The sequence below is a fragment of the Amycolatopsis sp. NPDC006125 genome (assembly GCF_040614195.1).
GTDB classification, from domain to species: domain Bacteria; phylum Actinomycetota; class Actinomycetes; order Mycobacteriales; family Pseudonocardiaceae; genus Amycolatopsis_E; species Amycolatopsis_E tucumanensis.
Map to the genome: position 1 here is coordinate 1 of NZ_JBEXTZ010000060.1, position 52,149 is coordinate 52,149.

43 protein-coding genes are annotated in these 52,149 nt (G+C 72.0%); 30 read left to right on the forward strand and 13 right to left on the reverse strand.

Annotated features, from left to right (window positions below; genetic code table 11):
• Positions 1-411 precede the first annotated feature (411 nt).
• A complete protein-coding gene (locus tag ABZ193_RS27095; protein WP_020417574.1) occupies positions 412-1,134 on the reverse strand; it encodes a hypothetical protein in 723 nt (240 codons plus the stop codon).
• Positions 1,131-2,309 carry a type VII secretion protein EccE gene (eccE, locus tag ABZ193_RS27100; protein ID WP_020417575.1) on the reverse strand — a complete coding sequence of 393 codons (1,179 nt, stop codon included), beginning with the start codon at positions 2,307-2,309 and terminating at the stop codon, positions 1,131-1,133. The genes ABZ193_RS27095 and eccE overlap by 4 nt, the downstream gene beginning before the upstream one ends.
• A gap of 482 nt (positions 2,310-2,791) precedes the next feature.
• Between eccE and eccB the strand changes: the two genes are divergently transcribed.
• Positions 2,792-4,420 (forward strand): type VII secretion protein EccB, encoded by a 1,629-nt coding sequence (gene eccB / locus ABZ193_RS27105; protein WP_354711954.1) that lies wholly within the window; start codon positions 2,792-2,794, stop codon positions 4,418-4,420.
• Between the two features lie 546 nt (positions 4,421-4,966).
• Here eccB and mycP read toward each other — a convergent pair.
• Positions 4,967-6,412 carry a type VII secretion-associated serine protease mycosin gene (gene mycP / locus ABZ193_RS27110; protein WP_354711956.1) on the reverse strand — a complete coding sequence of 482 codons (1,446 nt, stop codon included), beginning with the start codon at positions 6,410-6,412 and terminating at the stop codon, positions 4,967-4,969.
• A 23-nt stretch (positions 6,413-6,435) separates the two neighbouring features.
• Complete coding sequence (gene eccD / locus ABZ193_RS27115; protein ID WP_020417579.1) at positions 6,436-7,800, reverse strand: type VII secretion integral membrane protein EccD; 1,365 nt, start codon at positions 7,798-7,800, stop codon at positions 6,436-6,438.
• Positions 7,801-8,104: 304 nt separating this feature from the next.
• On the opposite strand from eccD, the gene eccCa reads away from it, so the two are divergent.
• The 4 genes from eccCa (at position 8,105) to ABZ193_RS27135 (ending at position 14,922) form a co-directional block, all read left to right on the forward strand.
• The gene (eccCa, locus tag ABZ193_RS27120) at positions 8,105-12,115 is read left to right on the forward strand and encodes a type VII secretion protein EccCa (protein WP_237339590.1); all 4,011 of its coding nucleotides are present in this window, start codon (positions 8,105-8,107) and stop codon (positions 12,113-12,115) included.
• A 73-nt stretch (positions 12,116-12,188) separates the two neighbouring features.
• Complete coding sequence (locus ABZ193_RS27125; RefSeq protein ID WP_354711957.1) at positions 12,189-14,105, forward strand: type VII secretion-associated protein; 1,917 nt, start codon at positions 12,189-12,191, stop codon at positions 14,103-14,105.
• Positions 14,106-14,257: 152 nt separating this feature from the next.
• Complete coding sequence (locus ABZ193_RS27130; protein ID WP_017986646.1) at positions 14,258-14,575, forward strand: WXG100 family type VII secretion target; 318 nt, start codon at positions 14,258-14,260, stop codon at positions 14,573-14,575.
• A gap of 53 nt (positions 14,576-14,628) precedes the next feature.
• Positions 14,629-14,922, forward strand: a complete 294-nt coding sequence (locus ABZ193_RS27135) for a WXG100 family type VII secretion target (RefSeq protein ID WP_027936162.1) — start codon at positions 14,629-14,631, stop codon at positions 14,920-14,922.
• Between the two features lie 53 nt (positions 14,923-14,975).
• On the opposite strand, the gene ABZ193_RS27140 is transcribed toward ABZ193_RS27135, so the two are convergent.
• Together ABZ193_RS27140 and ABZ193_RS27145 are read right to left on the reverse strand one after the other, a co-directional pair.
• Complete coding sequence (locus ABZ193_RS27140) at positions 14,976-15,431, reverse strand: DUF4333 domain-containing protein (RefSeq protein ID WP_354711958.1); 456 nt, start codon at positions 15,429-15,431, stop codon at positions 14,976-14,978.
• A gap of 617 nt (positions 15,432-16,048) precedes the next feature.
• Positions 16,049-16,906, reverse strand: a complete 858-nt coding sequence (locus ABZ193_RS27145) for a hypothetical protein (protein ID WP_020420001.1) — start codon at positions 16,904-16,906, stop codon at positions 16,049-16,051.
• 232 nt (positions 16,907-17,138) lie between these two features.
• Between ABZ193_RS27145 and rplM the strand changes: the two genes are divergently transcribed.
• From rplM to ABZ193_RS27175, 6 genes are all read left to right on the forward strand, one after another.
• The gene (gene rplM / locus ABZ193_RS27150; protein ID WP_020420002.1) at positions 17,139-17,591 is read left to right on the forward strand and encodes a 50S ribosomal protein L13; all 453 of its coding nucleotides are present in this window, start codon (positions 17,139-17,141) and stop codon (positions 17,589-17,591) included.
• A 14-nt stretch (positions 17,592-17,605) separates the two neighbouring features.
• Complete coding sequence (gene rpsI, locus ABZ193_RS27155; RefSeq protein ID WP_017986651.1) at positions 17,606-18,088, forward strand: 30S ribosomal protein S9; 483 nt, start codon at positions 17,606-17,608, stop codon at positions 18,086-18,088.
• 210 nt (positions 18,089-18,298) lie between these two features.
• On the forward strand, positions 18,299-19,633 hold the full coding sequence (glmM, locus tag ABZ193_RS27160; RefSeq protein ID WP_354711960.1) for a phosphoglucosamine mutase: 1,335 nt from the start codon (positions 18,299-18,301) through the stop codon (positions 19,631-19,633).
• Positions 19,634-19,700: 67 nt separating this feature from the next.
• Positions 19,701-20,009: a hypothetical protein gene (locus ABZ193_RS27165; protein WP_354711961.1), complete on the forward strand. Its 309-nt coding sequence runs from the start codon at positions 19,701-19,703 to the stop codon at positions 20,007-20,009.
• Positions 20,009-22,585 carry a hypothetical protein gene (locus ABZ193_RS27170; protein WP_354711962.1) on the forward strand — a complete coding sequence of 859 codons (2,577 nt, stop codon included), beginning with the start codon at positions 20,009-20,011 and terminating at the stop codon, positions 22,583-22,585. The genes ABZ193_RS27165 and ABZ193_RS27170 overlap by 1 nt, the downstream gene beginning before the upstream one ends.
• Entirely contained in the window at positions 22,582-22,953 is a 372-nt protein-coding gene (locus ABZ193_RS27175; RefSeq protein ID WP_354711964.1) for a hypothetical protein, read from the forward strand. Before ABZ193_RS27170 ends, ABZ193_RS27175 begins: the two co-directional genes overlap by 4 nt.
• Positions 22,954-23,306: 353 nt before the next feature.
• Here the strand turns inward: ABZ193_RS27175 and ABZ193_RS27180 are convergent, their stop codons facing one another.
• The gene (locus ABZ193_RS27180; protein WP_020420007.1) at positions 23,307-24,119 is read right to left on the reverse strand and encodes a dienelactone hydrolase; all 813 of its coding nucleotides are present in this window, start codon (positions 24,117-24,119) and stop codon (positions 23,307-23,309) included.
• Positions 24,120-24,240: 121 nt separating this feature from the next.
• On the opposite strand from ABZ193_RS27180, the gene glmS reads away from it, so the two are divergent.
• The 12 genes from glmS to ABZ193_RS27240 all read left to right on the forward strand — a co-directional run bounded on the left by glmS (position 24,241) and on the right by ABZ193_RS27240 (position 37,995).
• Complete coding sequence (glmS, locus tag ABZ193_RS27185; RefSeq protein ID WP_354711966.1) at positions 24,241-26,103, forward strand: glutamine--fructose-6-phosphate transaminase (isomerizing); 1,863 nt, start codon at positions 24,241-24,243, stop codon at positions 26,101-26,103.
• A gap of 10 nt (positions 26,104-26,113) precedes the next feature.
• Complete coding sequence (locus tag ABZ193_RS27190) at positions 26,114-27,553, forward strand: NAD(P)H-hydrate dehydratase (RefSeq protein ID WP_354711967.1); 1,440 nt, start codon at positions 26,114-26,116, stop codon at positions 27,551-27,553.
• Positions 27,554-27,754: 201 nt separating this feature from the next.
• Entirely contained in the window at positions 27,755-29,215 is a 1,461-nt protein-coding gene (locus ABZ193_RS27195; protein WP_237339599.1) for an extracellular solute-binding protein, read from the forward strand.
• Positions 29,212-30,132, forward strand: coding sequence for a sugar ABC transporter permease (locus ABZ193_RS27200; RefSeq protein ID WP_354711968.1), 921 nt, complete (start codon positions 29,212-29,214; stop codon positions 30,130-30,132). The genes ABZ193_RS27195 and ABZ193_RS27200 overlap by 4 nt, the downstream gene beginning before the upstream one ends.
• The gene (locus ABZ193_RS27205; RefSeq protein WP_020420012.1) at positions 30,129-30,974 is read left to right on the forward strand and encodes a carbohydrate ABC transporter permease; all 846 of its coding nucleotides are present in this window, start codon (positions 30,129-30,131) and stop codon (positions 30,972-30,974) included. Before ABZ193_RS27200 ends, ABZ193_RS27205 begins: the two co-directional genes overlap by 4 nt.
• 1 nt (position 30,975) lies before the next feature.
• Positions 30,976-31,995, forward strand: coding sequence for an NAD(P)-dependent alcohol dehydrogenase (locus tag ABZ193_RS27210; protein ID WP_354711977.1), 1,020 nt, complete (start codon positions 30,976-30,978; stop codon positions 31,993-31,995).
• Complete coding sequence (locus ABZ193_RS27215; protein ID WP_020420014.1) at positions 31,988-32,779, forward strand: DeoR/GlpR family DNA-binding transcription regulator; 792 nt, start codon at positions 31,988-31,990, stop codon at positions 32,777-32,779. Before ABZ193_RS27210 ends, ABZ193_RS27215 begins: the two co-directional genes overlap by 8 nt.
• Positions 32,776-34,188: a xylulokinase gene (gene xylB, locus ABZ193_RS27220; RefSeq protein ID WP_020420015.1), complete on the forward strand. Its 1,413-nt coding sequence runs from the start codon at positions 32,776-32,778 to the stop codon at positions 34,186-34,188. Before ABZ193_RS27215 ends, xylB begins: the two co-directional genes overlap by 4 nt.
• Before the next feature lie 126 nt (positions 34,189-34,314).
• Positions 34,315-35,439 (forward strand): alanine racemase, encoded by a 1,125-nt coding sequence (gene alr / locus ABZ193_RS27225; RefSeq protein WP_354711970.1) that lies wholly within the window; start codon positions 34,315-34,317, stop codon positions 35,437-35,439.
• Positions 35,439-36,536 carry an alpha/beta hydrolase gene (locus ABZ193_RS27230; protein WP_354711971.1) on the forward strand — a complete coding sequence of 366 codons (1,098 nt, stop codon included), beginning with the start codon at positions 35,439-35,441 and terminating at the stop codon, positions 36,534-36,536. The genes alr and ABZ193_RS27230 overlap by 1 nt, the downstream gene beginning before the upstream one ends.
• The gene (tsaE, locus tag ABZ193_RS27235; protein WP_020420018.1) at positions 36,533-36,991 is read left to right on the forward strand and encodes a tRNA (adenosine(37)-N6)-threonylcarbamoyltransferase complex ATPase subunit type 1 TsaE; all 459 of its coding nucleotides are present in this window, start codon (positions 36,533-36,535) and stop codon (positions 36,989-36,991) included. The genes ABZ193_RS27230 and tsaE overlap by 4 nt, the downstream gene beginning before the upstream one ends.
• Entirely contained in the window at positions 36,991-37,995 is a 1,005-nt protein-coding gene (locus ABZ193_RS27240) for an alcohol dehydrogenase catalytic domain-containing protein (protein WP_354711972.1), read from the forward strand. Before tsaE ends, ABZ193_RS27240 begins: the two co-directional genes overlap by 1 nt.
• Before the next feature lie 152 nt (positions 37,996-38,147).
• Here the strand turns inward: ABZ193_RS27240 and ABZ193_RS27245 are convergent, their stop codons facing one another.
• From ABZ193_RS27245 to ABZ193_RS27255, 3 genes are read right to left on the reverse strand one after another with little or no spacing between them, the layout of a single operon-like run.
• On the reverse strand, positions 38,148-39,470 hold the full coding sequence (locus ABZ193_RS27245; RefSeq protein ID WP_354711973.1) for a carboxyl transferase domain-containing protein: 1,323 nt from the start codon (positions 39,468-39,470) through the stop codon (positions 38,148-38,150).
• Entirely contained in the window at positions 39,463-40,902 is a 1,440-nt protein-coding gene (locus ABZ193_RS27250; RefSeq protein ID WP_020420021.1) for an acyl-CoA synthetase, read from the reverse strand. Before ABZ193_RS27250 ends, ABZ193_RS27245 begins: the two co-directional genes overlap by 8 nt.
• A 16-nt stretch (positions 40,903-40,918) precedes the next feature.
• Positions 40,919-42,217 (reverse strand): SLC13 family permease, encoded by a 1,299-nt coding sequence (locus tag ABZ193_RS27255; RefSeq protein WP_020420022.1) that lies wholly within the window; start codon positions 42,215-42,217, stop codon positions 40,919-40,921.
• Positions 42,218-42,311: 94 nt separating this feature from the next.
• Between ABZ193_RS27255 and ABZ193_RS27260 the strand changes: the two genes are divergently transcribed.
• The 4 genes from ABZ193_RS27260 to tsaD all read left to right on the forward strand — a co-directional run bounded on the left by ABZ193_RS27260 (position 42,312) and on the right by tsaD (position 45,449).
• Positions 42,312-43,013 (forward strand): FadR/GntR family transcriptional regulator, encoded by a 702-nt coding sequence (locus tag ABZ193_RS27260; RefSeq protein WP_237339606.1) that lies wholly within the window; start codon positions 42,312-42,314, stop codon positions 43,011-43,013.
• A 269-nt stretch (positions 43,014-43,282) separates the two neighbouring features.
• Positions 43,283-43,936 (forward strand): tRNA (adenosine(37)-N6)-threonylcarbamoyltransferase complex dimerization subunit type 1 TsaB, encoded by a 654-nt coding sequence (tsaB, locus tag ABZ193_RS27265; protein ID WP_237339607.1) that lies wholly within the window; start codon positions 43,283-43,285, stop codon positions 43,934-43,936.
• A complete protein-coding gene (gene rimI / locus ABZ193_RS27270) occupies positions 43,933-44,403 on the forward strand; it encodes a ribosomal protein S18-alanine N-acetyltransferase (protein WP_020420025.1) in 471 nt (156 codons plus the stop codon). Before tsaB ends, rimI begins: the two co-directional genes overlap by 4 nt.
• A complete protein-coding gene (tsaD, locus tag ABZ193_RS27275) occupies positions 44,403-45,449 on the forward strand; it encodes a tRNA (adenosine(37)-N6)-threonylcarbamoyltransferase complex transferase subunit TsaD (RefSeq protein WP_237339608.1) in 1,047 nt (348 codons plus the stop codon). Before rimI ends, tsaD begins: the two co-directional genes overlap by 1 nt.
• Positions 45,450-45,596: 147 nt before the next feature.
• Here the strand turns inward: tsaD and ABZ193_RS27280 are convergent, their stop codons facing one another.
• The 3 genes from ABZ193_RS27280 to ABZ193_RS27290 form a co-directional block, all read right to left on the reverse strand.
• On the reverse strand, positions 45,597-45,884 hold the full coding sequence (locus ABZ193_RS27280) for a hypothetical protein (protein WP_354711974.1): 288 nt from the start codon (positions 45,882-45,884) through the stop codon (positions 45,597-45,599).
• Positions 45,885-45,909: 25 nt separating this feature from the next.
• Positions 45,910-47,805, reverse strand: coding sequence for an N-acetylmuramoyl-L-alanine amidase (locus ABZ193_RS27285; RefSeq protein WP_354711975.1), 1,896 nt, complete (start codon positions 47,803-47,805; stop codon positions 45,910-45,912).
• A gap of 352 nt (positions 47,806-48,157) precedes the next feature.
• The gene (locus tag ABZ193_RS27290; protein WP_020420029.1) at positions 48,158-48,541 is read right to left on the reverse strand and encodes a helix-turn-helix domain-containing protein; all 384 of its coding nucleotides are present in this window, start codon (positions 48,539-48,541) and stop codon (positions 48,158-48,160) included.
• 67 nt (positions 48,542-48,608) lie between these two features.
• Between ABZ193_RS27290 and ABZ193_RS27295 the strand changes: the two genes are divergently transcribed.
• The 3 genes from ABZ193_RS27295 to groL all read left to right on the forward strand — a co-directional run bounded on the left by ABZ193_RS27295 (position 48,609) and on the right by groL (position 51,916).
• Positions 48,609-49,460, forward strand: a complete 852-nt coding sequence (locus ABZ193_RS27295) for an NADP-dependent oxidoreductase (protein WP_027936167.1) — start codon at positions 48,609-48,611, stop codon at positions 49,458-49,460.
• Between the two features lie 468 nt (positions 49,461-49,928).
• A complete protein-coding gene (gene groES / locus ABZ193_RS27300) occupies positions 49,929-50,222 on the forward strand; it encodes a co-chaperone GroES (protein WP_026153773.1) in 294 nt (97 codons plus the stop codon).
• Between the two features lie 77 nt (positions 50,223-50,299).
• Entirely contained in the window at positions 50,300-51,916 is a 1,617-nt protein-coding gene (gene groL, locus ABZ193_RS27305) for a chaperonin GroEL (protein WP_017986679.1), read from the forward strand.
• Positions 51,917-52,149: the final 233 nt, after the last annotated feature.

Consider the following 52,149-nt stretch of genomic DNA (forward strand, 5'->3'; position numbering starts at 1 on the left):
AGTCGCCGATCAGCGGGGTCAAGGTACTCTTTCCCGCCTTGACGCCGCTGCTCGGCGACTGAAACACAATCAGGCATCGGGGGCGGGGGTGGTCGTAAGGTGACCGTTCGGCGCCGTGAGGCGCATTTTCCGCGCGACAGCGCGGCTTTAAAGATCAAAAGAGTCCTCGCCGGACGGGCAGGCTCCGGGATGACCAGGGGACCGTTGTTAGCTCACCTCGGGTGGGTGGTCGCTGGGTGGTCATCCCGTCGCCTTCCGGTTTGTGCATATCACCTCGAGCCAGGGCCGCAAGGTTGGCATGTCAACTCACGCCAGCAGAGAGGTTGCGGCCCCGGCTCAAGGTGATCGTCCAGTGTCAGGCGACGGGATGACCACCCAGCTCGGGGTTTTGTTCACAGATCAAGAGCCTCGTCAGTCGCCGCGGCGGACTGGGCCCAGTAGTGACTGTTCCTTCGGTGTGGTGACCAGCCGGAGGGGGCGCCAGAGGTTCTGGCCCAGTGCCACCACCTGGTCGTCCTTCAGCGTGGTCAGCTGCCGCACCATCTGCGGCGGCAGGCGCCAGATCCGGGCTGCCAGCTCGGCCTGTCCGGCGGGCAGCCGCTGCATCAGCACGACGTCCGCGGCGTTCGCGATCGTCGTCGCCTGGGGGTGCAGGTACGGCAGCACGTAAACCGTCGTGTGCCAGGGCGATCGGGGCGGGAACAGGTCCTGCGGCGTCGGCCCGCCGTCGGTCACCACCAGCAGCGGTGCGTCCTCCGAGGGGCGCGGCAGCTCGACCGGCGACAGCCGCCGGATGGTCACCAGCGGCGACGGTCGCCCGTTCGGCTGGTTGCCCGCTGCCTTCGGCAGCACCTGCCACGCGGCCGGCCGCCCGGTCGCGATGGTCACCCACGCGCCGACCGCCATCGCCCGCAGCGCCACCTGCCGCGCCAGGTACAGGCCACCCACCAGCACGATCCGGGTGGGGGTGGCCCTCAGGGCGGAGATGGTCAGCGGCTCGCCCTTGAGGCCCGAGCCGACGACGATGCCGCCGCGGTCACCGGACGGGCTGATCGCGTCCAGCAGCACCGGGTCGACCACGAACTCGGGCGCGACGCCCGTGTTCCGGCCCGGGTCACGAAGCCGCAGGCTCATGCGGTGCCTCCCATCGGCATGGTCGCGGCGAGCCCGTCGATCTGCAGGCCGCGCAGCGGGGTCAGCGACACACCGACGCGTTCGGCGAGCGTGTTGAGCCGCTCGTCGGCGGTGTCCAGCTCACGCGGGTTGCGCGCGCTCAGCCGGACCACGCCGCGCAGGCCGACCTTGCCCTCGTCGTCCGCGGGCGAGATGGACATCGCCACGGTCGACGACAGCGTGCGCACGCTGGTCAGCGCGTTCAGCGTGGTCGTGATCTTGCCCTTGGGCCAGCTGGTGACGGCGTAGCTGGCGTGGCCGATGCCCGCCGCCGTCGCGCTGGTCCAGCTCTCCTTCAGGTTCACCTTCGCGCCGCCACCGACGGCCGCGGTCAGCTCGGCGGCCGAGATCCCGGCCCGCAGCAGCTCGTCCGGGCTGAGCGGCCGGGTCGGCACGCCCTGCGACTCCAGCGCGTTGCGGACGCGGGACAGCGCGCCGATCAAGGCGCGGTGCGCGCCGACGACGCCGCCGCCGCGCTCGCGGACCGCGTCCGGGCACCGGCGCGGGTCGAGCCGGATCGCCACCCACGTGGTGCGTCGCGCCGCGGCCGGCAGCGGCCCGAGGACCTCCAGGTAGGACGTCAGCGCGGGCGAGTCCGCGGGCAGCGCCGCGCTGCCCGGGTAGCAGTGCCAGATCATCTGGATGGAGTCCAGGACGACGCCGCGGTCCTCCAGGCACGGCGCCAGCGCCGACAGCGGCAGGCTCGGCGCGCCGCCGGCCTGCGTGATCAGCGCGGGCGTGGGCTCGACGAGCAGGACCGCGGTCCACGTGCCGTCGTGCCAGGCGAGCCCGACCTCCTGCAGCTCGTGGTCCTTGCCGTGCGCGACCACCAGGTCCGGCACGACGAGCCGCAGCAGGCTGACGCGCACGTCCTCCGGGCCGGTAACGGACACGTCGCCGGTCGCGATGGCCTGGGCGTCGGGCTTCGGCGGCGTCGACACCCGGTCGTGGCTGCGGAACGAGTAGCGCATCGTAAGTCCAGCCCATTGGGTGAACCACTGACCGCGCCACCGCAGGATCGCGATGATCAGCGCGGCGCCGAGGACGCCGATGCCGACGTAGAGCAGCGACTCGTTGATCGCGATGAGGATCAGCCCGATCGCGAGGCCGATCTCGAGCACCACGAGGTTGGTCACCGGGATCGGGCCGAGCCGGGTGTTCAGGACGCGGCGGCGAGCCGGGGGAGCGACCGGCGCGGGACGTTCGGGGGGCGGCTGCGCCGGCGGCGGCCCACCCTGACCGCCCGGGCCACCGGGTCCACCAGGGCCACCGGGTCCACCAGGGCCGCGACCACCTGGACCGCCAGGCCCACCGGGGCCTCCGGGTCCCTGCGGGCCGCGTGGTCCGGCGGGTCCTCCCGGCCCGCCCGGCACGCCGCCACGCGGTGGCGGGCCCGGCGGACGGCCCCTCGGCGGCGGTGAACCCGGGGGCCCACCCGGACGTGGCGGAGTGGTGACGGACATCCGCTCGTTCTTCCCCTCGTACCTACAGCGATCCCGGCAAGCCGGTCGGCCGGGAACCCGACCCTAGCCGGAGTTGGGAGAAACCCACACCGGCGGAGATCCCGTACCGCTATCCTGCGGAACCGTACCGCGACTCGGGGAGCAGTAGGTCGAGAATGCCGTCTACACCGACAACGAAATCGCAAGTTCACGCTTACCAGTTCGTGCTGCGCCGCATGCAGTCCGCGCTGGTGCGGCGTGACTCGGTCATGCTCCACGATCCGATGCGGACCCACGGCAGAGCGACGATCGTCGGGTTCATCCTGGCGCTGCTCGGTGTCGTCGGCTTCGTGATCTTCGGGTTGATCAGCCCGAAACCGGCCGTGCCGGACTCGGGCAACATCGTGATCGGCAAGGAGTCCGGCGCGATCTACGTCGTCACCGGCAACCCGAAGCAGCTGGTCCCGACCTTCAACCTGGCCTCAGCGCGGCTGCTGCTGATGGCGCAGTCGGGTCAGGGCGGCGCGGCGGCGACGTCGGCGGTGGAGCCGTCGGTCGTGCCCGACGACCAGCTGAAGGACATCCCGCGCGGACGGCTGACGGGCATTGTGGACGGTCCGCAGCTGCTGCCGACCACGTCGCAGCGGGTTTCCGACGACTGGGCGGTGTGCGACCAGCTGACCATCAGGGACGACCTGCCCGACCAGGTCGCCGTGCAGCAGGCCACGAACGCGACGACGGTGCTCGCCGGTGTGTCCAAGCCGGGGCGTGAGCTGGGCGACAATGAGGCCGTGCTGGCCGTCGGCGAGAACGGCAAGCCGTACCTGATCTACCGCCTGGAGCGGAACCCGAACCAGCCCAACGCGAACACGGTGCGCGCTGAACTCGACCCGGACCCGAAGCGTGCCGGTGTCTACACGGCACTGGGCCTGAACCCACAGAACGCGCGGCGCATCTCGATCGGCCTGCTGAACGCCATCCCGCAGGTGACGCCGTTCACCCCGCCGTCAGTTCCCGGACAGGGCAGTCCGTCGCAGTTCTCGGCGCTGGATAACATCAGCCTCTCGGTGGGTGACGTGTTCGCGGTGCCGTTCGCGGACGGCACCAACGTGAACTACGTCATCCTGCAGAACGGCATCCAGCGGGTGTCCCCGGCGGTCGCCGACCTGATCCGGTTCTCGTCCGACTCCAACGCCGCCCCGCGCCCGCAGGAGGTGCGGCCGGACGTGATCAGCAGCATCCGCCAGATCCAGCCCGGTGACGCGGACGCGCTCAAGGTGGACACCATGCCGGCCAAGCTGCCGACGGTCCTGGACCCGACGCAGACCCCGGTGACCTGCCTGGGTTGGAACGTGGTGAACCCCGGCGACCCGACGACCGAGGACCAGCACACGGCCGTCTACGTCGGAACGCAGCTCCCGGTCCCGGCCGACGCGAAGCTGATCCAGATCGGCCAGCCCAGCCCGGACGGCCTGAAGATCGACAACTTCTACATGCCCCCGGGCCGCGGAGCGGTCATCCGGTCGGCGACGTCGAAGCAGTCGTTCGCCACGGGCCCCATCTCACTGGTGACCGACCGGGGCCTGCGGTACGGCGTCCCCGACGCGAACACCGCCAACGCACTGGGCCTGACCGACCCACGGCCGGCGCCGGACGCCATCGTGCGCCTCCTGCCCACCGGAGCGTCGCTGAACGTGCAGGACGCCCAGCGGAGCTACGACTCGGTGCCGGTCTCGCCGAACGCCGGGAGCTTCCCGTCGCAGCAACAACAGGCGTCCGGAAACACCGGCACATCAGGCAACTAGTCCACAAGAGACAGCGGCCCTCAAGCAAAGCGGAGGGCCGCTTTTCTTTTCTCCGCCACCAAACCACCGCCCGGCAACGCAAAGCAGCCGACTACCCCAACCAGACCTCCCCCGCCCCCGATCCACAGCCGATCTTTGGTCGCCGACCAGGCGTGTCAAGGCACGCTTTCCCGCCTTGACACGGCTGCTCGGCGACTGAAACACAATCAGGCATCGGGGGCGGGGGTGGTCGGAAGGTGACCGTTCGAGCGCCGTGAGGCGCTGTTTTTGCGCGACAGCGCGGCTCTAAAGATCAAAAGAGTCCTCGCCGGACGGGCAGGCTCCGGGATGACCAGGGGTTGGGTGCCTCGTCTCACCTCGTGCAGTGGGTCGCCGGGTGGTCATCCCGTCGCCTTCCGGTTTGTGCATATCACCTTGAGCCAGGGCCGCAAGGTTGGCATGTTCGGCTGCCGGAGAGAGCCTGGGTTGCGGCCCAGGCTCAAGGTGATCGTTACGTGTCAGGCGACGGGATGACCACCCAGCTCGGGTTTTGTTCAAAGATCGCGCTCAGCGTGTGCGGCGGATGGTCCTCATCACGAACATGACGACCAGCAGGACCACCAGACCCCCGCCGGTGCCTGCCAGCGCCACGATCATCGGCGTCCAGTTCTTCGGGTTCGCCTCCGGGAGCCCGGACGGCAGCTGCCGTCCCGCCTCCGCGGCCAGGCCCTCCTCGGCGGGCACGATCGCCGTCAGCGCCGCCACCGGGTTGACCACGCCAAAACCGGTGAAGTTGTCCCGGCCGCCCTGCGCGCCCGGGTGCTGCGCGGTCACCCGGATCCGGTTCATGATCTGCCGCGCGTTCAGGTTCGGGTACTGCGCCGCCACCAGCGCCGCCACCCCGGCCACGTACGGCGCCGCGAAGCTCGTCCCTTGGATGGGCGTCGCCTTGTCGTTCTCGATCGTCTGGTTCGCCAGCTGCGACGAGCCCTTCGACGGGTCCAGCGAGATGATGTTCGTGCCCGGCGCGGCCACGCTCACCCACGGCCCGTGCACGCTGAACGGCGCCACCCCGCCGGTCTCGTCGATCGCCGCCACCGACAGCACGTCGTCGGAGAACCACGGCGGCGTCACGATCGACCGGGGCTTGTTCGGGTCGGCCTGGTCGTTCTGCGGGCACGTCTCGGAGGTGTTGCCCGCCGCGGCCACGACCACCACGTTCCGGTCCACCGCGTACCGCACCGCGGCCTGGATCGCCCGCTCGCCGTCGGTGATCGAGCCGTCCGCGGGGCGGCAGTTGTCCACCGACATGTTGATCACGTCGACGTTCAGGTTCACCGCGCGCACGATCGCCTGCGCCAGCGACAGCGTGGTGCCCGCGCCGTTCGCGTCGTTCTGCTGCCGTCCACCGGTCTGCTGGCCGCTGGTGCCGCCCGCCGAGTCCGGTTTGGAGTAGTTCTGGCTGGACTGCCGGATCGACACGATCGTCGAGTCGGGCGCGACGCCGGTGAACCCGATCTGGTCCTGCGGCGTCTGCGCGGCGATGATCCCGGCCACCTCGGTGCCGTGGCCGTCGCAGTCGTTCAGGCCGTTGTCACCGGCCGAGACGTAGTCGCCGCCGCCCTCCAGCCGGGGCAGGTACGGGTGCCGGGTGACGCCGGTGTCGATCACTGCGACCCGGATGCCGCCGCCAGCCGAACCGGTCTTGGCGCGGGCGAGCTGCTGGGCTTCCTCGATCTGGAGGTACTGCTGGCCCCACGGCTTCTCCCGCAGCACGACCTCCTTCTGCCCGAGGTCACGCGTCACGCAGGCGTTCTTCTGCTGGTAGTCGAAGCTGTTGCGGCCACCGTTGTCGCTGGGCAGGTAGCTGGCGACGAACGGCGGCGGCACCGCCCAGTAACCGTCGGAGCCGGTGCCGCCCGTCTGCGCCTGTGCCGTCCCGGTCGCCAGCACGCCGATCGACGCCGCCAGCAGGACGGTCGCCGTCCGGCCGGGCGCACCGAGTCTCCGCACGCGAGTTCCCCCTCGAATCATGCTCAGCCGAACGAGATGTGCCGCAGCGTGGCGTACAGGTCCATGACGGCCAGCGCGAGCGGCAGCACGGTGGCGATGCAGATCGCCTCGAAGATCTCGACGGTGCGGCGCAGCGGCGGCGAGAACCGCTGGTTGGGGAACACGACGCCGACCACCAGCGAACCCGCGCCGATGATCACCAGCGCCCCGAACACCCACAGCAGGCGGCCCATCGGCGTCTGCGTGCCCAGCCAGCCGATCAGGATGCCGGCGCCGGACACGATGCCCGTGGTCAGCAGCGCGACGGCCTGGCTGCCGTTGGCGTAGGAGCGGGCGCGCAGCAGCAGCACCATCGTCGCGACGGCGGCGGTGAGGATGCCCCACACGCCGGGCGCGGTCGCGGTGATGATCGCGGCGATCGCGGTCGCGCTGCCGCACCCGATCAGCAGGCCGGTCATGTAGTTGTGGGCGACGGCCGTGCGGCGCTCGATCTCGGCGTAGTCCGGGAACGTCGTGTCCTCTTTGAGCTCCTCCGCGGTGCCCGGCACGTGCGGCAGCGGCAGCTTGGCCAGCCAGATCGTCGCGCGCGGCAGCAGGGAGATCAGCGCGAGCGCGCCGGCCGCGGTGCCCGCGGCGATGCCGGCCGCAGGGTGCGCGATCAGGGTCGCGATGGTGAACGCGACCACCCCGATCACGCCTGCCGTGGCGGCGGCGATGAACGTCGTGATGCCTGCGCCCATGATCATGATCGCGACCGCGGCCAGGATCACCACCAAACCGCTGGCCAGCAGCAGGTTGGCCCGCACGGTCAGCCCGGGCACGGCGTAGAACCCGGCGACGAACGCGAACGGCAACCCGCCCGCGGCGGCGATCACCACCCCGGTCGCCTCGGCCTGGTAGGCCTTGGCCAGCGTCGCGCCGACCGCGAGGCACGCGATCGCGGCGACACCCGCGGTGAGCGCGGCGGCCAGGCCGTTCCCGCCGAACAGCGGGCCGCCGAAGAACAGGGCCAGGGCCGCGGTGAACAGCGCCAGGCCGCCCGCGATGTGCCCGATGCGCCGCGCGGTCTCCTTGGTCCACGGCCGGAAGGTGTCCGGCTGGGCGTCGGCGATCGCGTCGACCACGTCGTCGTACAGCGGCGGCGGCGGGTTGTCGTTGCGCTTGCGCAGCTGCAGCAGGTCGCCGTCGACGATGCCGAGCGAGGCGAGCGTCCGGCTCGGGTCGAGCGGCGCGTCGCCCAGCTTGGCCAGCGCCCAGCCGCCGTGGCGGGCGCCGCCGTCCGGCGAGGTCTCCCTGGCCATGTCGAGCAGCATCGGCATCAGGTCGGCGACCGCGACGTCGGCCGGCAGCGCCACGTCGATCCTGGTGCGGGGCGCGACCACCGTCACCCTGCTGAATACCGTCGTGCCCGTTGCCACTTGCCTGCCCCCTACCCGAGAGAATGCTGCGGGCTACTTATACCGAACGACCGTGTCCGCGGCAGCCGCTGCCCGTGAATTCCTGCCCAACGTGCACCCGCGGATCGTTCCGGACTGTCGGTGGGCGGTCCTAGTATTACTGCACCTGGCTCCGCCACGGGGGTGGATTCGGGCAATCGGTGCCGGGTTGGGCGGTCTCGGCCTCGGAAGAGGTCGTTGTTCGCTACCGTGTGGGCGCTGGAGGAGCAGGACGACTTGAAGAGGGGACCCTTCGGTGAGCACGCTGCAGTTCAAGAGGTCACCAAGGCTTGCTGCGCCGCGCCCACCGGGCGGTGAGGTCCACCTCGAACCGCCACCCGAGGTGCCCCGCACGATCCCCGGCAACGTCGTCCAGAAGATGATGCCGGTGGTCATGATCGTGGCCACCATGGGCATGGTCGTGGTCATGTTCACCACCGGCGGTGCGGCCGCGCGCAGCCCGCTGACCCTGATGTTCCCGCTGATGATGCTCATGTCGATGGGCGGGATGTTCGCCGGTGGCGGCAAGAGCGGCGGGGCCAAGAAGGCCGAGATGAACGAGGACCGCAAGGACTACCTGCGGTACCTCGGGCAGATGCGCGAGCGGGCCCGCGAGGCGATGGCCGAGCAGCGCGCGTCGCTGGAGTGGGTGCACCCGGATCCGCAGGCGCTGTGGTCGCTGGCCGCGAGCCGCCGCATGTGGGAGCGCCGCCAGAACGACCAGGACTTCCTGCACCTGCGCGTCGGGCGCAGCTCGCACCGGCTGGCCACGCGCCTGGTGCCGCCGCAGACCGGGCCGGTCGACGAGCTGGAGCCGATCGCGACGCTGGCGCTGCGCCGGTTCGTGCGCGCCCACTCGATCGTCCCCGATCTGCCCACCCAGATCACCCTGCGCGGGTTCGCGGCGGTGAGCCTGAGCGGCGACAAGGAGCTGACCCGCGGGCTGACCAGGGCGATGCTGGCCCAGCTGGTCACCTTCCACAGCTGTGACGACGTGCTGCTCGCGTTCGCCACCACCGGCCGCGCGAAGGCCGAGTGGGAGTGGGCGAAGTGGCTGCCGCACGTGCAGCACCCCGAGCTCGCCGACGGCATCGGCCAGCTGCGCATGATGGCCGGTTCGCTCGCGCAGATCGAGCAGTGGCTGGACGCGGAGCTGCGTGACCGGCCGCGGTTCTCGCGCAACGCGACGCCGTCGCCGGACCAGCCGCACATCGTGATCGTGCTGGACGACGCGGAGGTCACCCGCGAGGAGCAGATCATCCTCGAAGAGGGCCTGGTCGGCGTCACCCTGATCGACCTGTCCGACTCCCTGGGCAACCTCGCCGCGCGCCGCGGCCTGCGCCTGGTGGTGGAGAAGGAACGCGTCGGCGCGCGCAGCGGCGGCGGCATCGAGTGGTTCGGCAAGCCGGACACGCTCAGCGTCGTCGAGTGCGAGGCGCTGGCCCGCAAGCTCGCGCCGTACCGCGTCGGCAGCGCCGCGCAGGAGGCGAGCGAGGACGAGCCGCTGCTGTCCAACCCGACGCTGCTGGAGCTGCTCGGCATCCCCGGCGACCCGATGACGTTCGACGTGCAGCAGGCCTGGCGGCCGCGCCCGGTGCGCGACCGCTACCGCGTCCCGTTCGGGATCGGCGAGTTCGGGCAGGCCGTCGAGCTGGACATCAAGGAAGCCGCGATGGAGGGCATGGGCCCGCACGGCCTGTGCATCGGGGCGACCGGTTCCGGTAAGTCGGAGTTCCTGCGCACGCTGGTGCTCGGCCTGCTGGCCACGCACTCCAGCACGACGCTGAACATGATCCTGGTCGACTTCAAGGGTGGTGCGACGTTCCTCGGCCTGGACAAGGCCCCGCACGTCGCGGCGACGATCACCAACCTGGCCGGCGACCTGACGCTGGTCGACCGCATGAAGGACGCGATCGCGGGCGAGGTCGCGCGGCGCCAGGAAGTGCTCGCGAAGGGCAACTACAAGAACGTCTGGGACTACGAGAAGGCCCGCGAGAACGGCGCCGACCTCGACCCGCTGCCCGCGCTGTTCATCTGCATCGACGAGTTCTCCGAGATGCTGACGGCCAAACCGGACTTCATCGACATCTTCCTCCAGATCGGCCGCGTCGGCCGGTCGCTGCAGATGCATATGCTGCTCGCCTCGCAGCGGCTGGAGGAGGGCAAGCTGCGTGGTCTGGACACGTTCCTGTCCTACCGGATCGGTCTGAAGACGTTCTCCGCCGCGGAATCGCGGGCCGCGATCGGCGTGCCGGACGCGTTCGAGCTGCCGTCGATCCCGGGTTCCGGGTACCTGAAGTACGACACGTCCACAATGGTCCGGTTCAAGGCGTCCTACGTGTCCGGTCCGTACCGGCCGGCCGGGATGCAGGCGGCCGGGCCGGTGGCCAACGTCGTGCGCGCCGACAAGCGGCCGCAGCTGTTCGTGCCCGACTTCGTGGAGCTGCCGCCGGAGCCGGAACCGGAGCCGGTGCGCGTCGAGGCCGCGCCCCAGCCGCAGCAGGAGGAGGGCACCGAGCCGACCGAGCTCGAGGTCATCGTCGACCGCCTGATCGGCCAGGGCCCGCCCGCGCACGAGGTGTGGCTGCCGCCGCTGGACGAGTCGAACTCGCTGGACACGCTGCTGCCGAACCTCAACCCGACCGACGACCGGGGTCTGTCGCCGGTTGGCTTCTTCGGCAACGGCAAGCTGCAGGTGCCGATCGGCATCGTCGACCGGCCGTTCGAGCAGCGGCGCGACCCGCTGTGGGCGGACTTCTCCGGCGCTGCCGGTCACGGTGTGATCGTCGGTGGTCCGCAGTCGGGCAAGTCGACCCTCCTGCGCACGCTGATCATGTCGCTGTCGCTGGCCAACACGCCGGAGGAGGCGCAGTTCTACTGCATCGACCTCGGTGGTGGCACGCTCGCCGGCCTCTCCGACCTGCCGCACGTCGGTGGTGTCGCGGTGGCCCGGCGCGAGCCGGACAAGGCGCGCCGCATCGTGGCCGAGCTGAACGCGCTCGCCAACGAGCGGGAAGGCCTGTTCGGGCAGTTGGGCATCGACTCGATGGCCGACTTCCGCAACCGCAAGCGCCGCGGCGAGATCACCCCGGAGCAGGACCCGTTCGGCGACGCGTTCCTGATCGTCGACGGCTGGCGCGCCCTGCGCGACGACTTCGAGGAGCTGGAGCCGCAGATCACCGCGCTGGCCCAGCGCGGTCTGGCCTACGGCGTGCACGTGATCATCTCCGCGAACCGGTGGGCGGACATCCGCCCGGCCATCAAGGACATGCTGGGCACGCGGTTCGAGCTGCGGCTCGGTGACCCGAGCGAATCCGACATCGACCGCCGTACCGCGGTGAACGTGCCCGAGGGCCGTCCCGGCCGCGGCCTGACCCGCGACCGGCTGCACATGCTGATCGGCTTGCCGCGGATCGACGGGTCGAGCGATCCGGAATCGATCGGCGCCGGCGTCGCGGACGCGGTCGCGAAGATCAAGGCCGCCTGGCCGGGCCGCCCGGCGCCGCAGGTGCGGCTGCTGCCGGAGATGGTGTCCTACGAGGACGTGCTGTCGATGGACAAGCAGCGGCACACCAAGCTCATCCCGATCGGCATCAACGAGGACGAGCTGGCGCCGGTCTACCTGGACTTCGACGCCGACCCGCACTTCATCGCCTTCGCCGACGGCGAGTCCGGCAAGACGAACCTGCTGCGGCAGATCACGCGCGGGATCACCGAGCGGTACACGGCGAAGGAAGCGGTCATCGTGCTGGTGGACTACCGGCGCACGATGCTCGGGTTCGTCGAGGGCAACCACCTGCTCGGCTACGCGGTGTCGGCCAACCAGCTGGACGGCATGGTCAAGGACATCGTGGGGTCGATGACCCGGCGGCTGCCCGGGCCGGACGTCACGCAGGAGCAGCTGCGCAACCGGTCCTGGTGGAAGGGGCCGGAGCTGTTCATCGTGGTCGACGACTACGACCTGGTGGCCACGCAGACGTCCAACCCGCTCAAGCCGCTGTCGGAGTTCCTGGCCCAGGCAAAGGACGTCGGCCTGCACATGGTCGTGGTGCGCCGCACGGGTGGCGCGTCGCGGGCGGCCTACGACCCGATCATCGGCAAGCTGAAGGAGATCGCGGCGCCGGGCATCGTGATGAACGGCAGCAAGGACGAGGGCCAGCTGCTGGGCAACGTCAAGCCGTCCGCGATGCCGCCGGGTCGTGGTGTGCTGGTGAGCCGCAAGGTCGGCAAGCAGTTGATGCAGGTGTCGTGGATCCAGCCGGACTGATCAGGACCGTCCACATCGGAGCGGAGCACCAGGGCCGTGTCGCGGCTCTGGTGCCGTTTCTCGGGGGCGCGTCGTGACCTTGCGCGTCGCAGTGGACTTCGGGACGTCGAGCACCTGCGTGGTGGCCGCGCTGAACGGGCGGCCGCCGCAGGTGGTCGTCGTCGACGGGCAGCCGCTCATGTCCTCGGCCGTGTACGCGGCGGCCGACGGCACCCTGTTCGTCGGGCAGGAGGCCGACCGGCAGGCGGCGATGGACCCGTCGCGCTACGAGCCGAACCCGAAGCGCCGCATCGACGAGGGCGAGCTGCTGCTCGGCGACCGCGTCCTGCGGGTCACCGACGTCGTGCGCGCGGTGCTGGAACGCGCCGTCACCGAGGCGCGCCGCCTCGCCAGCAACGCCGAGGTCGGGCTGCTCGTGCTGACCCACCCGGCCGACTGGGGCGCGGTCCGCACCCGGCTGCTGCGCCAGGCCGCGAGTGGTCTGGCCCGCGAGGTCACGCTCGTGCCGGAGCCGGTCGCGGCCGCGGTGTTCCACGCCGCGACCTTCGCGCCCGAGGAGATCAACTCCGACCGCACGGTCGAGATCAGCAACCGTCCCGGCGCGACACTGGCCGTGCTCGACCTCGGCGGCGGCACGGTGGACGTGAGCGTGGTGAGCCGGGTCCCCGGCCACCGCGGCGGGTTCCAGGTGCTCGCCACGCGGGGCGACCCGAGCTTCGGCGGCGCCGACGTCGACCAGTTGCTGCTGGAGCACGTCGGCAGCCTGGTGTCGTCGGCAGACCCGGACGCGTGGCGCCAGCTCGTCGAGGGCCGTGAGCTGACCGACCGGCGCCGTCGCCGCGTGCTACGCCAGGACGTCCGCGGCGCCAAGGAAACGCTGTCCCGGCACGCCTACACCGACGTGCCGATGCCGCCGCCGTTCGCCGACGCGCACGTGACGCGGGAGGACCTGGAGCGCCTGGTCGCCGCGCCGCTGGGCCGCGCCGTCGAACTGACGTGCGCCGCGATCGAGGAGGCCGAGCTGCGCCCGAAGCAGCTCAGCGCGATCTTCCTGGTCGGCGGTTCGAGCCGGATCCCGATGATCTCGCGGCTGGTCCACGAGCGCACCGGCGTGGTTCCGACCACTCTGGACCAGCCGGAGACGGTGGTCGCGCGTGGCGCGCTGCTCGCGGTCCAGAAGGCGCCCGCCGCGCCGCCGCCGCGTGTGCCTTCCCGGCAGCTCGCCGACCAGCGCACCGAGGTGGTGCGCAACCCGAACGCGCCGCGCCCGGGGTTCTCGCCCCGGCCGCCGACACCGCCCGGCGGGTTCAGCGGTCCGGCCGTGCCACGCCAGGCGCCGCAGGGCGTGCGCCGCCCGCCGCCCGGACCGCCGCGCCCCGCCCACCACGGCTCCGGCCCGGGTTCTCCGCCGCGCGGGATCCCCGCGCCACCGTCGCGGAAGAAGCCGAAGCTGCCGTGGATCATCGGCGGCGCGGCCGTGCTCGTCGTCGCCGCGGTGGCCGGGCTGGTGGTCGTGCTGACCGCGGACGGGGAGCCGGAACCGCCGCCGGGGAAGGTCGTCGCGCAGTACCACTACCAGTTCACCGCGCCGCAGGACTGGACGCAGACCGGTGGCTCGCCGGACCTGCGGGAGACGCTGATCAAACCGGACGACGCGCAGCAGCAGTTCGACTCGGTGTCGGTCCAGGAGCACCCGCTGTCCTACGACGCGTCGGCCGATCCCGGCCGGCTCGTCAGTGAGTTGCGGTCGCAGATCGAGGCGGCGCCCGCGCAGTACTCCGGGTTCAACCCGGAAGCCACCTACGCCGGCCGGAAAGTGGTCTTCTACCACCAGGTCCTGCCCGGCCAGAACGCGTCGATCGACTGGTACGCGCTGGCGCAGGGGAACGTCCAGGTGAACGTCGGGTGCGTGTATGCGAACGAAAACGCGCGTCAGCGCGTGGACGCCGCGTGCACGCAGGTGATCCGGACGCTCAACATCAGCGCGTGAAAACCCGTTCGGGTGAGCGCGGCATTCACACGCGCAACTACTTCCGCGAACGGCGGGACAAGGCGGAACCGGCCATGGCAAGGTCATCGTCGTAGGTCCGTAGGCGGTTGGGATCGTTACGGACAACACCACGACGAAGGGGGTAGTTCCTCATGGCAGGCGGCTTTGAAGGGGATCCGGCAGAATTCGCGGCCGCGCACCTGAAGGTGTCCGAGGCCAAGCTGGCGATGGACCAGAACCTGATGCAGCTGGCCAACAACATCGAGGCCACGCAGGCTGGCTGGACCGGTCCGGCGGCCAAGGTGTTCCAGGACGTCATGGACGCGTTCGCCCAGAAGTCGGCGAAGCTGAACGACGCGCTCGAGCACATCGGCGAGATGCTCAAGTCCTCCGGTGTCCAGTACGAGGTGCAGGACCAGGAAGTCAACCAGCAGCTGAGCTCGCTCCAGGCCGCTCTCGAGGGCCTGTGATCGCGGCCTGAGCGCCGTCACCACACCTGACTTCCAGACCAGAAAGGACAATCATGTCGGGCCCGATGAAGGTCGATTACGCCACCATCCACCAGGCGGCCGAGGACTGCAACAAGACCGGCGGCGAGCTGGAGAACCTCTTCACCCAGTTGAAGTCGGACCTCGCTCCGCTGACCAACAGCTGGACCGGTGACGCGCAGCAGGCGTGGCACGACCGGCAGGAGGAGTGGAACCGCGCGCTGGAGGACATGAAGGGTCTCCTCGCCCGCATCGCCACCGCGCTGCCGCAGATCGCGGACGGCTACCAGTCCACGGACACCGGCATCACCAAGATGTTCGGCGGCTGAGTTTTTTCCCGGAAGGGGCCCCGGCGTTGTGCGCCGGGGCCTTTTTCCGTTGGTCAGCGCGGCATTCCGACTTCGTACTGCGCCTGGTCGTTGAGGACGCGGACGGTGACCTTTTTCGGTTGTCCCGCAACGGTCACCGTGCATTCGAACGTGGTGCCCGTGCGGACCGGCTGGTCCTCGGGGCACTGTGCGTTCTTGACGTCTCCTTCGCCGAAGTCCTCGCGGAGGATCTTGACGACGCCGTCCTGGACCGCGGCCCGGTCGAGGGTGTCCCCCTGGAACGCGCCGAGCAGCCACGCGCCGACGCCACCCCCGCCGAGCAGCACGACCACGGCGGCGCCGATCAGGAACGGCTTCTTGGAGCGCTTGGGCTTCTGCTCGCCGAACGCGCCGAACCCCCCGTAGCTCGGCTGCCACTGCCCGCCTTGCTGGGGCTGGGGGCCGGTCGCGGGGCTGGAGGGTTGGTGCTGCGCCTGGCCGGGCTGGTTCCACCCCTGGCCGGGCGGCACCTGGCCGGTTTCGTGCGGGCTCCACGGTTGGGGGACCGGCCCGCTGGTGGGGTTGTGCTGGCTGGGCTGGCCCCAGGGAGCGGCCGTGCCCGCTTGGTCAGTGGGCTGCTGGCCCCACTGCTGCGGAACCGGCCCGCTGGCCGGGCCCTGCTGGCCCCAGTTCTGCCCGGGCGGTAGGGAGCCGGTTTCGGCGGACTGCTGGCCCCAAGGCTGGGGGACCGGCCCGCTCGCGGGGTTGTGCTGGCCGGGCTGGCCCCAGGAGGTAGCCGGACCGGTCTGGTCGGCTGGCTGTTGCCCCCATGGTTGGGGGACCGGCCCGCTGGCGGGGTTGTGCTGGCCGGGCTGGCCCCAAGATGCGGCAGGGCCGTTCGCCGGGCCGGTCTGGTCGGCGGGCTGTTGCCCCCACGGCTGGGGCACCGGCCCGCTGGCGGGATTCTGCTGGCCGGGCTGGCCCCAGGGTGCGGCCGCGCCCGCTTGGTCAGTGGGCTGCTGGCCCCACTGCTGCGGAACCGGCCCGCCGGCCGGGCCCTGTTGTCCCCAGGGCTGGGGGACCGGTCCGCCGGCGGGATTCTGCTGTCCCGGCTGCCACCCCGGCTGTTGCGGCTGGTTCACGCCACTCACCTGCCCTGCCCCTGGATGTCGTCCATCCGGGCGTAGAAATCCGACACCGCCGCGCTGTCCGCCAGCACCGTGACCTGCGACGGGTCCGGGATCTTCGGCAGGTCGACCTCGGACGGCGTGCCGTCGAGCCGGTAGTGGTAGTCGATCTCCAGTTCGTGCCCGTTGCCGGTGATCTTGCCCGTCATCTCGATCTCGGTCAGCTTGCCCCGCGGGTCCAGCACGACTCGCGTCTGCAGCGTCTGCGCCTTCATCTCGGCCGTCAGCTCGGAGCTGATCGCGGCGGGGAAGGTCACCACGTCGTTCTCGATGAACGCCGTCAGGGTCACCTCGGCCATCAGCTCGACGCTGCCGTCGGGCTTGCTGTTGGCGCTCTTCGCGCCGTGGCCGCCCTCCACCGAGTCCTGCACGGCGCCGAGCATCTTGCAGACCGTCTGCGCGCCCTCCCAGTAGCACTCGTTGTACTGGCCCGACGTGTACGGCATCTGCACCCACGGCGTCGGCGCGAGACTGGCGTACACGGGCCCGAGCAGCATGTACTCGACCGGGCTGTTGGCCGGGTGGTAGACGTCCAGGTACTCGTTCGAGTCGAGGTTCGAGTGGTTGCGGCTCAGCCGCGCGGGCGGGTGCCCCAGTTGCACCGCGCTGATCGTCGCGTTCAGGCGCCGCTCGTCGAAGCGCACCACCTGGTCCAGCCGGGTCTTCCGGGTCTCGTTGGCGCTGAACTGGTCGGACAGCTTGTTGAGCGTCTCGTCGAACTTCGCGCTCACGTAGGCGGCGGCGTCCTCGCCGTCGGGCACGGGCGTCCCCGCCTTGGCGCTGCCGCACCCGGCGAGCAGGGCCACGGTGGCGAGCACCGCGGTGAACCTCGGTAGGCTGGATCTCGTTCGCGCGGACACGCCGGTGGCCCCCTCCAGGCGGAAAACCGTGTTCTCGACTGCGCGCAACCCTAGTATGTAGGCCGGGGACACCCCGCCTTCAAGGTCGCCGAACCCGGCGGGTATCTTTATATGTCGTTGTGCGTGCAGCAAGCGTTCGCGCTGGGTACGCACTCGACCCCAAACGCACCGTTGACCACGAGGTAAACCCTTGCCCACGTACAGCCCTAAGCCTGGCGATGTCACCCGTGCCTGGCATGTGATCGATGCCGAGGATGTCGTGCTCGGCCGGCTCGCGACCGAGGTCGCCACGCTGCTGCGCGGCAAGCACAAGCCCACGTATGCACCACACGTGGACACCGGTGACTTCGTCATCATCGTCAACGCCGAGAAGGTCCGCCTGACCGGTAACAAGCGCGACCAGAAGTTCGCGTACCGGCACAGCGGCTACCCGGGCGGTCTGCGCAAGCGCTCGTTCGGCGAGCTGCTCGACACCCGGCCCGACCGGCTGCTGGAGAAGGTCGTCAAGGGCATGCTGCCGAAGAACAAGCTCGGCCGCGCCCAGGCGAAGAAGCTGAAGGTCTACGCAGGCCCGCAGCACCCGCACGCTGCGCAGCAGCCGCAGCCGTTCGAGATCACCAAGATCGCGCAGGTCGCCAAGTGAGTGAGGAAGTGTCTGTGACCAGCACGGAGACCGAGACCGAGGCCCCCGAGGCCACCGAGGCGGTCGTGACCAGCGAGACGCCGGCCGCGCCGCGGCCGTCCCGCGCTGCCGGTGGCTCCGCCCAGACCGTCGGCCGTCGCAAGGAGGCCGTCGTCCGCGTGCGGCTCGTCCCCGGCACCGGCAAGTTCAAGCTCAACGGGCGCAGCCTGGAGGAGTACTTCCCGAACAAGGTGCACCAGCAGCTCATCCGCGAGCCCCTGGTGACCGTCGAGAAGCCGGACTCGTTCGACATCTTCGGCAACCTGACCGGTGGCGGCATCTCGGGCCAGGCGGGCGCGCTGCGCCTCGCGATCGCTCGCGCCCTGGTCGAGGTCGACGCCGACGACCGTCCCGCGCTGAAGAAGGCCGGGTTCCTGACCCGCGACGCGCGTGCGACCGAGCGCAAGAAGTACGGCCTCAAGAAGGCCCGCAAGGCTCCGCAGTACAGCAAGCGCTGACCTGCGCCAGTCCGACGCGAAGGCGCCCATCCGGTTCCGGGTGGGCGCCTTCGTCGTTCCTGTGCAGGTGACACCCAGGCTGGGTATGTAACGTGCGAAAACCGCGTTCTTCCAGCGGAACGCACCCTGGCGACGATGCTCCGGGGGAGCGTTACCGTCGAACCGGGGGACGCTAGGTTGTCGGGGTTGCACGCTCGAGGAGAGGATGAGATGGCTCGCCTTTTCGGCACCGACGGGGTTCGAGGCCTCGCCAACGGGGAGCTGACCCCGGAGCTGGCGCTGTCCGTGGCGGCCAGCGCGGCCCGTGTGCTCGCCGCGCACGACCGCTCGCACCGTCCGGTCGCGGTCGTCGGGCGGGACCCCCGGGCCAGCGGCGAGATGCTGGAGGCCGCCGTCGTGGCCGGCCTCGCGTCGGCGGGCGCGGACGTCCTCCGTGTGGGTGTCCAGCCGACCCCCGCGGTCGCCCATCTGGTCGGCGCCCTCGAAGCCGACCTCGGCGTGATGATCTCCGCGTCGCACAACCCCATGCCGGACAACGGCATCAAGCTCTTCGCCTCCGGCGGGCACAAGCTCCCGGACGGCATCGAGGACGAGATCGAGGCGGGCCTGACCGGTGACGGCCCCCGCCCGACCGGCGCGGAGATCGGCCGGGTCAGCGACGTCGACGACGCCCTCGAGCGCTACACGAACCACCTGCTCGCGGCCACCCCGCACCCGCTCACGGGCCTGCGGATCGTCGTCGACTGCGCCAACGGCGCGGCCTCGTTCGCCGCGCCCGAGGTCTACCGCAAGGCCGGGGCCGAGGTCATCGCCATCCACGCGGAGCCGGACGGCATCAACATCAACGAGGGCTGCGGCTCGACCCACCCGGAGAAGCTCCAGGCGATGGTGGTCGAGCACGGCGCCGACCTGGGCATCGCCCACGACGGCGACGCCGACCGCTGCCTCGCCGTGGACGCCTCCGGCGAGCTGGTGGACGGCGACCAGATCATGGCGATCCTGGCGCTCGCGATGGCCGAGGCCGGGGAGCTGACCCACGACACCCTCGTCGCGACCGTGATGAGCAACCTCGGCCTGCACCTGGCCATGCGCGACCACCGGGTCGACCTGCGCACCACGGCCGTCGGCGACCGGTACGTGCTGGAGGAGCTGCGCGCGGGCGGGTACGCGCTGGGCGGCGAGCAGTCCGGCCACGTGGTGTTCCCGGCGCTCGCCACCACCGGCGACGGCCTGCTCACCGCGCTGCGGGTGATGAGCCGGGTCGCGTCGACCGGCAAGCCGCTGGCCGAGCTGGCCGGCGTGATGCGCAAGCTGCCCCAGGTGCTGGTCAACGTGCGGGTCTCCGACAAGGCGACGGTCGCGAAGTCCGACGTCGTGCGCGAAGCCGTCGAGGCCGTGGAGGCCGAGCTGGGCGACGAGGGCCGCGTCCTGCTGCGCCCGTCCGGCACCGAGCAGCTGGTGCGGGTGATGGTCGAGGCGCCGTCACAGGAAACCGCCCAGGCCGCCGCGGACCGCCTCGCCGGAGTCGTTTCGTCTGTCTCCTGAACCGACTGCGGATTGTCGTACCCGGTAGGTATGTTCTGTGCACGACACGGAGCGAGGGGGAGTGGTCGTGGCCGGGTACGAGGTCGATCCGCAGCAGCTCAGCGCCGCCGCCGGCACGGTGCGGGAGGAGCCGGGGACGCAGCTGCGGTACACGCTGCCCAACCTCAAGGACGTGCGGATCACGGCCGAGGACTTCGGCCGCAAGCACCACGAGTCCTTCGCCGGGTACCAGGCGGGTGTGCAGCGGCTGGTGGCCTGTGTGGACAGCTACGTGCGGGCCTCCGGTGAGTTCGCGGACAAGCTGGGCCGCGCGAGCGGGTCCTACACGGCGGCGGACGACCGGTCCCAGGGCGACGTGCGGACGGCGGCGAGCTGATGGCGGAGCGGCTGCCCACGATCGAGGAGGTCCGGCAGCTCGTCGACGACCCGGGGATCGACGACGAGACCAAGCGCACCCTGCTCGTCCGCTACTTCGACGCGATCGGTGACGTCGACCCGGTCGTCTACGGCTTCGCGAACGAGAACGAGAAGAAGGAGCTGCTGGAGTCCTATCAGGACCGGTTCGGGTTCACCGACCGGGACCTCCAGGACGGCGCCTTCGCCTACGACGCGTACTCCGCGGCGCAGGGCAAGCACGACGCGAACATGCAGGCGGCGCGCGAGGCGCAGGCGCGGGCGGTCGACGACGGGAAGGCGCGCCTCGACTCGCTGAAGGGGTCGGACACCAGCCCGGGGGCGGCGAACTCGAACGAGATCCTCGACGCCGGCGTGCCGGGGCTGGACAGTTTCCGGGTGTGGCTGCCCGTCTACAGCAGGGCGCGCGCGGTGGCGGCGCCCGGGTTGCCGGATTTCCGCTTGCAGGAGCTGATCGACCGCTACGACGAGCAGCGCGACATCCCGTTCGACAAGTTCGCCGCGGGGGTGACCGAGATCGTGCAGGTGCGGGAGTCGGTCGCGGACGCGGCGCCGTCGCAGAACTCCGCGATGCAGGCGTTGTTCGGCTCGTGGGAGGGCGACGGGAAGAGCGCGGCGGCGGCGTCCTGGACGAAGTTCGGGGACGGGGTCAGGGCCGTCGAGCAGTCGCTGGAGCACGCGGCGGACGTGGTGAACCGGACGATCGCCGCGGTCGCCGGCTCGTGCCGGGACAAGGCTTCGTGGGTGCTGCAGTACGCGTTCCAGACGTGGCCGCAGCAGCAGGGCCTGACGGCGCAGGACACCTCGCGCCTCGCGCGGATCGCGGAGCTGGGGCGCAACGCCAGCGCGGACGACTTCAAGCACTTCATCCCGTTCCTGCTGGGGCAGCATTCGCCGTTGGCGGGGCAGCTGCTGGTGGGCTCGTCGTTCGGGATGTCGGACGAGCTGCTGGACGCGGTGCAGTCGTGGGCGAAGAGCTGGCTGGCGGAGTTCTGCCGCTGGTTCGCCGGTTTCGTCGGCGAGTTCCAGACGATGTGCGAGAACACGCGCGTCGCGGTGGCGGCCCAGTGGTCGGCGTTGAACACCGAGTTGCAGCAGGTGCCGGACAACCCGTTCGCTGCGGTCGGCGAGGCCGCGCCGGTCGCGCCGCAGAGCTCCGGTGCCGGTGGCGCGGGCGGCGCCGGCGGTGGCGCCGCGGGTTCGGCGGGTGGCGGTGGCTCGGCGGGCGGCGCGGGTTTCGCGGGTGGCGCTGGCCCGGCGGGTGCGGCGGGTGGCGCGGGTGCGACACCACCACTTGCCCCTCCGGTCGTGCCCCCGGCGGTGGCGCCCGCCGTGCCGGCCGCCGCGCCGGTGCCGGACGAGCAGGACACGCTGACGGTCCAGCGGGGCGACAGCAAGCTCGAACTGACCGAGCCGGACCAGACCGGCCGAATGGCCATCAAGATCGACAACGGCGACGGTCAGCCGAAGGACTACCAGCTCACGTGGGGCACCCCCGACCCGGCGACCCCCGCGTACACCCCGGCCGCCGACGGCAAGATCCACATCGACGACGGCCCACTGCACATCACAGCCGAACGCCCAGCCGGCGAGACCGGCCCAACGGTGATCACGCTCGACGACGGCACGGGCACCCCAACGACGTACACCCTCGGCGAGGAGCCAACCGCGCCCGGCGGCCCCGGGTCCGTCCCCGGTGCCCCGACGACGTACCCCCTGGATGGGGAGCCGCCCGCCCGGACCGCCACACCCGGCGCCGCCGGGTCCGCCCCCGGCCTCTCCACCGACCCAGCCCAGCGCCTCGGCGCGAGCGGCGCATTCGGCGGCCCCGGCCAGTCAGCTGGCGCCGCGGACTTCGCCCCGCTCGCCGATGGAGCCCAGAGGCCGGTGGCTGGGGGTTCCAATGACCCCGCCCACGCGGAGGCCTTCGGAGGTGCTGGCCCCCTCGCTGATGCGGCTCAGCGCGCGGGGGCGGCTGGCGTCTTCGCTGACGTCCTGGCGTCCTCTGGAAACTCCGGCTCCTTGCCCGATCTCGGCACGGGCGCCGCTGGCGCGCCCGATGGCGCCCAGCCAACCGCTTTCGGCTCGGCTGGTTCGGATCACGTTCCCTCCGGCCCAGCCGGTGGCGTGCCGTCCCTTGTGCCTCCCGACCCGGAGGTCCCGGCCGGGACCGCGCTGGGCGGGCAGGAGCACACCACCCCGGCCGCCGCGCTGGGTGGGGTTTCCGATGGACTGGCCGAGCAGGGGGCCGTGAGCGGCTCTCTCGGCGATCCCGGCTCGATCGGGCACTCCTCGGCGCCTCCGGCGTCCGGGGCCGCCCTCGGCACCGCGCCGGGGCTTGATCCGGTCGGCGCGGCTGTCGATCCCAGCGAGATGAGCATGCTCGGCGGCCTGCCACCCGCCGCCGCGGGGAACCAGGGTGGTGAGGATCCCGAGCGGTCCTCCCGCGCCTACCGCGTCGACGGCGACATCTTCGACAGCCCCGGCTCGGGTGGCCGCATCAGCGGCTCCCTGGACGAGGAGGAAACCCGCAGGTGAGCGAGTTCCAGACGAAGCTCGACGCGATCGCCGCCGAGCGCGTCGCCCGTCAGGACCTGATCGGCCGCCGCGTCGAGACGAGTCTTGCGGAGAGCCAGGCCCGCGCCGGCGACCTCACGCGTGAGGCCGCCGCGAGCGTGCAGCGCCTCGCCGAGCAGGCCGCCCGCACGAGGACAGCCGCCGGTTGGGAGCTGCCCGAGAAGACCGACCCCAACGCCTCACTGGGCATGGACTTCGAAGACCCCGAGATGGCGACTGAACCGACGAACCGCCACGCGCCCCCACCGGGACCCCCGGCGCGCCGAGGCCGCCACGCCCGCCCCGACGAACCCGAGGACGACTACTCGAACAAGGACTGGCTGGGCTGATCCCAAAGCCCGCGACCCGACTCCTGTGGGGTGTTGTGGCCGAGGGGCGGGGGCTGTGGTGAGGCTGCCCCGGCGCGGGCTGGGCTTCTGGCGGCGGCGGGGTGTTGTGGCTGGGCGGGTGCGGATGGCGCTGGTGGGGCGCCGGTTGGCCCAGCACGTGCGCGGCTGGGCTTCTGCGGGCGGCGGGGTGTTGTGGCTGGGCGGGCGTGGGCGGCGCCGGTGGGGCGCCGGTTGCCCCCGGAACGTGCGCGCTGGGCTTCTGCGGGCGGCGGGGCGGGCGCGGACGGCGCTGGTGGGGCGCCGGCTGCCCCCGAACGCGCGCGGCCGGACTCCTGCGGCGGACGGAGGCGCAGCTACGCAGCCACCGGCAACGCGTCGCGCGAGAAGTCGATTTCGGCGCGCTTCACGTCCGTCTCCAGCAGCGGCCGGTACTTGTCCGTCCCGGTCAGATGCGTCAGGAAGAACGCCGTGAACAGGGCCCGCACCAGCACCTGCGTCCGGTGGTTCGGCTTCCCGTGCAGCAGGCGCTGGCTCCAGTGGCTGCCCTCAGTCAACGCCAGGTGCGTCGACTTGTCGACCTTCCGGTACTGGACCGGCCCGCCCCACGCCTTGGCTATCGACTCGGCGTTGCCGCCCGCCGGGGCGACCAGGTCGCCGTCCGCGGCGAGGTGCAGCCCGGGCGCCGTCACGTGCACCGCGGCCGCGCTCGCCGACGGCAACGTCTGCGCCGCGGCGAACGTCGCCACCCCGCGCACCCCGCCCGAGGCCGCGGCCAGCACCGCCGATCCGCCGCCGGTCGAGTGGCCCGCCAGGCCAAGCCGGTCCCGGTCGACGCTGATCGCGTCCGGGCCGAGCCGCACCCCGGTCACCACGTCGAGCGTCGTGCGCAGGTCCGCGGCCAGCAGGCGGTGCGACGGCAGCGGACCGAGCTGCGTCGCGGGCGCGGCGGCCACGATGCCCCAGCTCGCCAGATGCGCCAGCAGCCCGCGGTACCGCCCGGGCGGCTGCAACCAACCGTGCCCGAAGGCCACCGCCGGCAGCCCGAGGCCGCTTCGTGGGGTGAACACCACACCGGGCAATCCGGCGAGCGCGAGGTTGCCCCGCAGCACGTCGTGCGGTCCCGCGTGCGACAGCTCTTCGAGCAGCTCCTTGGGCTTGCTGACCATGGTCGAGAGCTTAGGGCAGCCCGCCCCGGCACGGCCGCGCAACATCCTTCGGAAGCGCGGTTTCGCCGAGGTGGAGATGAGCCGGGGGAGCGCGACCGGTATCCCTCGTTAGGCTGGTGGTGTGTGCGGAATCGTGGGATATGTCGGTCACCGGCAGGCGCTGGACGTCGTGCTCGGCGGGCTGCGCCGGATGGAGTACCGCGGGTATGACTCGGCCGGGGTGGCCGTGCTGGACGGCGCCGGCGCGCTGACCGTCGAACGCAAGGCGGGCCGCCTGGCCAACCTGGAGGGCGCGCTCTCCGAACACGGCCTCGACCGGTTCGCGGGCACCGCGGGCATGGGTCACACCCGCTGGGCGACCCACGGCGCGCCCATCGACCGCAACTCGCACCCGCACCGGGACGCCTCGCAGCGCGTCGCGGTCGTGCACAACGGCATCATCGAGAACTTCGCCGCCCTGCGGGCCGAGCTGGAGGCCGACGGTGTCGAGATGACCAGCGACACCGACACCGAGACCGCGGCCCACCTGGTGGCCCGCGCCTACGCCGACGGCCCCACCGAGGGCGACCTGCCGGCCAGCGTCCGGGCCGTGTGCCGCCGCCTCGAAGGCGCGTTCACCCTGGTCGTCACCCACGCCGACCAGCCGGACGTGATCGTCGCCGCGCGGCGGTCGTCGCCGCTGGTCGTGGGGGTCGGCGAGGGCGAGCACTTCGTCGCCTCCGACGTGTCGGCATTCATCGAGCACACCCGCGAGGCCGTCGAGCTGGGCCAGGACCAGGTCGTCGTCATCAGCCGCGACGGCTACGACATCTCCGACTTCGCCGGCGAGCCCGCGCAGGGCAAGCCGTTCACGGTCAACTGGGACCTCTCGGCCGCCGAGAAGGGCGGCCACGAGTACTTCATGCTCAAGGAGATCGAGGAGCAGCCGGAGGCGCTGGCGAACACGCTGCGCGGCCACTTCGACCGCGGCCGCATCATCCTCGACGAGCAGCGCCTGTCCGACCAGGACCTGCGCGAGGTCGACAAGGTGTTCGTGGTGGCCTGCGGCTCGGCCTACCACTCCGGCCTGGTCGCCAAGTACGCGATCGAGCACTGGTGCCGCCTGCCCGTCGAGGTCGAGCTGGCCAGCGAGTTCCGCTACCGCGACCCGGTGCTGGACCGGGACACCCTGGTCGTCGCCGTGTCGCAGTCCGGGGAGACTGCGGACACGCTCGAAGCGATCCGCCACGCCCGCGACCAGAAGGCGCGCGTGCTGGCCGTGTGCAACACCAACGGCGCGCAGATCCCGCGCGAGTCCGACGCCGTGCTCTACACGCACGCCGGGCCGGAGGTCGGGGTCGCGGCGACGAAGACGTTCCTGTCGCAGATCGCGGCGAACTACCTCGTCGGCCTCGCGCTGGCGCAGGCCCGCGGCACGAAGTACCCGGACGAGGTGGCACGCGAGTTCGCCGAGCTGGAGGCCATGCCGGCCGCCGTGCAGAAGGTCCTGTCCACTGTGGACCAGGTGCGCGAGCTGAGCCGGGACATCGCCGACTCGAAGGCCGTGCTGTTCCTGGGCAGGCACGTCGGCTACCCGGTCGCGCTGGAGGGCGCGCTCAAGCTCAAGGAGCTGGCGTACATGCACGCCGAGGCGTTCGCCGCCGGTGAGCTGAAGCACGGCCCGATCGCGTTGATCGAGGAGGGCCTTCCGGTCGTCGTCGTGATGCCGTCGCCGAAGGGCCGCGCGGTGCTGCACGCCAAGCTGGTGTCGAACATCAGCGAGATCCAGGCCCGCGGCGCGCGCACGATCGTCATCGCCGAGGAGGGCGACGACACGGTGCGCCCGTTCGCCGACGAGCTGATCGAGGTCCCGGCGGTGCCGACGCTGCTCCAGCCGCTGGTGTCCACCGTGCCGCTGCAGGTGCTGTCGGCCGAGATCGCTCGCTCGCGTGGTTACGACGTGGACAAGCCGCGGAACCTGGCGAAGTCCGTGACCGTGGAGTAAACAGGGCCGCGTGCAGGGAATCTGGACCACCGACCGGATCCGTTCGGCTGAAGAGAAGCTGTTGGCCGCCACGCCCGAGGGCGCGCTGATGCACAAGGCCGCGTTCGCGGTCGCCCTGCACGCGGCCGAGATGCTGGCCGAGCACACCGGGCAGGTGTCCGGGCGGCGCGTCGCGCTGCTCGTCGGCGCGGGCAACAACGGCGGCGACGCGTTGTGGGCCGGTGCGTTCCTGCGCCGCCGTGGCGTGAGCGTCACCGCGATCCTGCTCAAGCCCGAGAAGGCGCACGCCGCCGGGCTGGCCGCGCTGCGCCGGGCGAAGGGCCGGGTGGTGTCCGCCGAGGACGGGCCGGCGGTGCTCGAAGCCGCGGACCTGGTGATCGACGGGATCGTCGGCCTGTCCGCGCACGGCGGCCTGCGCCCGGACGCGGCCGCGCTGGTCGAGCACGTTCGCGCGCCGGTGCTGGCGGTCGACCTGCCCAGCGGCGTCGAGCCGGACACTGGGGCAGTGCCGGGCGAAGCGGTCACGGCCACGCGGACGGTGACGTTCGGCGCGCGCAAACCGGTGCACGTGCTCAACCCGTCGCGCTGCGGGCGGGTCGAGCTGGTCGACATCGGGCTGGAACTGGACGATCCGGACCTGTGGCAGCTGGACGCGGCCGACGTCGGGCGCGCGTGGCCGGTGCCGGGGCCGGCGGACAACAAGTACAGCCAGGGCGTGACGGGCGTCGCGGCCGGATCGGCGACCTACCCGGGCGCGGCTGTGCTCGCGACCGGTTCGGCGGTGCTCGCGACGTCCGGCATGGTGCGCTACGCCGGGCCGGCGGCCGACGTCGTGCGGTCGCGGTGGCCGGAGGTCGTGGCGACCGGTTCGGTGACCGACGCCGGGCGGGTGCAGGCGTGGGTGGTCGGGCCGGGGATCGGGACCGGCCGCGAGGGGCGTGAGGTGCTGGGGCACGTGCTCGGCGCCGGGGTCCCGGTGTGCGCGGACGCCGACGCGACGACGCTGATGGCGCACCGCCCGGACGTCCTGGACGCTCGTGACCCGGGCACGCCGCTGGTGCTGACCCCGCACGCGGGCGAGTTCGAACGCCTGATGGGCCGCCCGCCGGGGGAGGACCGGGTGGCGTCGGTGCGGGAGGCCGCGGCGAAGTACGACGCCGTGGTGCTGCTGAAGGGCAACGTGACGATCGTCGCCGCCCCGGACGGCCGGGTGCTGGTGAACGTCGCGCGCGGCTCGTGGCTGGCGACGGCCGGTTCCGGGGACGTGCTGTCCGGGTTGATCGGCTCGCTGCTGGCGGGTGGGTTGGAGCCGTGGCTGGCTGCCGGGTGTGCGGCGTACGTGCATTCGCTGGCGGGGGATCTGGCGGCGCGGGGCGTGCCGGTCTCGGCGTCGGGGATTTTGGCCTCGATCCCGGACGCTGTGCGGACCGTGCGCGCCGCGGCGCTCTGACGCGGAGCGGGGGCTCCCGGGCGCGATCCTCGCGGCGATTCCGGAGGCCGCGCAGACCTAGATCGACCGCGTTCTGAACACGAACGATCACGGAGAGCTCCCATAGGAGAACTTACCCATCAAGTTATCGAGTTATGTGTTAACAACCGCGAGATCCTCTGGTAAATAAGTGGGCGTCCCCACCAACTACGGAGGAACCCAATGACGGGAGCGCCCCCCAGGGGCGTCGCGCGGCGGTCGGTGCTCAGGGGGGCACTGGCGGGCGGCGCGGCCCTCGCCACCGGCGGCCTGCTCGGCGCCTGCAGCGCCCGCCAGGACGCGCCGCGGATCGTCACCGACGACCGCTGGCGCCAGTTCGCAGGCGCCACCATCAACCTGATCTCGGAGAACACCGCCCCCACCGCGGCGATCGCGGCGAACCTCAAGCCGTTCACCGACCTGACCGGCATCAACGTCAACATCGTCACGCTGGAGCTGTCCGCCCTGGTCCAGAAGGTCGCGCTCGACCTGGCCGGCGGCGAATCGCAGTACCACGTGATCTACGCCGACCCCTACCAGGTGCTCGCGCCCTACTCGAAGGGCCTGGTCGACCTGCGCGAGCTCGCCGCGCAGCCCGGCCTGCCCGAGTTCACCGGCTGGGACGACTTCATCCCGACCCAGCTCGACGCGGCCGGCCGGTTCGGCGACCGGGACAAGATCTTCGCCGTCCCCTACGACTGCCCGACGATGATCTGGCAGTACCGCGCCGACCTGTTCGACAAGTACGGCGCGCGCATGGCCGACGACCTCGGCTTCGACCCGACGCCCGGCCTCGACCGCACCTGGGACGAGTACCTGCGGATCGCCCGGTGGTTCAACGACAACGCCGACGAAGTCGCCTACGGCACCGGCCACCAGGCCAAACAACACGACTCGCTGATGTGCGACTTCTCCAACGTGCTGTGGTCATACGGCGGCGACTACTTCGACAACGGCACCGAGGTCGGCCTCTACGGCACCACCGACCCCGGCCCGTGCCGCCTCGGCAGCGACCAGGCCATCGCCGCCGCCGAGTTCTACCAGCGGCTCCTGTCGATCGCCGACCCGTCGTCGAAGACCTGGGACTGGAACGGCCTCGCCCCGGCGCTCAGCTCGGGCCGGATCGCGATGTGCGTCAACTGGCACGAGTACGCGGCGGCCAACGAGAAGGCCATGCCCGGCCGCTTCGGTTACGCCCCGCTGCCGCGCGGTCCGGTCCGCTCCGCCAACCACTACGGCGGCTGCGGCATCGGCATCAACGGCAACACCCAGCCCAACGAGCGCATGGCCGCGTGGCTGTTCGTCCTCTGGGCGACCTCGACGCAGACGCAGCTGGCCAACCTCAAGAGCGAGGCAGGCGGCGGCACCCCGACCCGGCAGTCCGTCTACGACCTGCCCGAGGTCCGCGCCGCCGAGCACCGGCCCTCCGCGATGCCGAACATCCTCGCCGCGCCCGCCGTGGCGACCGCGTGGCAGCCGGAGAACATCGGTCTGCGGCCGAAGATCCCGATGTGGAACGAGTGCGACACCGCCGTCTACACGCAACTGTCCAAAATGCTCGCCGGTGACTCCTCGCCCGCCGACACCATGCGCGGCGCAGCCACGAAGATCGACCGGATCACGGCACGGGGGTGGGCGGCATGACCACGACAATCGACGCGCCAGCCGAGGCGCCGGTGCGGAACACCAAGCCACGCAAGCGGATCGGCTTCCACGGCCTCATGCTGACGCCGGGCATGATCCTGCTCGCGCTGTTGTCGGTCATCCCGCTGGTCACGATCATCGCGATGAGCTTCTCGCGCGTGCACCTGCTCGGCGGGGTCGTGTTCGACAACGTAGGCCTGACCTACTGGGCGCGGCTGTTCGGCGACCTCGACCTGTGGGTGCAGTGGCTGCGCACCATCGCCTTCTTCGTGCTGACCGTCGGCCTGGAAATGGTGCTGGGCCTGGGATTCGCGCTGTGCCTGTGGAAGCTGGTGCGCGCCCGCAACCTGCTGCTGACGCTGTTCCTGCTGCCGATGTTCGTCGCGCCGGTGATCGTCGGCCTGCTCGGCCGGTTCCTCACCGACTCCACGTTCGGCCTCTACACGTGGCTGCTAGGCCTGGTCGGCTACCACGGCGACATCCTCGGCGGCGGCACGTCGGCGTTCCTCGCGGTGGTCGCGATGGACGTCTGGGAGTGGACGCCGCTGATCACGCTGGTCGTGCTCGCCGGCCTGACCGCGGTGCCGCAGAGCATCCGCGAGGCCGCGGCGCTGGACGGCGCGAACGGCTGGCAGAGCTTCCGGCACGTCCTGCTGCCCTCGATCTCCGGGGTGCTGCTGGTTGCGCTGCTGATCCGCTCGATGGACGCGATCCGCTACTTCGACATCATCAGCGTCACCACCAACGGCGGCCCGGCGGACGCGACCAAGACAGTGCCGATCCGGTTGTACGAAACCGCTTTCCGCTTCTTCGACCTCGGCTACGCCGCGGTGATCGGGCTCGTCATGCTCGTCGTGACGATCCTCATCGCGCGGGCGTTCGTCCGGGTGCTGGACAGGAAGGGGCTGACCCGATGACGAGCGCCATCGACCGCACGCCGCTGCGCGCCCGGGTGGGCGTCCGCGCCGTGGTGATCGTCGGTCTGCTGTGGACGCTGGTGCCGCTGGTGTGGATGGTGGCGTCCTCGTTCAAGTCCGATGTGGACGTCACGGCCGCGGAGCCGGAGTTCCTGTTCCAGCCGACACTGGAGAACTACCGCAGCCTGTTCACCGGGGCCAACAACCTCGGCCCCTACATCTGGCACAGCGTGCTCGCGTCCGGGATCTCGTCGGTGCTCGCCGTCGCGATCGGCGCGCTGGCGGGCTACGGGCTCGCCGGGACCCGCATGCGGGCCAAGAAGCACGTCGCGTTCTGGATCATCTCGACCCGGATGGCGCCGATCGCCGTCGTGGTGCTGCCGCTGTTCCTGCTGTTCCGCGGCGCGAACCTGATCGACAGCATCCCCGGGCTGATCCTGGCGTACCTGACGTTCAACCTGCCGTTCGCGATCTGGCTGATGAGCGCGTTCTTCGCCGAGGTGCCGCCGTCGGTGGAGGAGTCGGCGCTGGTCGCGGGCTGCACGCGGTGGCAGGCGTTCTGGCACGTCGTGCTGCCGCTGACCAAGTCGGGCCTGGTGACCACCTTCGTGCTGTGCCTGGTGTTCTCCTGGAACGACTACGCGTTCGCGCTGGTGTTCAGCGGTCCGCACTCGCAGACCCTGCCGATCGCCGCCGACCAGCTCGTGACGCAGACGGGAATCGACTGGGGCCAGCTCACGGCCATCGGCACTATTGTGGTGTTGCCGATGATCGTGGCCGGTCTCGCCGTGCGCCGGTGGCTGGTCACCGGCCTGACGCTGGGAGCCGTGACAGGTGAGTGAAGTGCCCGCGACGATGAAGGTCGCCGTGCTGTACGGGATCCACGACATCCGCGTCGAGGAGCGTCCCGTGCCGGAGCCTGCGCCGGACGAGGTGCTGATCCGGGTCGCCTCCGTCGGCACCTGCGGTTCCGACGTGCACTACTACGAGCACGGCCGCATCGGCGACTTCGTCGTCGAGCAGCCGCTGGTCCTCGGCCACGAGCCCAGCGGGGTGGTCGTCGCCAGGGGGAAGGACGCGCGGCGGCACGAGATCGGCGCGCGGGTGGCCCTCGAACCGGGCGTGCCGTGCTCGGTGTGCGCCGAGTGCAAGGCGGGCCGCTACAACCTGTGCCCGCGCATGCGGTTCTTCGGCACCCCGCCGATCGACGGCGCGTTCTGCGAGTACGTGGTGCTGCGTGAGGACTTCGCGCACCCGGTGCCGGACGCGCTCAGCGACGACGCGGCCGGGCTGCTCGAACCGCTGTCGGTGGGTGTGTGGGCGAGCCGCAAGTCGCGCATCGCGCCGGGCAGCCGGGTGCTGATCACCGGCGCGGGGCCGATCGGGCTGGTCGCGACGCAGACCGCGCGGGCGTTCGGCGCGAGCGAGGTCGTCGTCACCGACGTCAACCCGCGGCGCCTCCAGGTGGCGGAGGAGCTGGGCGCGACTGCGACGATCGACGTGTCGCGGGAGAGCCTGGCCGACGCCGTGTTCGAGCCGGATGTGCTGCTCGAGTGCTCGGGCGTGCCCGCCGCGGCCGGGCAGGCGATCCGCACGGTCGCCCGCGCCGGCCGGGTCGTGCTGATCGGCATGGGCGGCGACGAGATCCCGCTGCCGCTGGCGCACGTGCAGAACTTCGAACTGGAGGTCACCGGCACCTTCCGGTACGCGAACACCTGGCCGACGGCGATCGCGCTGGCCGCGGGCGGCGAGGTCGACCTGGACCGCCTGGTCACCCACCGGTTCGGGCTGGACGAGGTCGAGCAGGCCCTCACCATCGCCGGGAAGGACGACTCGGTCATCAAGGCGGTGGTGCGTGCCTAGACCGTCCGACGCCGAGGTCGAGCAGCGCCGCCAGGAGGTCCTGCGGCACGTGATCGACTGCGGTGAGGTGCGCATCGATCAGCTGACCGAGCAGTTCGGGGTCAGCCTGATGACGATGCACCGCGACCTCGACGACCTCGCGGAGCGGCGGCTGCTGCGCAAGCTGCGCGGCAAGGTGGCGGCGTACCCGGCGCTGACCATGGAGACGGCGAAGCGCTTCCGGGAGAACCTCAACCTGCCGCTGAAGGAAGCGTTGTCGGCGCTGGCGTTCGAGCAGGTGACGGCCGGGCAGACGGTGTTCGTCGACGACTCGACGACGTTGTTCCCGCTGGTCCGCCGGTTCCCGGAGCTGGGGCGGCTGGTGGTGATCACCAACTCCCTGGAGGAGGCCCGCATCCTCGGCGAGGCCGAGGGCGTCGAGGTGCTGCTGCTCGGCGGCCGCTACACGGAGTTCGACTCGTGCAGCGGTCCGGACACCGTCGCCGCCCTGGGCCGGATGCGCGCCGACGTCGGGTTCGTCTCCGCGACGGCGGTCGCAGGCGGGCGGCTCTACCACCCGGTGCGCGACTACGCCGACCTGAAGACGGCCGCGCTGGCCGCGTCGAACCGGAACGTGCTCGTGGTCGACCATTCGAAGTTCGGCCGCACGGCGACCTACGACTACGGTGACGTCGGCGCCTACGACGTCGTGATCACCGACGACATGACGCCCGCCGACGAGATCGCCGCGATGCGGGCGCTCGGCGTGGAAGTGCTCGTGGCCGAAGTTCCGGAGGGATCATGACGGACAAGCTCGTGGCCGGGGTCGACTCGTCCACCCAATCGACCAAGATCGTCGTCTGCGACGCGGAGACGGGCGCGGTGGTGCGCACCGGCCGCGCCGCGCACCCGGACGCGACCGAGGTGGACCCGCGCGAGTGGTGGCGGGCGTTCACCGAGGCCAGCGACGGGTTGCTGGACGGCGTCCAGGCGCTCGGCGTCGGCGGTCAGCAGCACGGCATGGTGACGCTCGACGAGGACGGCGAGGTCGTGCGGCCGGCGTTGCTGTGGAACGACACGCGGTCCGGGCAGGCGGCCGAGGACCTGGTGCGGGAGCTTGGCGGCCCGGCGGCGTGGACGGAGGCGGTCGGCTCGGTGCCGGTCGCCAGCTTCACCGTGACGAAGCTGCGGTGGCTCGCGGAGAACGAGCCGGAGCTGGCCGACCGGGTGGCGCGCGTGGTGCTGCCGCACGACTGGCTGACCTGGCGGCTGACCGGCGGCGAGCCGGTGACCGACCGCGGCGACGCGTCCGGCACGGGCTACTTCTCGCCGGCGGAGGGCGTGTACCGGCGGGACATCCTCAAGCACGCGTTCGGCGGCCGGGACCCGGAGCTGCCGCGGGTGCTGGGCCCGGCGGAGGCGGCCGGGCGGACGCCGGACGGGGTGCTGGTGTCGGCGGGCACGGGCGACAACATGGCCGCGGCGCTGGCGCTCGGTCTCGGCGAGGGCGACGTCGTGGTGTCGCTGGGCACGAGCGGCACGGTGTTCGGCGTGTGCGAGACGGCGTCCGCGGACGCCACCGGACTGGTCGCCGGTTTCGCCGACGCGACCGGCCGGTTCCTGCCGCTGGCCTGCACGCTCAACGCGGCGCGCGTCCTGACCGCGACGGCCGCGATGCTGGGCACCGACCTGGCCGGGCTCGACCGGCTGGCGCTGGCGGCCCAGCCGGGCGCCGAGGGCCTGACGCTGCTGCCGTACCTGGACGGCGAGCGCACCCCGAACCTGCCCACGGCGGCCGGTTCGCTGCACGGCTTGCGCCGGGGCAACATGACGCCGGAAAACGTGGCGCGCGCCGCGGTCGAAGGGATGCTGTGCGGCCTGTCGGCGGGCCTCGACGCGGTGGCGGCACAGGGCCTGGCCGCCCGGCGGGTGCTGCTGATCGGCGGGGCGGCCCAGTCCGAGGCGGTGCGGGCGATCGCGCCGATCGTGTTCGGGGTGCCGGTGGTGGTGCCGGAGCCGGCGGAGCACGTCGCGCTGGGCGCCGCGCGCCAGGCGGCCTGGGCGCTGGCGGGAGGCGCGGAGCCGCCGGTGTGGGAGGCGAAGGCGCAGGTGACGCTGGAGCAGCCGCAGTCGCCCGAGGTCGGCAACGAGATCCGCGGCAGGCACCTGGCGGTGCGACAGCTGGTGCACGACGTGCCGGTGCAGGGGGCGTGAGGTAGGGAAAACGGTCCATGGCGGCGGCGGGGGAGGTCGGCACCCGACCCGATCACCCGACGCCGTGAGGCGTCCGACACCGCCCGCAGGGCGCCCGGCGGCCCGGACGTGGGAAAATGGACCCCGATGAGCCCCGATCTCCCCCGCGCCGAGGTTGTCGTCGACCTGGCTGCCCTGCGGCACAACGTCGCCCTGCTCGCGAGCAGGGCGACGGCTTCCGGCGCCGCCACGATGGCGGTCGTCAAGGCCGACGGCTACGGCCACGGCGCGGTCCCCGTCGCGCGCGCCGCGCTGCAGGCCGGCGCGACCTGGCTCGGCGCCTGCTCCCTGGGCGAGGCGCTCGCGCTGCGCGAGGCGGGCATCACCGCGCCCATCCTGGCCTGGCTCGACCTGCCGACCACCGATTTCGCGCCGGGCATCGCCGCGGACGTCGACCTCTCGGCCAGCTCCCGGGCCGAACTCGCGCGCATTGCCGAAGCCGCCCGTCGCACCGGCAAGCGTGCCCGGGTCCACCTGAAGATCGACACCGGCCTGTCCCGCAACGGCTGCCCCGCCGCGGACTGGCCCGCCCTGGTCAAGGAAGCCGCCGGGGAGCCGGACGTCGAGGTCGTCGCCATCTGGTCGCACCTCGCGTGCGCCGACGAGCCTGGCCACCCGGCGACCGACCAGCAGGCCGAGCGCTTCGCCGCGGCGTACGAGATCGCGCGCGAGGCCGGCCTGAACCCGTTGCGGCACCTGGCGAACTCGGCCGCCACGCTGAACCGGCCGGACCTGCACTTCGACCTCGTCCGCCCGGGCATCGCGATCTACGGCCTCAACCCCAACCCGCAACCCGAGGACCTGCGCCCGGTGATGACGTTCCGCTCGTCGGTCGTGCTCACCAAGCGGATCCGCGCCGGCGAGTCCGTCTCCTATGGACACACGTGGACCGCGCGGCGGGACACCACGCTCGCCCTCGTGCCCACCGGTTACGCCGACGGGGTGCCGCGCACGCTGTCCGGCCGGATGGACGTGTGGCTGCACGGCAAGCGCCGTCCGGTCGCCGGTCGCGTGTGCATGGACCAGCTGGTCGTGGACTGCGGCGACGACGAGCCGCCGCTGGGCGCGGAGGTGGTCCTGTTCGGCGACGGCGCCCGGGGCGAACCGACCGCACGCGAATGGGCCGACAAGATCGGCACCATCGACTACGAGATCGTCACCGGCATGTACCGGCCGCGGATCCGGCGGCGGTACCTGGGGGAGGACGTCTGATGGTGTCCCGCCGGATGCTCACCGTGCTCGGCGGTGCCGTCGCGCTGGTCACCGGCACCGCGGCGGCCACCATCGCGGTGACCGCGCAGCAGCAGCGCCAGCGGGACCACCTCACCGGCGAACGGCTCGGCACCCTCGACCCCGACCGCACCTCCACGGTCGCCGCGGACGACGGCACGCCGCTGTCGGTGTCCGAGATCGACCCGGCCGACGGCGGCAAACCCGAGCTGACCGTGGTGGGTGTGCACGGGTTCGCGTTGTCGCAGCTGAGCTGGCACTTCCAGCGCCGCGACCTGGCATCGCTCACCTTGCCGCGCGTGCGGCAGGTCTACTACGACCACCGCGGGCACGGCATGTCCGGCCCGGCCAACGAGAAGACCAGCACCATCGAACAACTGGCCCGCGACCTCGACGCGGTGCTGCGCGCCGTCGCGCCCGAGGGGCCGATCGTGCTCATGGGGCACTCCATGGGCGGCATGGTGGTCATGGAGCTGGCCCAGCAGAACCCGGAGTTGTTCGCCGAGCGGATCTGCGGGGTCGCGTTCATCGCCACCGCGGCGGGCGAGGTGGGCCGCAAGGGGCTGCCGCGTGGGCTGCTGTCCAAGTACAACCCGCTGACCCGCGGTGTCGGCGAGCTCGCCGGGTGGCAGCCGGGGCTGGTCGAGTTCGTGCGGGCCGCGGGCGGGCAGCTGACCCGGCAGGCCGTGCGGCTGCTCGCGTTCGGCTCCCGCGACGTCGACCCGCGCGTGGTCGACTTCATGCTCGAGATGCTGGCCGTGACGTCGGTGAAGGAGCTGGTCGGGTTCGTCGACACGCTCGGTAGCCACAACCGGTACGCGGCGCTGGCCGGTCTGAAGCACGCGCACGTGCTGGTGATCGGCGCCGACACCGACCGGTTCACGCCGTACTCGCACGCTGAACGGATCGCGGCGGAGCTGCCCGACGCCGAGCTGGTGCGGGTGCGTGGCGCCGGGCACATGGTGCAGCTCGAACAGCCCGAGGTGGTCGACAGCCACCTCATCGACCTGGTACAGCGGTGCGCGGGAGTGACGGACGAGTCCCGCCCGCGGCGGATGTGGCGGTGGTTGAACCAATGAGCATCGAGTTACCGACGGCCGACGACACGGTGGCGTTCGGCGAGTCGCTGGGCCGCACGTTGCGGGCGGGCGACGTCGTCCTGCTCGCCGGTCCGCTCGGCGCGGGCAAGACCGTGCTGACGCGCGGGATCGCGGCCGGGCTGGGCGTGTCCGGGCGGGTCAGCTCGCCGACGTTCGTGATCGCGCGGGTGCACCCGGCGGGGGAGCGCGGCGTCGCGCTGGTGCACGTCGACGCCTACCGCCTCGGCGGTGACCTGGCGCAGCTCGACGACCTGGACCTGGACACCGACCTCGAATCGGCCGCCGTGGTCGTGGAGTGGGGCGAGGGTTCCGCGGAGCGGCTGTCGTCCGACCACCTGGTGGTCCGGATCGACCGGCGGCCCGACGACGTGCGGGAACTGACCCTGGAGCCGCACGGCTCGTGGGTCGAGCGCGTACCCGAGCTGGTGGGCTGATGGGGCGCGCGGTCGTCGTCGAGGCTCCCGGCAAGCTGAGCGTAGTGCGGACCGAGCCGGAGGACCCCGGCCACGGCGAGGTCGTCGTCCGCGTCGAGTGGGCGGGGATCTGCGGGTCGGACCGCGAGGTGCTCGCCGGGACGCGGGCCGAGGGTTACGTGCGGTACCCGGTGGTGCCCGGGCACGAGTGGTCGGGCACGGTCGTCGAGCTGGGGCCGGGCACCGACCCGGAGCTGCTCGGCAAACCCGTGGTGGGCGAAGGGTTCCGCAACTGCGGCCGGTGCGCCCCGTGCCGGCGCGGCGACACGACCCTGTGCACCGCCGAGTACGACGAGACGGGCTTCACCCAGCCCGGCGCGTGGGCCGACGAGCTGCGCATTCCGGCGCGGCTGCTGCACGTGCTGCCCGACGGCGCCGACCTGCGCGCCGCGGCGCTGCTGGAACCGGCGGCGTGCATGGCGGCCGCGACGCTGCTCGCGGCGGTCGTGCCGGGCGAACGGGTGGCGGTGATCGGCGGCGGCACGCTCGGCCTGCTGGCGACGCAGCTGCTGGCGGCGAGCGGCCCGGCCGAGCTGGTCGTGGTGGACCCGCGGGCCTCCCGCGCGGTGCCCGCGTCCCGCTTCTGCGGCGCGACCGGCTTCTACAGCCCGGGCGCGGCGCCGGGCGGGTTCGACGTGGTGGTGGAGGCGGCGGGCGCGCCGGGCACGGGCGCGCAGGCGGTGCGGATGTGCCGCCGCGGCGGCCGGGTGGTGCTGACGGGCCTGGCGGGCCACGAGACGGAGCCGATCGCGCCCGCGGACCTGGTGACGGCCGCGGTGACGGTGCACACGGTGTTCGGCGCGCCGTCCCGCGCGTGGACGCACGCCGTGCGGGCCTTCGCGACCGGTCTGCTGGACCCCGGGCCGCTGATCACGCACGAGTTCCCGCTGGAGGAAGCCGAACGCGCCCTGCGGCTGCTGGAGGACCCCGCCGTCGACACCGGCAAGGTCCTGCTGCACCCCTGACCCGACTCCGCCCGGCGCGAGCCCTACCCGCGCGGGCGCGAGTTCTGAATCCGGCCAGAGCCTCGTGCCCGCAGGCACGCGGCCCGCGCTCCCGCGCGCGAGTTCCGCGTTCGGGCGCGCTCCTGCCGCCAAGCCCGGCAGCCAGTCCGGCCTCAGCGCCCCACGATCCCCCGGGCCACACCGAGCTCCACCAGGTCCTGCGGCCGCAACCGCAGCTGGTTCGCCGTCGCCGGGACCTCCTCGGGCGCGCGCTTCAGGATCGACGCCGCCGCTTCCGGGGACGTCACCGAGAAGTAGCTGTCCGGCGTCACCCACGTCCGCTCGGGGTGGGCGAACGCCAGCGCGCCCCCGGAGCCGCCCTCGCCGATCACCAGCGTCGTCACCGGCACCGACGCCCCGGCCACCGCGGCGAAGACCTCCGCGATCGCCGCGCCCGCGCCGGCCCGTTCGGCCGCCGGGTCGTTGGCCGCGCCCGGGGTGTCCACCAGGGTGAGCACCGGGATCCCCAGCCGGTCGGCCAGCCGGATCAGCCGCGCCGCCGTGCGGAAACCCGACGGCAGCGTCGCGGTCCCGCACTGCGCGGCGTAGGCGACCGTCACGCCTCCGCGCATCCCGAACCCGCACCGCACCCCGGGATCAACGCCGCCGCACCGGTCGCCGCTGATGTCCTCCCGCCACTCGAAGTAGGCGTCCAAATAGGACTCGGCTCGCGGCCGTGACGGAGCACGCGCCGCCTGCACTGCCGCCCAGCCGTCCGCCGGGAGCTCATCGCCGCCCAAAGCCGATGGCGGCGGCGCCGGCCGCCCGTCCGCGCCCGTCAGCAACGACAACCACCGGCCCAGCCGCTCGCCCAGCTCCGCCGCCGGGACGATCTGGTCCACGTGCCCGGACGCCAGCTGCGACTCCGCGGTGTACGCCGACGCGTCACCGGACGGCCGCACCCGCGACCCGGCGAACCCGACCTGCGCCCCGGGCAGGGCCAGCGCCACGTCCGAACCGGCGCCGAGCGTGGCCCAGCCGCCGCCGGTCGTCGGGTCCCGCACGACCGCGACCTGCGGCAACCCGGCGGCCCGCGTCAGCGCCGCCTGCCGGGCGATCCGCTGCAGCTGCGTCAGCGCGGCCATGCCCTCCTGCATCCGGCTGCCGCCGGTCGCGATCATCGACACGACCGGCGTCCGCAGCTCCCGCGCCCGCTCGAACGCCGCCTCGATCCGGTCGCCGGTGCGCCGCCCGAGCGAGCCGCCGAGGAACCCGAACTCCCACGCGATGACGGTCGCCTCGGTGTCGCCGAACTTGCCGACCCCGCACACCACCGATTCCCGCTCGCCGGTGCGCTCGGCGGCCCTGTCACGCGCGGAGTCGTAACCGGGCCAGCCGATCGGACCGTCCACACCGGACTCGGCGCTGGGTGGCGCGGGCAGCTCGGTGAACCCGGAGCACACCGAGCCGATCACCGCACGGGCGCTCTCACGCATCCAGCGCCCGCTTCATGACCTTGCCCATGTCGTTGCGCGGCAACGCATCCAGGAACCGGACCACCCGCGGCCGCTTGTGCGGCGACAGCAACCGGGCGACGTGGTCGACCAGCTCCTGCTCCGCGGGCGGCTCTCCGGCGGGCACGATCCACGCCACGATCCGCTCGCCGAGGTCCGGGTCCGGCTCGCCGGTCACCGCGGCCTCGGCCACGCCCGGGTGCTCCAGCAGCGCGTTCTCGATCTCGCCGGCGCCGATCTTGTAGCCGCCGCTCTTGATCAGGTCGGTGGCCTTGCGCCCGACGATCCGGTAGTAGCCGTCGGCGTCCCGGGTCGCCATGTCGCCGGTGCGGAACCAGCCGGCGTCGAAGACCTCCGCGGTCGCGTCCGGGCGGTTGAGGTACTCGGTGAACAGGTTCGGCCCGCGCACCTGGATCTCGCCGACCGTTTCGCCGTCACTGGTCTCGATGACCGCGCCCGACTCGTCGACCAGCCGCACCTCGACCCCGCGCAGCGGCACCCCGACCGTGCCGGGTTTGCGTTCGCCGTCGGCCCGGACGCTGGTGTTCATCAGCGTCTCGCTCATGCCGTAGCGCTCCACGACCTGCTGCCCGGTGGCCGCGCGGATGCGCTCGTGGTCGTGCACCGGCAGCGCGGCCGACCCGGACACCAGCAGCCGCGCCCCGCTCAGCGCCTTGGCCAGCTCGGCGTTGCCGCCCACCTCCTCCGCGATGCGGTGGTACATCGTGGGCACGCCGAACATCATCGTCGCCTCGGTCGACAGTTCCCTGGCGATGACGTCGGTGGCGAACTTCCCCGCGTGGTGCACGGTGCCGCCGCGGCGCAGCGGGCCGAGGATCCCGAGGATCAGGCCGTGCACGTGGAACAGCGGCAGCGCGTGCACGAGCACGTCGTCCGCGGTCCACTGCCAGGCGTCCTCCAGCGCGTCCAGCGTGCTGGAGATGGCGCGCCGCGGCAGCACGACGCCCTTCGGCGGGCCGGTCGTGCCCGAGGTGTAGACGATCAGCGCGGGCGCCTCGTCGCCCGGCTCCTCGGGCAGGTCACCGGGGCTGCCGATCAGCGCGACCTGCTGGCGCGGCAGGTTCGCCAGCCGCTCCGGCAGCTTCGCGCCCGGCTCGCTGAGGACGAGCGACGGCGCGCTGTCGTTCACGATGTGGTCGAGTTCGCGCTCGCCGATCTTCGGGTTGACGGGGACGGCCGGGACACCCGCGAGCAGCGCCGCGACCACGGCGACGCTCGTGTGGATGGTCGGCGTCGCCCACACCGCCACCCGCGTGGGTGACTGGGCGCGGATCTCCCTCGCGAGTGAACCGGCGATCGCCGCCAGTTCCGCGTAGTCGAGCGAGACCTCGCCGAAGCGCAGGGCCTCCTTCTCGGGCGGCTCTGCCAGGGCCGGGAACAACCGTTCGGGCACGTGAACTCCTCACAGATCAGCCGAGTCCGGGCACGATGAACACGAGCCAGACGACGGCGGGTACCACGGCGACCATGATGCCGCCGTAGACGAGCAACTGCCGGAAGAAGGCGTCCCGGTCCACCTCGCGGGCATTGGCCAGCACCAGCGCGCCGTTGGTGGAGAACGGGCTGACGTCGACGACCGTGGCCGACACCGCGAGCGCGCAGATCATGCCGACCGGGCCGACCGTGCCCAGCGCGAGGAACGGCACGGCGAGCGGGATGAGCGCGCCCATGATCCCGACCGACGACGCGAACGCCGACACGATCGCGCCGATGTAGCACAGCAGCAGCGCGGCGAGCAGCGGCGCGCCGATGCCGCCGACGCCCTCGCCCGCCCACTCGATCGTGCCCATCTCCTGCAGGACGCCGACGTAGGTCAGCACGCCGCAGATCAGCAGCACGGTGGGCCAGGTGACCTCGCCGACGGCCTTCTTGCTGGTCGCGGGCCAGATCACGCTGAGCACCACGGCCAGCGTCATCGCGGTCAGGCCGACGTCGAGGTCGAACACCAGCGTGGCGACGACCAGCACGGCCAGGCTCGCGAGCGTGGCGATGCGGGGTGCGTTCAAGCGGATGCGCTCGCGGGTTTCGACGCCGGCCGACCCGGTGCCGGCGGGCGGGCCGCCGGTGCCCGCGGCGACGAGCTCGCGGTCCCGGTCGGTGGTGCGGATGGTCTGCCGCTTGCGCAGGAGGACGAACACGATGGCCGCGATCACCAGGTTGACCACGAAGCTGGCCAGGAAGAGCGTGATCTCGCTGCCGCCGAGGCGTTCGCGCTCGACGATGCCGTTGACGATGGTGCCGTAGACGCTGATGGGCGAGAAGCCGCCGGCCTGCGCGCCGTGCACGACCATCGCGCCCATCAGCAGCGGGTGGATGCCGTACTGGGCGGCGAACCCGAGCGCGACGGGCGCGACGATGGCGACCGCGGCCGGGCTGACCGCGCCGATCGCGGTGAGCACCGCGGTGATGGCGAAGGTGACCCAGGGGATCAGCGCGACGCGGCCGCGGACCAGCCGGACGGCGGCGTCGACCAGCCAGTCCGTGGTGCCGTTGGCGCGGGCGATGGCGAACAGGAACGTGACGCCGACGAGCACGACGAACAGGTCGCCGGGGAAGCCGGCGAAGATCTCGTCGGCATCCATGTTCGCGGCCAGCGTGCCGACGCCGAACGCGGCCGCGAAGGACAGCACCCCCATGTTGATCGAGCGAGTCGTCGCTATCACGAAGACGACCGCGAGGACGAGGATCGAGATCAGCTCAGCGGACATCGGTAGAACTCCCGCCGTTGGGATTCAAGTGGCTGAGTGGCTGAACCACTTTGCGGCTCAGCCACTCAGCCTGTCAAGGGCTAGGCTTCGGAACGTGTCTGATGCGCTGAGCCCGATGGTCCGTCCGCGGCTGTACGAGCAGGTCCTGGAGCGGTTGCGGGCCTACGCGGCCGACGCCGGGCTGCGTGCGGGCGACCGGTTGCCCGCGGAGCGGGACCTGGCGCAGCGGCTCGGGGTGAGCCGGGCGTCGGTGAAGCAGGCGATCGTGGTGCTGGAGGTGCAGGGCCTGGTCGAGACCCGGCACGGCGGCGGGACGTACCTGGTGCGGGACGCGCTGGACGCCGAGCCGGTCGAGCGACTGGTGGAACGCAGGCGGCGGTTGCCGGACGTGCTCGACGCACGCGAGGCGCTGGAGACGAAGCTGGCCGAGCTGGCGGCGGTGCGCCGGACCGACGAGGACCTGGCCGCGCTGGAGTCGGCGCTGGAGTTCATGGCGGCCGAGATCAGGGATGGGGGAGCCGGGGTCGAGGGTGACCGCAGGTTCCACGCGGCGATCACCGGGGCCGCGCACAGCGCCCTGCTGGCCGAGTTCATGGGCGCGATCGCCGACCAGATCACCGAAAGCCGCAACGAGTCGCTCCGCCAGCCGGGCCGCCCGCCGCGGTCGCTGGACCAGCACATCCGCATCGCGAACGCCATCCGCGACCGCAACCCGAAGACCGCGGCCGAAGCGATGCGGGACCACCTCCGCACGGTCGCCGAGGTGCGCCTGCTGAGCTGGGACCCGGAGGACTGACCCGGAAGGCGCCCGGCCACCGCCCGGTTGCGCCCGGTGACGGCGAGCCTCCGGCTGCGCATTCTTCCCGCGCCCCACGAACCGCAAGCCGGCAACGCAACGACACCGACTACCCCGACCAGACCTCCTCCGCCCCCGATCCCCAGCCGATCTTTGGTCGTCGACCTGCTCGGCGACTGAAACACAATCAGGCATCGAGGGCGGGGGAGGTCGGCACCCAAGCGGCCCGGTAACCGCAGGTCGGCGCGCACGCCGTACCCTGGAGAGCTGTGCTGGTACTGGCTCTGGACACGTCGACGCCCGCGGTGACCGCCGGGGTCGCCGAGCTCACCACGAGCGCCACCGTGCTCGCCGAGCGGGTGACGCTCGACGCGCGTGCGCACGGTGAGCTCATCACCCCGCACGCCCTCGACGCGGCGCGCGAAGCGGGTGTCGCGCTCAAGGACCTGGCGGCGATCGTCGTCGGCGCCGGGCCGGGGCCGTTCACCGGTCTGCGCGCCGGTCTCGCCACCGCCGCCGCGCTCGGCCACGCGCTCGGCATCCCGGTCCACCCGGTCTGCAGCCTCGACGCGATCGCCCGTCAGGCCGGCCTTGGCGAGCCGTTCCACGTCGTCACCGACGCCCGCCGCCGCGAGGTGTACTGGGCGGCCTACGACGCGGACGGCCTGCGCACCGATGGCCCGCACGTCCAGGCGCCCGCCGAGCTGTCGATCAGCCTCGCCGCCGGGGACGGCGCCCGCCTTTACGCCGAGCAGCTCGGCGCCCGGGTCGTCGAGCCGTACTACCCGAGCACCGCCGGTCTGGTGGCCGCGGCCCGCGAGGCGCTGACCTCGGGAGCCGAGCCCGCCCCGCTCACGCCGCTCTACCTGCGCCGCCCGGACGCCGTCGAACCCGCCGCGCGGAAGCGGGTGACCACCGCGTGAAGCTCGCCAAGCTGCGCCGCAAGGACGTGGACCGGTGCGCCGAGATCGAGAAGGTCCTCTTCGCCGGTGACGACCCGTGGAGCGCCCGCGCGTTCCTCAGCGAGCTGGACTCCGGCGCCTACTACCTCGGCGCGTACACCCCCGAGGACGTCCTGATCGGCTACGCCGGCCTGGCGGTCGTCGGCGGCCGGGGCGAGTACGAGGCCAGCGTCCACACCATCGGCGTCGACCCGGCTCACCAGGGCAAGGGCATCGGCACCGCGCTGCTGCGCGCACTGCTCGCCCGCGCCGACGAGGTCCGCGCGCCGGTGTTCCTGGAGGTCCGCACCGACAACGACCGCGCCCAGGAGCTGTACCGGCGGCACGGTTTCGAGCAGATCGGCCTGCGCAAGCGTTACTACCACCCGTCCGGCGCCGACGCGTACACGATGATGCGCCCCGCCGTGAGCAAGCAGGAGGTGGGCTGATGTCCCGCATCATCCTCGGCATCGAAAGCTCCTGCGACGAGACCGGCGTCGGCCTCGTGCGCCTGCACGACGGCGGCGCCGTCGAGCTCCTCGCCGACGAGGTCGCGTCGAGCGTCGAGCAGCACGCGCGGTTCGGCGGAGTGGTGCCGGAGGTCGCCAGCCGCGCTCACCTGGAGGCCATGCGGCCGACGGCCGAGCGCGCGTTCGCCACGGCCGGGCTCCGGCTGTCCGATGTGGACGCCATCGCGGTGACCGCGGGCCCGGGGCTCGCGGGCGCGCTGCTGGTGGGCGTCTCGGCGGCGAAGGCCTACGCGGCGGCGCTGGACGTCCCGCTCTACGGCGTCAACCACCTGGCCGGGCACATCGCGGTGGACACCCTGCAGCACGGCCCGTTGCCGAAGCCGTGCCTGGCGATGCTGGTTTCCGGCGGTCACACGCAGCTGCTGCGGGTGGACGACATCGCCGGTGAGATCACCGAGATCGGGTCCACTGTGGACGACGCCGCCGGTGAGGCCTACGACAAGGTGGCCCGCGTGCTCGGCCTGCCGTACCCGGGCGGCCCGCCGATCGACAAGGCCGCGCGCGAGGGCGACCCCACGGCGATCGACTTCCCGCGCGGAATGACCGGCCCGCGGGACGCGAAGTTCGACTTCTCGTTCTCCGGCTTGAAGACCGCGGTGGCGCGGTGGGTGGAGAACGCCGAGCGCCGCGGCGAGGAGATCCCGGTGAACGACGTGGCGGCGTCCTTCCAGGAGGCGGTGGCCGACGTGCTGACCGCGAAGGCCGTGCGCGCGGCGACGGAGATGGGCATCGGCACGCTGGTGATCTCCGGCGGGGTCGCGGCGAACTCGCGGCTGTCCAGTCTGGCGCGCGAGCGGTGCGAGGCCGCGGGGATCGAGCTGCGCGTCCCGAGGCCGCGCCTGTGCACCGACAACGGCGCGATGATCGCCGCGCTGGGCGCGCACGTGGTGGCGGCGGAGAAGAAGCCGTCGGCGCTGGACCTCTCCGCGAACCCCGCGCTGCCGGTGGAGATCGTCTCGCTCTGAGCGACTGCCGAGCGCTTGAGCGCGAAGCTCGCGCCCGCCGTCAGGGGGCGAGCGTGACCGTGCTGTGCGTCGGCGAGCCCGGCAGTGTGCTGCGGCAAGCCGTGAGGGACCGCCCCGGCCACCGATCCGGCAGCCGGGGCGGCCCCGTCAGATGCAGTCGACCGCGTACTCAGCCACGCCTTCGCCCTCCCAGGTGACCGTGCCGGTCCCCCTCGGCGCGATCGGCACGCACGCGGGGCGCTCCCCGGTGCTCAGGGCGATCGAGCCCTCGATCGCCACCCCGCAGTCGTTGCGCAGCTCGGCCCAGCCGGGGCCGCTGTCGGTCAGCTCCGCGCAGGCGCCCAGCGCGCCCGCCTCGCCCGCCCACGCGGGCGACGCCGTCGCCAGCAGCCCGGCCGCGACCACCGCGACGCCCGCGGCCATGCGAATCCCCACAGTTCCTCCCCAGACTCACCGCACGTCACGGGCGCGTGCGTGAAACCACCACGTCGTCGAGCCTGACGAAGCCCACCCGGTGCCCGAACTGCACCTGCACGTACTTCGTCTTCCCGCGCACCACCACGTGCTGCGCCGCGTCGAAGGTCGTCGCCGAGTAGTACTCCGCAGTCAGCGTCGGGCCTGCCGCGTACTTCTGGCCCGCGGGCAGCGTGTACTGCAGCGGCACGACCTCCTGCGGCGTGAGCCCCTCCGGGTACGCCTCCGCCTCCGGGTACGCCCGCCCGTACACCGGCACCGACGACAGCCCTGGCCGCGGCGTCACCACCTGCCCCAGCACCGGCACCACGCCGGACGACCGCAGCCACCCCTTCTGCCCGAGGAACCACACCGCCGTCCAGTCGCCGCGGACCTCCGCCACCGCGTACCGCTGCCCGGTCGAGACCCGGCTGCCCACGTCCGAGATCGCCACCGTGGACGGCCCGCCCTCGGGGTGCAGGCCCACGTCCGCCAGCAACGGCGCGTCGTCGCGGGGTTCGGTGCGCAGGAACAGCGCCGACGAACCACGCGCCGGGCACGCGGCGCCCGGGGCCGACGTGTCGCAGCCCGTGTAGCCCGTCGGGTTCGTGGCGAAGTCCGGTTTGACCATCACCAGGCCCGTCGGCTGCCGCACCGGCCGCGCGTTCAGCGGCGCCCCGAGCAGGTCGAAGTAGTGCGCCCAGTCCCAGTACGGCGCCGGGTCCCAGTGCATGCCGGCGACCTTGTCCGCGGTCGTGCCGGGCACGTTGTCGTGACCGATGATGTGCTCGCGGTCCAGCGGGATCCGGTACTTCCCGGCCAGGTACTTCACCAGCTTCGCCGAGGTCCGGTACATCGCCTCGGTGTACCAGGTGCCCTGCGCCGCGAACCCCTCGTGCTCGACGCCGATCGACTTCGCGTTGAAGTACCAGTTCCCCGCGTGCCAGCCGACGTCCTTGGTCAGCACGTGCTGCGCGACGTGCCCGTCCGTCGAGCGCAGCGTGTAGTGCCACGCCAGGTACGACGGGTCCTGCACGAGCCCGATCGCCGCGTCGTAGGTGCACTCGGTGTCGTGGATGACGATGTGCGTGATCTGCTGGGAGTTGGGCCGCTCGGCCTTGTCGTAGTTGCCGTAGTTGCCGCCGCCGAGGTCCTGGTAGGGCGCCGGGATCCACTCGACGGGCAGCCCGGGCGGGGCTTCGGCCGCGCCCTCCGCGACCGTGGACAGCCCGAGCGCGCGGACCTGCTCGCGCCGCGGCGAAACCGGCGTCGCGGGCAGCGCGACGGCCTGCCCGTCGTCGGTGGTCCGGCTCGCGCCTGCGGTGATGGTCGAGAACACCTCGTCGGCGAAGAACGTCGCGGTCCCGGTGTCCGAAGCGCCGGAGTAGCGGGCGACCGCGCCGTACCAGTCGGCGGGCACGTCGGCGCGGGCGCCGAGTTCCCGTTGGTAGTGGGCCAGAACCGCCGCGCCACCGCGGATGTTCTGCACCGGGTCCGTCCGGAGCGTCGCGGCGTCCACGCCGGTGAGCCCGGCGGCGAGGTCCACGGTCTGCAGCGCGTCCGACGTGTGCGGCCGCAGCTCGCCGCGCGCCGAGTCGCCACGCGGGTCCTCGCCCTTGTCGTGGTGGCTGCCCCCGGCGGCGATCGCGCGCAGGTCGGTCAGGTGCATCGGGCCGAAACCGGCGCCGGTGCTCGGCGCGCCGCCGTGCGAGTCCCACCGGGACTTCAGGTACGAGACGCCGAGCAGCACGGGCTCCGGGACCCCGAACTCCGCCGCCGCGGCGGCGAACGCCCGCTGACGGGCGGAAGTCGTGGCGGCGGCAGCACCGGGCGCGGCCACCACGGCCACGCCGGCGGTGCCGGCGGCGATCGCGCGCAAAGCGTTGCGGCGGGTGATCGGCATGCTGCCCTCCCAGGCTGGTGTAGTCAGGAAACTACACAGTGGCAAGGGGGTTGGGAACTACCCGATCACTTGCGCGCCTCTGCCAGGTCTTTCAGGCACCGGCGACAGCCCGGCCGCGAACCGTTGCGATCGATGGCGGCGGGTATCCACCGCCGGGCGGGAAGGGCTGGGGGTGACCGCCGCCGGGCGGGAACGGGCCCTGCTGCTGCGGGTACCACCGGGCGCCGGGCTGCGACCCGTAGTGCTGGCCCGGCTGGGGTGGGTACGTCATCGGCACGCCTCTCCTGGGCCCGCTGCACCACCTCGGTGCGCCACGGGGCGTGCGACGCCTTGTGGGTGACAGCGGCTCCGGTCAGCGCACCGGTTCCGGGGCGGGGCGGTTGTCGAAGGCCTCGCGCGCCGCGAGGATCTCGCCGACGTGCTCCTCTGCCCACTCGCCCAGCACGTTGAACATGTCGCCGACCTGGGTGCCGAGGGCGGTGAGCGAGTACTCGACGCGCGGCGGCACGGTCGGGTAGACGGCCCGGTCGACCAGGCCGTCGCGCTCGAGCGCGCGCAGCGTCTGGGTGAGTGACTTCTGGGTGATGCCCTCCAGCCGGCGGCGCAACTCGTTGAAGCGCACGGGGCCGTCGCTGCGGCGCAGGAAGCTCAGCACCAGCAGCGTCCACTTGTTGGCCAGCGCGTCGAGCACCGTGCGGGCGGGGCAGGCGCGGAGGTAGGACTGGACGGTATCCACGAGGTACCTGGATATCAGGAAGGTGCCTTCTTCACAACCGATACCACCGCGCACGACGATCTCCGGTGTGAAAGCTGTTGATGTGCGGGCCCTGGGTGGCCCCGAGGTCCTGGAATTCGTCGACGCGCCGCGGCCGGTGCCCGGGCCGGGCGAGGTGCTGGTGCGGGTGCACGCGGTGGGGGTGAACGCGGCCGACTGGAAGCTGCGGCGGGGGCTGGTGGAGGGGTTCGGGATCGTGCCGCCGTTCCGGCTCGGCCTGGACTTCTCGGGCGTGGTCGAGGAGACCGGCGAGGAGGTGTTCGGGCTGGTGATGTCGCGCTGGGGCGCCTACGCCGAGTACGTGGCCGTGCCCCGCGACGCGCTGGCCCCGAAGCCGGCGGCCCTGGACCACGTCGACGCCGCCGCGCTGCCGACCGCGGTGCTGACCGCCTCCCAGGCGCTCGCCGATGTCCGTGCTGGTCAGCGCGTCCTGATCCACGCCGCGGCCGGCGGGGTCGGGCACGTGGCGGTGCAGGTGGCGAAGGCCAGGGGCGCGCACGTGATCGGCACCGCCCGGGCGGTCAACCACGAGTTCCTGCGGGCACTCGGCGCGGACGAGCTGATCGACCACACCGCGGTCGACTTCACCACGGCCGTGTCCGATGTGGACGTGGTGTTCGACCTGGTCGGCGGCGAGTACGGCTCGCGCTCGCTGCGGGTGCTGAACCCCGGCGGCGTGCTGATCGACGCCCAGGGCGACGACGGGGCGGACGACCCGCGCTACCGGCGGTTCCACGTGCAGCCGTCGGCCGCGGAGCTGGCGCGGGCCGCGGACGTGCGGGTCCACGTCTCGCAGGTCCTGCCGCTGGCGGACGCCGCGAAGGCGCACGAGCTGAGCGAGAGCGGGCGGGTGCGCGGGAAGATCGTGCTGGTTCCGTAGAACGGCCCCGGGACCGCGCCATCGGGGTCCCGGGGCCGTTCAGGTCAAGGCCGGTGCTAGCAGCCTCCGCAGCAACCGCATCCGGGGCCACTGCACGAGCTGCAACAGCTGCAACCACCCATGGGAACACCATTCCTTCCAGTCGTGTCCGGGCCGTTTCCCAAGGTAGGCAGCGGGGCCGGAAGTCAACACCGCTCAACGAGTGAGATGGCGATATCGCTACGTGACGACGTGTGCCGCGCCCGACGGCTGCCGCTGCGACGGGGCCGGCAAAGTGCCCGGTCAAGCACCTTGACAAGGGGTGGCAGCCACACCGGGGGACCCTCCTTGCGCGGCTAGCACTCCCGTGGCTAGAGTGCTAATCGAAGGCACCGCACACGCCCCGGCACCCGCGACGGCGGGGGTGGTAGGCGCCGAAACCAAGTAAGTACCTGCCAACGCTTTCGACGACCCGTGGAGGTCAACCCGGTGAGCGTGAACATCAAACCGCTCGAGGACAAGATCGTTGTCCAGACGAGCGAGGCCGAGGAGACGACCGCGTCCGGCCTCGTCATCCCCGACACCGCCAAGGAGAAGCCCCAGGAGGGCAAGGTTCTGGCCGTTGGCCCGGGCCGCGTCGACGACAAGGGGAACCGCATCCCCGTCGACGTCAACGTCGGCGACGTCGTCATCTACTCCAAGTACGGCGGCACCGAGGTCAAGTACAACGGTGAGGACTACCTGATCCTGTCCGCTCGCGACGTGCTGGCTGTCGTCAACTGACACAGGCGCTGCGGTGAACGCCCCGGGCCCCGCTGGAAAGCCGGGGACGGGGCGTTCTGCTGTCTGAGAGGACTTCCATGCCCAAGCAGATCAACTTCGACGAGGACGCTCGTCGAGCCCTCGAGCGCGGCGTCAACAAGCTCGCCGACGCGGTCAAGGTCACCCTCGGCCCGCGCGGTCGCCACGTCGTGCTGGACAAGAAGTTCGGCGGCCCCACGATCACCCTCGACGGCGTCACCGTCGCGCGGGAGATCGAGCTGGAGGACCCGTTCGAGAACCTGGGTGCCCAGCTGGCCAAGAACGTGGCCACCAAGACCAACGACGTCGCCGGCGACGGCACCACCACGGCCACCGTGCTGGCGCAGTCTCTGGTGAAGGTCGGCCTCCGCAACGTGGCCGCCGGCGCCAACCCGGCCGGCCTCGGCAAGGGCATCGAGGCGGCCGCGGAGAAGGTCATCGAGGTGCTCAAGTCCAAGGCCACCCCGGTCAAGGGCCGCGACAACATCGCCCAGGTCGGCACGGTCACCTCGCGTGACGCCACCATCGGCGCCCTGCTCGGCGAGGCCGTGGAGCGGGTCGGCGAGGACGGTGTGATCACCGTGGAGGAGTCCTCCACGCTGGCCACCGAACTCGAGATCACCGAGGGTGTGCAGTTCGACAAGGGCTACCTGTCGGCGCACTTCGCGACCGACCCGGAGGAGCAGCGGGCGATCCTCGAGAACGCCTACGTGCTGCTGCACCGCGAGAAGATTTCGGCGCTCGCCGACCTGCTGCCGATCCTGGAGAAGGTCGCCGAGTCGAAGAAGCCGCTGCTGATCATCGCCGAGGACGTCGAGGGCGAGGCGCTGTCCACCCTGGTGGTCAACGCCCTGCGCAAGACCCTCGTCGCGGTCGCGGTGAAGGCCCCGTTCTTCGGTGACCGCCGCAAGGCGTTCCTGGACGACCTGGCCGTCGTCACCGGCGCGCAGGTCATCTCCTCGGAGGTCGGCCTGAAGCTGTCCGAGATCGGCCTCGACTCGCTGGGCACCGCCCGGCGCATCGAGATCACCAAGGACAACACGACGATCGTCGACGGTGCCGGCACCAAGGCCGACATCGAGGCCCGCATCGCGCAGATCCGCAAGGAGATCGAGACCACCGACTCCGACTGGGACCGCGAGAAGCTGCAGGAGCGGCTGGCGAAGCTCGGCGGTGGTGTCGCGGTGATCAAGGTCGGCGCGGCCACCGAGACCGAGCTGAACGAGCGCAAGCACCGCATCGAGGACGCCGTGGCTTCGACCAAGGCGGCCGTCGAGGAGGGCATCGTGCCCGGCGGTGGTTCGGCGATCGTGCACGCGGTCAAGGAGCTCGAGGGCGACCTCGGTCTGACCGGCGACGAGGCCACGGGTGTCCGCATCGTGCGGGACGCCCTGACCGCGCCGCTGAACTGGATCGCCGCGAACGCTGGCTACGAGGGCCCGGTCATCGTGTCCAAGGTGCAGGAGCAGGGCTGGGGCTACGGCTTCAACGCCGCCACCGGCGAGATCACCGACCTGCTGCAGGCCGGCATCGTCGACCCGGTGAAGGTGACCCGCTCCGCGGTCGCGAACGCGGCCTCCATCGCCCGTCTCGTCCTGACCACGGAGAGCACCGTGGTGGACAAGCCGGTCGAGGAGCCCGAGAACACCGGCCACGGCCACGGCCACGCGCACTAGCCAACGACAAGCACCAAGAGGGCCCCCGCCAAAAGCGGGGGCCCTTCTTTTCTTTTCCAGCTCCACAACCACAACCCGCCACCCGGCAACGCCACGCACCGACCCCTCCGAGCCACCCCTCTCCCGCAACCCGATCCCCAGCCAAATCGGTTGCCGAGCCACCGGGTCAAGGCACGCTTTCCCGCCTTGACGCGGTGTCTCGGCAACCGAACACTGAAAGATCGGGTTCGGGA

Bases quoted from the DNA above. Each gene is read 5' to 3' on its own strand.
- ABZ193_RS27095 (WP_020417574.1), bottom strand. From the start codon at position 1,134: ATGAGCCTGCGGCTTCGTGACCCGGGCCGGAACACGGGCGTCGCGCCC.
- eccB (WP_354711954.1), top strand. From the start codon at position 2,792: ATGCCGTCTACACCGACAACGAAATCGCAAGTTCACGCTTACCAGTTC.
- ABZ193_RS27130 (WP_017986646.1), top strand. From the start codon at position 14,258: ATGGCAGGCGGCTTTGAAGGGGATCCGGCAGAATTCGCGGCCGCGCAC.
- ABZ193_RS27135 (WP_027936162.1), top strand. From the start codon at position 14,629: ATGTCGGGCCCGATGAAGGTCGATTACGCCACCATCCACCAGGCGGCC.
- glmM (WP_354711960.1), top strand. From the start codon at position 18,299: ATGGCTCGCCTTTTCGGCACCGACGGGGTTCGAGGCCTCGCCAACGGG.
- ABZ193_RS27170 (WP_354711962.1), top strand. From the start codon at position 20,009: ATGGCGGAGCGGCTGCCCACGATCGAGGAGGTCCGGCAGCTCGTCGAC.
- ABZ193_RS27180 (WP_020420007.1), bottom strand. From the start codon at position 24,119: ATGGTCAGCAAGCCCAAGGAGCTGCTCGAAGAGCTGTCGCACGCGGGA.
- ABZ193_RS27195 (WP_237339599.1), top strand. From the start codon at position 27,755: ATGACGGGAGCGCCCCCCAGGGGCGTCGCGCGGCGGTCGGTGCTCAGG.
- ABZ193_RS27200 (WP_354711968.1), top strand. From the start codon at position 29,212: ATGACCACGACAATCGACGCGCCAGCCGAGGCGCCGGTGCGGAACACC.
- ABZ193_RS27205 (WP_020420012.1), top strand. From the start codon at position 30,129: ATGACGAGCGCCATCGACCGCACGCCGCTGCGCGCCCGGGTGGGCGTC.
- xylB (WP_020420015.1), top strand. From the start codon at position 32,776: ATGACGGACAAGCTCGTGGCCGGGGTCGACTCGTCCACCCAATCGACC.
- alr (WP_354711970.1), top strand. From the start codon at position 34,315: ATGAGCCCCGATCTCCCCCGCGCCGAGGTTGTCGTCGACCTGGCTGCC.
- ABZ193_RS27230 (WP_354711971.1), top strand. From the start codon at position 35,439: ATGGTGTCCCGCCGGATGCTCACCGTGCTCGGCGGTGCCGTCGCGCTG.
- tsaE (WP_020420018.1), top strand. From the start codon at position 36,533: ATGAGCATCGAGTTACCGACGGCCGACGACACGGTGGCGTTCGGCGAG.
- ABZ193_RS27240 (WP_354711972.1), top strand. From the start codon at position 36,991: ATGGGGCGCGCGGTCGTCGTCGAGGCTCCCGGCAAGCTGAGCGTAGTG.
- ABZ193_RS27245 (WP_354711973.1), bottom strand. From the start codon at position 39,470: ATGCGTGAGAGCGCCCGTGCGGTGATCGGCTCGGTGTGCTCCGGGTTC.
- ABZ193_RS27255 (WP_020420022.1), bottom strand. From the start codon at position 42,217: ATGTCCGCTGAGCTGATCTCGATCCTCGTCCTCGCGGTCGTCTTCGTG.
- tsaD (WP_237339608.1), top strand. From the start codon at position 44,403: ATGTCCCGCATCATCCTCGGCATCGAAAGCTCCTGCGACGAGACCGGC.
- ABZ193_RS27285 (WP_354711975.1), bottom strand. From the start codon at position 47,805: ATGCCGATCACCCGCCGCAACGCTTTGCGCGCGATCGCCGCCGGCACC.
- groL (WP_017986679.1), top strand. From the start codon at position 50,300: ATGCCCAAGCAGATCAACTTCGACGAGGACGCTCGTCGAGCCCTCGAG.